Below are 57,337 nucleotides of genomic sequence, written 5' to 3'. Positions count from 1 at the left end.
GAGCGGGTTCGCGTGCGGGCGCAGCCACCCGGCCTCGACCGAATCCGCTCGGGTGCGGCGAGGTCCGGGTTTCGCGGCATCCGGCGGATCGCCGCCGGGGCCCGAATCCGACGACTGATCGGAGCGGTCGTCGTGATGGTCGTGGGACATAGCGGCACGCTACCGCTATCCGCCCGGTCGCACCGCCAGATACAGCGCCAAGACGGCAATCCAGACAGTGATCAGAGCCAGCGTCGAGGGCCGCATGCCGGTGCGGGCTCGTCGCAACTGCCGGGTCATGCCGATCCGGCCCAGGGGCCGCACCCCGAGCCGGGAAGGGTCCGGCGTGGCCGAGACGGCCCAATCGGCGTCTGAAGCCGGGTCGTGATGCTTCGGCGACCCGTTGGTCTCGATCACTCCGTCCTGCCCATGTGTCACGGCGAGACGGTTACCCGCGCCGGGCGGAGGGATAAACGTGGAACGGGCGTCACCCCCGAGGCGGCGTGGCGGTCGACACCGGCGCGCACGGCGACCGCAACCACCGTCCGTGCTGGTGAGCGGGCAGGCCGGCGCACCGAGCGGTTCAGTAGAAGTCGTCCGGCGGGGGCTCGAAATCGGCGTCGGGGATGCCCCAGTGCACCGAATCGTTCGGGGCTGCCGGTTCCGCGGCCTCGAACCTCGAGCGTGTGACCGGGCCGCGAGGCGGTTCCGGGCGCGAGCGGGCACCCGATGCGGCTGCGCGGGAGGAGCCGCGCCGGCCGGCCGGTCGCTCGCCCCGCCTGGGACGTGAGGCCGGCGCCTCCGCCGCCCCGCCCGAGCTACCCGCATCGAATACCGCGACCACTTCGAGGACACCCTCGCCGTACTTCGCGAGTTTGTTCTCACCGATTCCGCTGATGCCGCCGAGTTCGGCGAGGGTCGCGGGGGCACGGCCGGCGATATCACGCAGGGTGGCGTCGTGGAAGACGACGTAGGCGGGAACGCCCTGCTCCTTGGCGACCGAGGCACGCCAGGCACGAAGCTGTTCGAACAGGTCTGCCGCCGCGGGCGCCAGCTCGGCCGCGGCGAGGCGGGACGCCGCCTTCGCCTTGGCCGCGCGCGGTGGCTTCACGCGTTCCGGCTCGCGGCGCATGAGGACCGTGCGGTTCTCGAACAGCACCTCGTCGCTGGCTTCGGTGAGGGTCAGCACGCCGTATTCGCCGTGCACCGCGAGCAGGCCCTGGGCGAGCAGCTGGCGGATCACGCCGCGCCATTCGGTATCGCGCAGATCGGCGCCGACGCCGAACACCTTCAACTCGTTGTGCTTGTGCTGCAACACTTTCGGATTCGACTTCCCGAGCAGGATGTCGACGATATGTCCGGCGCCGAAGCTCTGCCCGCGTTCGCGTTTGAGCCGCAGCACCGCCGAGAGCACCTTCTGCGCGGCGACCGTGCCGTCCCAGGATTCCGGCGGATTCAGGCAGGTGTCGCAGTTACCGCAGGTGTCACCGGATTGGCCGAAGTAGTTGAGCAGCTGGGTGCGGCGGCACTGCACGGTCTCGCACAGCGCGAGCATCGCATCCAGGTGGAGCTGCAACTGGCGCCGGTGTGCCGCGTCGCCTTCGGAGGAGTCGATCATCTTGCGTTGCTGCACAACATCATTGAGTCCGTAGACCATCCAGGCGGTGGACGGCAGGCCGTCGCGGCCGGCGCGACCGGTCTCCTGGTAGTAGCCCTCCACCGACTTGGGCAGATCCAGATGTGCCACGAACCGCACATCGGGTTTGTCGATGCCCATCCCGAAGGCGATGGTCGCGACGACGATCAGTCCGTCTTCGCGCAGGAACCTGGCCTGGTTGGTGGCGCGGGTGCGCGCGTCCAGACCGGCGTGATAGGGCACCGCCTCGATTCCGTTGCGGCACAGGAATTCCGCGGTCCGCTCGACCGAATTGCGAGACAGGCAGTAGACGATGCCCGCCTCCCCCGGATGTTCGGTGCGGATGAAGGACAGCAATTGCTGATCGGCGCGATTCTTCGGTTCGATCCGGTACTGGATATTGGGCCGGTCGAAACCCGCGACGAAATGCTTCGCCCCGGTGAGGTCGAGCCGCTCGGCGATCTCGCGGCGTGTGGCCTCGGTGGCGGTGGCGGTCAAGGCGATCCGCGGCACGTCGGGCCAGCGTTCGTGCAGTACCGACAACGCCAGATAGTCGGGCCGGAAGTCGTGGCCCCACTGTGAGACACAGTGCGCCTCGTCGATGGCGAACACGGATACCTTGCCGCGATCGAGCAATTCCGCGGTCGATTCGAGCTTCAACCGCTCCGGCGCCAGATACAACACATCCAGTTCCCCGGCGACGAACTGCGCCTCGACCGTGCGCCGCTCGTCCGGGTATTGGGTGGAGTTGAGAAATCCGGCCCGCACCCCGAGCGCGGTCAGCGCGTCGACCTGATCCTGCATCAGCGCGATCAGCGGCGAGATGACCACGCCCACCCCCGGCCGCACCAGCGCCGGAATCTGATAGCACAGCGACTTGCCGCCGCCGGTAGGCATCAGAACGAGCGCATCGCCCCCCGAGACGACCTGATCGACGATCTCGCGCTGTAATCCCCGGAAACTGTCGTACCCGAATACACGCTGCAGAATCTGTTGCGCCGCACCGGTTTCCACAGTGCGCGACGAAGCGTCGGCCGTCTCGAGCGTCTCCGGGGAATTCACGCCAGCCATCCTACGGACCCCCACCGACGATCCGAACCCCCAATCCACAGCCGCACCCCGTACACGAGGATCCCGCCGCCCCCGCGGGCAGATGCCCCCACCTCGGTTCCAGCCTGAGGACGCACACCCTGGAACCGAATAGGAGCGCACTCGGAGACCGTGCACCCCCCACGGGTCTCGGCCCGCCTCGATTTTGGAGCGACGGAGCGAGGGAGCGCAGCGACTGAGCGGAGGAGTGAAAAATCGAGGCCCAAGGGGCCGAGACCCCCGCCGCAGCGAAGCGGAGGCCAAAAACACGAGCACAATTACTCCATGGGCACCCCGCCGGTCGGGTTGCGGCTGGCCGAGCTGGTCGCGTCGCTGTCGCTGGCCACGGATCTCGGTCTGGGTCAGCCGGAGGAGCATGTGCTGCGGCAGACGGTGATCGCGACGCGGCTGGCGCGGGCGGCCGGGTTCTCCGGTGCGGAGCAGGCCGCCGCGTTCTATGTGTCGCTGCTCGCCTGGGTGGGGTGCGTCGCGGATTCGCACGAGATGGCGCAGTGGTTCGGCGACGATCGGGTGATTCGGGCGGACAGCTATCGGATCGACAAGGCCGGCCTGCCGATGATGGGGTTTCTGCTCAGCCATATCGGGCCGGGGTTGTCACCGATGCGACGGATGGCGTTGACCGGCCGGTTTCTGACCGGCGGGTTCCGGGATGCGATGCATTCCTTCGTCACCCACTGTCAGACGACGGCCGATATCGCGGAGCGGCTGCGGTTGCAGGACGAGGTGTGTGCCGCGCTGCCGCAGGCGTTCGAGCGATGGGACGGCAAGGGGGTGCCGAACGGGCTCGCGGGTGCGCGCATCGTCCCCGTGATGCGGGTGGTGCAGATCGCCGACGACGCCGAGGTCTTCTGCCGGTTCGGCGGCCCCGCCGCGGCGGTCGGGATGTTGCGTTCGCGCAGCGGTACCGAATTCGATCCGGAGCTGGTGGCGCTGTGCGAGCGACGGCCCGAGATATTCGACGACATCGATGCCGTCGATGCCTGGAGTGCCGTCATCGACGGTTGCGCCGCGCTGGACCGCTGGGTGCCCGACGGTGAGCTGACCGAGGTCCTGGAGATCTTCGCCGACTACGCCGACCTGAAGTCGCCGTGGTTCCTGGGCCACACCCGCGCGACCGCTGCCCTGGCCGGGGCCGCCGCGCTGCGATCCGGGATGTCGAGCGGGGAGGCCGCGGAGGTGACGCGGGCGGCACTGGTGTCGAGACTCGGCGTGACCGGTGTCTCCACCGGCATCTGGAACAAGACCACCGCGCTGTCGGCGGCGGAATTCGAACGGGTCCGGATGGTCCCCTATCTCACCGAGCGCGTGTTGTCGCGGTGTGCGCGGCTGCGCCGGCTCGGCACGGTGGCGGGTATGTGCCATGAGCGGATGGACGGCTCCGGCTATCCGCGCGGAGTGTCGGGTGCGGCGATCCCGCCGTCGGCGCGGTTGATCGCGGCCGCCGAGACCTTCCAGGCCCTGGGCGAGGAACGTCCGTACCGCGCGGCCGTGGCCCTCGATCAGCGGTGCGCGACCCTGAAAGACGAGGTCGCCGCAGGCCGGCTGGACTCCGAAGCCGTCAGCGCGGTGCTGGCGGCCGCCGGGCAACGGACTCCGCGCCGAATTCGCCGGATCGCCGGCCTGACCGCGCGGGAGATCGAGGTATTACAGCTGCTGGTGCGGGGACGGTCGAACAGGGAGATCGCGGCGGAACTGTCCATCACGCCGCGCACGGCGGGCACCCATATCGAGCACATCTACACGAAGATCGGCGTCACCACCCGGGGCGCCGCGGCGATGTTCGCCATGCGGCACGGCCTGGTGGGCGCGGACTGAACGCCGATCGCCGCGCGCCCGCGTGTGCCGCGCACGAGATCGGTTGTTCGCCCGATGCGCGGACGCCCGCGCAGTCGTAGAAAAAGATATGACCACGATCACACCCACCCCCACGGATCGGCCGGTAGCCGACCGATTCCTCGACGCATTGACCGCCCGCGACTTCACCGCACTGTCGCACTGCCTCGCACCGGACGTCCGGATGCGCGGCCTGATCCCGCCGGGTCCTTTCGAGACCGATAACGCCGATGCCGCGGTGGGCCGGTTCCGGCACTGGTTCGCCGGGCCGGACGCGTTCGAGATGCTCGGCTGCGAGGCCGGGCGGGTCGGCGACAAACTGTATCTGCGGTATCGGGTCCGCATGCGACCGATCGACACCGACGCGCCCGCACGAATCGCGGAACAGCACATCTTCGCCGACGCCGGCGACCGCATCGATGCCATCGACCTGCTCTGCTCCGGCTGGAACCCGGAACGACCCTATTCGCGCACGTAGTAGCGCAGCGTGCCGTAGGCCGTCAGCGCGGCGAACACGATGCCGACCGGCACCACGGTCAGCGCCACCACCGCGATGTCGTCGCCGGTGATGCGCGGGAAGACCTTCGACGCGAACAGGTCGCCGAGGGCGCGGTCGATGACCAGCGGCCGCGCGATCATCAGTCCGATCACCGCCAGCACCGACCCGGCCAGCGCGGCGACCACCGCCTCGAGCAGGAACGGCAGCTGGGTGTACCAGCGCGTCGCACCGACCAGCCGCATGATGCCGACCTCCTCACGGCGCGTGAACGCCGCGATCTGCACCATATTCGCGATCAGCAGCAGGGCGGCCAGGGCCTGCAGTACCGCCAGGCCGAAGGCCGCGTTGCGCAGGCCGTCGAACAGGCTCACCAGCCGGTCGACGATGTCCTTGTCGTTGCGCACGAATCCGACGCCGGGTTTGCCCTGGAAGTCCTTGAAGATGCGCGGGTACTGCGAGGCGTCGGTCATCTTGACGCGCAGCGAGGCCGGCAGGGGTGACTCGCTGACGTATTTGGCCAGCTCCGGCTGATCCTTGAAGGTCTTCTCCTTCGCCTCCCGGACCGCCTCCTCGCGATTGAGGAACTGCACCGATTCCACGCCGGGTTCGGACTTCAGCGCCGACATCAGTGCCTTGCACGGGTCCTGCGAACAGTCCGGATCGTTGGCCGAGACGTCCTCGGTCAGGTACAGCCGCACCTCGAGCCGGTCCAGGAAGTACTGCTCGGTCTTGTCGGCCATCCGGACGGCCAGCATGCCGCCGCCGAGCATGGTGAGCGAGACGGCAGTGGTGAGGATCATCGCGATGGTCATGGTGACGTTGCGGCGTAGGCCGTTGAAGACCTCACCGAAGAGGAAGCTCGCGCGCATTACCGGCCCACCCCGTACACGCCGGTGGCCTCGTCGCGGACCAGGCGGCCGCGATCGAGTTCGACCACGCGCCGGCGCATGGCGTCGACGATGTGATTGTCGTGGGTGGCCATCAGCACCGTGGTGCCCGTGCGGTTGATGCGTTCCAGCAACATCATGATGTCCTGACTGGTGTCGGGGTCCAGGTTGCCGGTGGGTTCGTCGGCGAGCAGTACCAGCGGCCGGTTCACGAACGCGCGGGCGATCGCGACCCGCTGCTGTTCACCGCCGGACAGCTCGGTCGGCAGGCGATCCGCCTTACCGGACAAACCCACCAGGTCCAGCGCCTCCGGCACCGCCCGATTGATGAATTTGCGATTCTTGCCGATCACCTCGAGCGCGAACGCCACGTTTTGTTCGACCGTCTTCTGCTGCAACAACCGGAAATCCTGGAAGACGCAGCCGAGGCGCTGGCGCAGCTTGGGCACCCGCCGTCCCGGCAACCGGTCGACCCGGAAATCCGCGACATGCACTTCGCCGGCGGTCGGCTTGACCTCTTTCAGCAACAGTTGCATGAACGTCGATTTACCCGACCCGGACGGTCCGATAATGAAGACGAACTCGCCCTTGTCGACCTCGACCGAAACATTGTCCAGCGCGGGTCTCGTCGAGGTTTTATATGACTTGGTGACGTTCCGCAGGGTGATCACGAGGTGCCAGTGTAGCCAGCGAAGTCATGGCACACCCCGGCCCACTCCGGAGCATGCGACTTGTCACAGAGAGGTCAGCGGGCCGGCGCGGTCGTCAGCGCGGAACCGGAAACGGTATTCGCGATGTTGGGAAAACCGGAATGATCCGGCGTGGCCGGTTTCACGAACAGATACAGCACGAGCGTCGCGACCCAGACACTGACCAGGATCGCGGTCGATTTACGCGGTTTCACTCAAACCCTCCCGACGCAGCGCCGCGGCGACACGCACTCGCAGCTCGCGTCCGACGTCGAATTGTTTACCCGGCAGTGTGCGGGCCACCATCCGAATGTTCATCTGGTCGACGGTGAGATCTTCCAGGCCCATCACCGTAGGTTCGTCCAGAAGTAGCGATTTCAGGCGGCGATCCTGAAATGCTTTGGCGCCCACTTCGTGCAGGATCTCGTTGACCTTGGTGATATCGGCGGTGGCGGGCACCGGCACATCGATCGCCGCGCGAGCCCAATCCTTCGACAGATTGGTCACTTTCACGATCTGCCCGTTGGGCACCGTGATGACCTCCCCATCCGGATTGCGCAATGTGGTGATCCGCAGCGTGACGTCCTCCACGGTACCTTCGGCCGGCTCGGATTGCCCCGTGACCGCGATGCGCACCACATCGCCGAACCCGTACTGCCGCTCGGTGATCAGGAAGAATCCGGCGAGCAGGTCCTGCACGATGCGCTGGGCGCCGAAACCGAGCGCGGCACCCAGCACCGCGGCCGGAGCGACCAGACCGCCGAGCTGAAAGCCCAAGCGCTGCAACACTTCCAGCGACACCAGGAAGTAGACGATGGACAGCACCACCCAGGTGATGACCTGGGCCAGCGCATGGCGATGTTTGGCGGCCTCGGTGCGCACCAGCGAATCGCTGCTCTGGAAACCGGCGTCGATGCGGCGGGTGATGCGGTCACGCACGAAGGTGGCGAAGCGGCTGAACAGCATCGCGCCCACGATCAGCAGCACGATCTCGAGCCCGCTGCCGCGCAGCCACGACGTGAATTCCGCACCGGATCCGGTGGCGAGAGTCGTCATCGGCGCATCCTTTCCGGTATCAACCGTGCACCGACACAAGCCATTCTGCCGCCCGAACACACGCCAGACAGGTTACTACGACCGGCGACCGACCGATATGCCGTGATTGTGCCGTGATAGGCGGGTTTCACGCGACCTGGCGCATCCGCCAGCGGATTCCCTCTTCGATGAAACCGTCGATATCACCGTCGAGAACCGAGGACGGATTGTTCACCTCGAAGTTGGTGCGCAGGTCCTTGACCATCTGGTACGGGTGCAGCACGTACGAGCGCATCTGATTACCCCAGGAGGCGCCCTCGGTGGTCTTGAGCGCATCCATCTCGGCGCGCTCCTCCTGCCGTTTGCGCTCCAGCAGCTTGGCCTGCAGCACGCGCATGGCCGAAATCTTGTTCTGCAGCTGCGACTTCTCGTTCTGGCAGGTCACCACGATGCCGGTCGGGATGTGGGTGATCCGCACCGCCGAGTCGGTGGTGTTGACGCTCTGGCCACCCGGGCCCGAGGAGCGATACACGTCGACGCGGATCTCCGACTCCGGGACCTCGATATGGTCGGTACCCTCGACCACCGGCAGCACCTCGACCTCGGCGAAGGAGGTCTGGCGACGGCCCTGGTTGTCGAAGGGGCTGATCCGCACCAGGCGATGGGTCCCCATCTCCACCGAGAGGGTGCCGTAGGCGTAGGGCACCTTCACCGCGAAGGTGGCGCTCTTGATGCCCGCCTCCTCGGCGTAGGAGGTGTCGTAGATCTCGACCGGATACTTGTGGCGCTCGGCCCAGCGCACATACATGCGCATCAGCATCTGCGCCCAGTCGGCGGCGTCCACACCACCGGCGCCCGAACGGATGTTGACCAGCGCCTCGCGCTTGTCGTACTCGCCCGAGAGCAGCGTGCGCACCTCCATCGCCTCGACGTCGGCGTGCAGCGCGGCCCGTTCGGCGTCGGCATCGGCGAGGGCGGACGTGCGGGCCTCGCCCTCTTCCTCTTCGGCGAGTTCGTAGAGCACCGGCAGATCGTCGAGCCGCTGCCGCAGTTCGGTGACGCGGCGCAGCTCACCCTGGGCGTGCGACAGCTCGCTGGTCACCTGCTGGGCGTGTTCCTGGTTGTTCCACAGCTCCGGGTCGGCGGCCTGATGTTCGAGCTCGTCGATGCGACGGCGCAGCTCGTCGACGTCGAGTACCGACTCGACAGTCTTCAACGTGGTGTCGAGTTCGGCGAGATCAGCGGAAACGTCAGGATGCACGGTTGCCCAATCTACCGCTCGCGCAGGTGGCGGTGAAATGCGGCGAGTCGCCGGCGCCCGTGCGATGCGGCGGGCGGGCGGCTCAGCCCGATACCGCGCGCAATCCACCCGGGCGGCGGCCCAGCAGCGCATCGAGGGCCGCGGCGGTCGCGTCGTCGGCGGGCAGCTGAACCTGGATGTACTGGTCGTCGTCGGCGGACAGGTCCAGCCGTTCGTAGGCCAGCCGCAGCGGACCCGCCTCGGGATGGTCCATCCGGCTGATGCCGCTGGTATCCGGCAGCCCGGCGATGTCGTCGACACGACGGGTGAATTCCGCACCCGCCAGCAGCGTCAGCTCGTCGGCGAGCGCGGCGATGGTCGGATCCGAGCGGAAGGGTCCGGCCTTCAGGTCGGCTACCGCAAGATCGGCACGACGGTCCCACTCCGGGTAGACGATGCGGGCACGCGGATCGGTGAACAGCCAGCGCGGGTAGCCCGCGGGCAGGCCGTGATCGAGCAGGCCGGTGCCGCCGACCAGCGCGCGATAGCCATCGGTGCAGCTCAAAACCTCACCGAGGCGGTTGAAGACGGCCGCGGGCGCCGGCGCGAGACGGTCGAGAATCGCCTGTACCGCGGGCCGGACCAGGCGATTGGGCAGCGCGCCGCCCGTGCAGCTGAATCCGGGATCGGCGGATTTGACCAGCCGATGCAGTTGGACGCGCTCACTCGGGCTCAATCGGAGCGCATCGGCCAATGCGGACAGCACGCTCGCCGACGGATGCCGGTCGCGGCCCTGCTCCAACCGGATCAGATATTCGACGCTGACTCCGGCGAGTGTCGCGAGTTCGGCGCGGCGCAGCCCCGGGGTGCGGCGGCGGGGCCCGGCCGGGAGCCCGACCTCGGCGGGAGTGACCGCCGCACGCCGAGTACGCAGGAAAAGCCCCAGCTCGTTATCGCTCACAGATCGACGCTAACAGCGCGGGGCGCGCCGAGGGTATCCCTCTCACTACCACCCTCGCAGCGGGCTCCCCGGCCTCGCGCCCGGACGGCAGAGTCGACGACAGCGAACGACGCTTTCCGAAGGAGATCCGAAATGTCCAGCAGCACAATGCGGCTCGCAGTTGTCATAGCCAGCGTCCGGGAGGGCCGCTTCGGGCCGGTGGTCGGTGAGTGGTTCGCCGAACAGGCCCGGCGGCACGACGGCTTCGAGGTCGACCTGATCGATCTCGCCGAGGCCGATCTGCCCGTCGCACTCCCCGCGGTTCCCCCACGAATGGAACCGAATCCGCCGCGTCCCGCCGGAATGGTCGATCTGACCCGGCGTCTGGATGCCGCGGATGCGATCGTCATCGTCACTCCCGACATCAACAGCAGTTACCCGGCCTCGATCAAGACGGCGATCGACTGGCACTACACGCAGTGGGACCGCAAGGCGATCGGCTTCGTGGGCTACAGCGGGGCGAGCGGCGGGCTGAACGCCATCGCTCATCTGCGGCAGGTGTTCGCCGAGCTGAACGCGCACACGATCCGCGACTACGTGTCCTTCCCCCGGTACTACCAGCAGTTCGACGCCGAGGGCCGGTGGACCGCACCGGGCGAATCCGAGGCGGCGGCAGCGGGAATGCTCGACCAATTGCATTGGTGGGCGAGCGCTTTGGCCGCGGCGCGGGTCGCGGCGTGAACAACGGCTCGCGATGGCATGGGCCGGTCACAGACGCTCGGCCGGGCCCGCTCAGTGGAACGACCATCCACACGACGGCAGCCCGCAACTAGCCTCGATTCGAATATCTGATTCGTGGTTTCATCCAGCCGAAACAGGAGGGTCGATGGGGACCATCGCCGTAACCGGGAGCGCGTCGGGGATCGGGGCGGCCGTCGCCGCCCACCTGGAGAAGGAAGGGCACCGGGTCATCGGGGTCGATCTGCACGACGCCGAGGTGACCGCCGACCTGGGCACGGCCGAGGGACGCGCGCACGCGGTCGCCGAGGTCACCCGGATCGGTGCGGGCCGGCTGGACGGATTCCTGCCCTTCGCCGGTGTCGCCGCCGCGACCGGGCGGCCCGGTGGGCTCGTGGTGTCGGTGAACTACTTCGGCGCGATCGCGCTGCTGGAGGGGCTGCGGCCGCTGCTGCGCGAATCCGGGAACGCCTCGGTGGTGCTGGTGTCGTCGAATTCCACGACGACACAACCGCTCTGGCCGGTGGAACTGGCCGATGCCTGCCTGGCCGGCGACGAGGAACGCGCCCGCGGCATCGCCGAATCGTTCGGCGACCTGGGCGCGATCCAGGCCTATCCGGCGACCAAAGCGGCCCTGGCCTGGTACGCGCGGACCAAATCGGCGGAGTACATCGCCGACGGCATCCGCCTCAACGCGATCGCGCCCGGCATCATCGACACCCCGATGACCCAGGAGGGCAGCAAGGACGCGCTCACCGGGGAGGGCATGAAGCAGTTCCTCGCCATGACCCCGATCGGGCGGCCCGGTCGCCCGGAGGAGATCGCCGACCTCGCGGCCTTCCTGCTGTCGGACAAGGCCGGTTTCTTCGTGGGCTCGGTGATCTTCTGCGACGGCGGCATCGATGCGGCCTTCCGCGGTAAGGACTGGCCCGCGGTCTGGAATCCGCAGCAGTAGCGCGTGGCCCGGCGAGACCGCGAATGGCTCCGATCGGGTGCGCCCATTACGGTGGCCGTGTGACCGATCATGCCGGCGATCTCGACCTTGCCCTGCTGTTGGCCGATGCGGCCGATGCGATCACCCGTGATCGTTTCGGCGCCCTCGACCTGAAGGTGAACAGCAAACCGGATCTGACCCCGGTCTCGGACGCGGATCTGACGGTGGAGCGGTCGCTGCGCGAAATTCTCATCGAGCGGCGTCCGCACGACGCCGTGCTCGGTGAGGAGTTCGGCGGTGAGGCCGAGTTCATCGGACGGCAGTGGGTGATCGATCCGATCGACGGCACCAAGAACTTCGTGCGCGGAGTTCCGGTGTGGGCCAGTCTGATCGCGCTGTTGCAGGACGGCGTTCCGGTCGTCGGCGTCGTCAGCGCGCCCGCGTTGAGCCGACGCTGGTGGGCCGCAACGGGTTCCGGCGCGTGGACCCGTTTCGAGGAGGGGGAGCCGAAGCCGATCACGGTCTCCGAGGTCGGCGGGCTGAATTCGGCCAGTCTCGCGATCTCCAGCCTGTCCGGCTGGCGAGATCTGGGGCTGCGTGAGCAGTTGATCGACCTGACCGATCAGGTGTGGCGCACCCGCGGCTACGGTGACTTCTTCGGCTACTGCCTGCTCGCCGAGGGCGCGCTCGACATCGCCACCGAACCGGAGGTCTCGCTGTGGGACCTCGCGCCGCTCGACGTGCTCGTGCGCGAGGCCGGCGGCCGCTTCACCGCCCTGGACGGAACCCCCGGACCGCATCACGGCAGCGCGGTCGCCACCAACGGACTGCTGCACGACTCCGTACTCGAGGCGCTGCGCGGGTGACATAAGTCCGTCCCGACGGGTTCGCAGGGCTCTGCTCTGTCCGGTCTTGGCCGCGCAATCTGGGTCCATGCCACCGATGATCGCGATGCGCGGGCTGACCAAGTACTACGGTCACACGCCGGCACTGCTCGACCTGGACCTCGAAGTCCCGCCGGGGGTGATCTTCGGATACCTGGGACCCAACGGGGCCGGTAAGACGACGACCGTCCGGATACTCGTCGGCCTGATGCGGCCGAGCCGCGGTTCGGTGACGGTCGCGGGCGCAGACGTCGGACGTGACCGATCGGCCGCCCAGCGCCATATCGGCTATCTCCCCGGCCAGTTCGTCGCCTATCCGGATCTCACCGCCGAGCGGTATTTGACCTATTTGGCCCGGCTGCGCGGCGACGTCGATCCGGCGGTTCCGCGCGAATTGGCCGAACGCCTGAACCTGGACACATCGGCTCGAATCTCGGCGATGTCGCACGGCAATCGGCAGAAGGTCGGGTTGGTGCAGGCATTCATGGGCGAACCGGACGTACTCGTCCTCGACGAACCGACCCAGGGGCTGGATCCGCTGGTCCAGCGGGAATTCCTGACTCTGTTGCGAGAGGCCCGCGACGCCGGGCGCACCATATTCCTGTCCTCGCACGTGCTGTCGGAGGTGCAGGCGGTCGCCGACACGGTGGCGATTCTGCGGCGGGGCCGGTTGGTCGAAGTCCGGTCGGTCGTGGCACTGGCGGCGCAGTCGCTGCGGCGGCTCGACCTCACCTTCGCCTCCACACCTCCGGAACCGCAACTGCTGGCTGCCGTCGGCGGGGTGCGATCGGTCAGCGGCGCCGGTTCGGTGCTGCACGTCGAGGTGGACGGCTCGACGGCCGAACTCCTGAAGTTCGTCGCACCCTACGGGGTGATCGACGTGATCAGCCACGAACCCGATCTCGAAGAGGTCTTCCTCACCTACTACGGACAGGACAGCTGATGTTCAGCACGGTGTTGGTCAAATGCCTGCGTGACCAACGGCGCGGGTTGATCGGCTGGAGCCTCGGGATCGTCGCGCTGGTACTGCTGGAATCGGCACTGTGGCCGTCGATATCGAATATCCCCGGGCTCCGGCAGATGGTCGACAACTACCCGCCGGCATTGCGGAAGCTGCTCGGGATCGAGGACTTCCTCACCGGCACAGGCTTTCTCAACACCGAGCTCTACAGCATCATGCTGCCCATCCTGTTCCTGGTCTTCTCGGTCTCGCGGGGCGCCCGCGCGATCGCCGGGGAGGAGGAGTCCGGGACCCTCGAGGTGTTGCTGGTGACGCGGGTGACGCCGGTGCGGCTCGTGTCGGAACAAGTCGCGGTGCTGCTCACCGGCCTGGTGGTGCTCGGCACCGTGCTGTTCACCTCCGTTGTCGTGTTCTCGGCGATATTCGGGATGCATATCGGCGTCGGGGCCGCGGCGACGGGATCGATCGCCATGATCGCGCTGGCCGCGCCGTTCGGCGGGCTGGCCTTGGCGGTCGGCGCCGCTTCCGGTCGCCGCCTGGTCGCGGTCGCGGTGGCGAGCGTGGCCGCGGTGGCCGCCTATGTGCTGTACGCGGCGTCGAAGATCGTCGACGCAGTGCGCCCATGGGGCCGGTGGTCGCCGTTCGAACAGGCGCTGTCCGACGGCCCCATGGGCGCGGGCCTGCGGCCGGGCTATCTGTGGCTCGTGGTGGCCGCGGCTGTCTTCGTGGTCGCTTCGCTGCCGATTTTCGATCGTCGCGACATCGCCGGGGTATGAGAATCGATACAGACCGATCGGCACTCGACTGCCTACTTACTCTGGAGTAAGATAGACTTACTCGCAAGTAAGATCCTGGGACCGATCACCCGAAACCCATACCCGAGAAGACTGGTGACTATGAGCACTCGAGACACCGCAACGGAGCGACGTCCGGATTCCGCCGTCGGCCTCAACCCGGTCAAGCGCGACTGGATGGGCGCGGCCATGCGGGTCATGACGACCATTACCGGTTCCGAACTGGCCGAGAAGTACAACCTGCGCAAGCCCATCGAACGGCTGACCTACGAGGGCACCAAGACCGGCTTCCGCACGCTCGGCGCAGCCACCCGCGCATTCGGCAAGGTATCCGGTGGCGGTAAACCGAAGCGCTTGCCCGCCAACGAGTCCCGCAGCAAGGACTACTTCGACCTCACCCCCACCGACGAGCAGCAGATGATCGTCGAGACGGTGCGCGAATTCGCCGCGGAGATCCTGCGCCCGGCGGCCTACGAGGCCGACGGCGCGGCCCAGGCGCCCAAGGATCTGCTCGAGCGCGCCGCCGAACTGGGCATCACGCTGATCAACGTGCCCGAGGAGCTCGAGGGTGCGGCCACCGAGCGCGGCGCCGTCACCAACTCGCTGGTCGCGGAGGCGCTCGCGCACGGAGATATGGGCCTGGCGCTGCCGATTCTGGCCCCGTCGGGTGTGGCCGTCGCGCTGTCGCAGTGGGGTTCGGACGCACAGCAGCAGACCTACCTGGGCGCCTTCACGGGTGAGAACGTGCCGCAGGCCTCGGTCGTGATCAGCGAGCCGCGGGCACTGTTCGACCCGTTCGCGCTGCAGACCAAAGCCACCCGCTCCCCCAGCGGCTACCGGATCAACGGCGTCAAGAGCCTGGTTCCGGCCGCCGCCGACGCCGAGCTGTTCATCGTGGGCGCCGAAATCGACGGCCGCCCCGCACTTTTCATCGTCGAATCGGATACGCCGGGTGTGGTGATCGAGGCCGATCCGAGTATGGGCCTGCGCGCCGCCGGTCTGGGCCGGCTGATCCTGGACAACGTCGCGGTTCCGGCCGAGGCCATCCTGGGTGACGGCGACGCCGCCCAGCGCGCCGAGGAATACGCCGACGCGGTGCGGCTGGCCCGCCTGGGCTGGGCGTCGCTCGCGGTCGGCACCGGCCAGGCCGTGCTGGACTACGTCAAGCCGTACGTGAAGGAGCGCGAGGCGTTCGGCGAGCCGATCGCGCACCGGCAGGCGGTGGCGTTCATGGTCGCAAATATCGCCATCGAACTCGACGGCCTGCGGCTCGTGACTCTGCGGGGTGCGTCACGCGCGGAGCAGGGGCTGTCCTTCTCCCGGGAGGCAGCGCTGGCCCGCAAGTTCGCCACCGACAAGGGCATGCAGATCGGCCTGGACGGCGTGCAGCTGCTCGGCGGGCACGGCTACACCAAGGAACACCCGGTCGAGCGCTGGTACCGCGATCTGCGGGCGATCGGCGTCGCCGAAGGTGTGGTCCTGATCTGATCCGGGTCTCCTCGACCCCCTGAACCGTATTGATGGAGACATTCCGATGATCAATCTCGAACTCCCCAAGAAGCTGCGGGCCAGCGCCAACCAGGCCCACCAGGTCGCCGCCGAGATCTTCCGCCCCATCTCGCGCAAGTACGACCTGGCCGAGCACGAATACCCGGTGGAGCTCGACACCATGGCCGCCATGGTGGAGGGCCTGGCCGACTCCGGCACCCAGGACATCTCCGGCGCCACCGGCGGCCGCAAGGCCAAGTCCGGTGAGGAGGCCGCCGACAGCCACTCCACCGAACTGCTCGGCAACAGCAACGGCGGCAACATGTCGGCTCTGCTGAATGCGCTCGAAACCTGCTGGGGCGACGTCGGTTTGATGCTGTCGATCCCCTACCAGGGACTGGGCAACGCCGCGATCGCCGCGGTCGCCACCGACGAGCAGCTGGAGCGCTTCGGCAAGGTGTGGGCGGCGATGGCCATCACCGAACCGTCCTTCGGTTCGGACTCCGCGGCCGTCTCGACCACCGCGGTGCTCGACGGTGACGAGTGGGTCCTCAACGGCACCAAGATCTTCGTGACCGCCGGCTCGCGCGCCACCCACATCGTGGTGTGGGCCTCGGTGGACAAGTCCAAGGGCCGCGCGGCGATCAAGTCGTTCGTGGTGCCGCGAGATGCCAAGGGCCTCACCGTCGCTCGCCTCGAGCACAAGCTCGGCATCAAGGCCTCCGACACCGCCGAACTGCGCCTCGAGGACTGCCGCATTCCGGCCGACAACATCCTCGGCAGCCCGGAAGTCAACGTGGAGAAGGGTTTTGCCGGGGTCATGCAGACCTTCGACAACACCCGCCCGCTGGTGGCCGCGATGGCCATCGGAGTCGGCCGCGCCGCACTCGAGGAACTGCGCACCATCCTCGAGGAGTCCGGCGTGGAGATCTCCTACGACATCCCCGCCAACAACCAGTCCGCGGCCGCCGCGGAATTCCTTCGCCTGGAATCGGATTGGGAAGCCGCCTACCTGCTCGCCCTGCGCGCGGCGTGGATGGCCGACAACAAGAAGCCCAACTCCCTCGAAGCCTCCATGTCCAAGGCCAAGGCCGGGCGCATGGGCACCGACGTGACACTGAAGGCCGTCGAACTGGCCGGCGCGGTGGGCTACTCCCAGCGCACCCTGCTGGAGAAGTGGAGCCGTGACTCGAAGATTCTGGACATCTTCGAAGGCACCCAGCAGATTCAGCAGCTGATCGTGGCCCGGCGCGTGCTGGAGCTGAGCAGCGCGCAGCTGAAGTAGGTTGCGGGACAACGGAAAACCGGTGCGAGTTCGACTCGCACCGGTTCTTTCGTTCCTGGACACGCTGTTCCGATCAAGATTCCCTCTCAGGCCGCCGCTAGGCCGTCATCGCTCGGACACCAATCTTTCCAGGCCGCATCCACTGCGAGTCGTGCACGTTCGTGGCTGCCATCGAGCAGGTGCGCATAGAACTTCAGCGTGAACCCCGGATCGGCGTGGCCGAGATACTCCGCCAGCTCTTTGATCGAAACTCCGCGCGCTAGGAGCGTTGAGGCGTACAGATGCCGAAGCGCGTGCATGCCATCAGCGCGGTTCTGATACTCCAACCCCGCCTTGGAAATGCTGGGCGCCAAGCTATTTTTGTGAACAGGTCGCCTCCGATGGCACCTCCATTCGGATGCGTGATCATCAGCGGAACGGTCACGGGTTCGCCCTCAGCACTTCCCCACGGCAAGGTCACACATACGGGCGGGTACAGCTCCAGGTACTCGTCGATGTCACCCAGTAATGCCGGAGCCAGCGGCACAAAGCGTGTCTTTCCCCGCTTGGGCAGGGCAAACATAACTTCCCCTTCACGAGCTTCACCTGCCGCTGCACGTGTGCCACACCAGCTTCACGGTCGATATCCCGCTCCGGCGAAAATCCAACGATTTCACCCTGTCGACAGCCCAGCCCGGCACCCAACGGCACCGCGATGTCGTAGCGCTTGCTCATCGCTCCCCGCACCCTCCGGACCCGTTCATGGGGTCACGCGAAGTCCGTGCGCCGGCCGATTCGCAGAAGCCCGAAAGTTGTTGTGCGGCCGAAGAGGGCTACGGCCCCCTTCCCATCGCTTCGGCCACCGGCAACGCCGCCGGTAGTGAGTCGCCAACGACGTCGACTCCGGCCGATCCCCCGGTACTGGTCATACCGGGACACCGGTCACCCGGTGCGGACGACGGTCCTTCCGTCCGCACCGGGTCACCGCCACAACTTCCGTTGGGTCGCTGCCGAATTCGCCTTATATTTATAGATAGAACAGAAGCCGGATAAGCCAGGAAACCGGCCCGGCAAAGGACTGACCGCCGGTAGTGAGCTACCGGCGGTCAGTAACCTGTCATACGCCGTCGTCAGTGGACGCCGAGGTCGATTCCGAACATCAGCTCAATCCACCGCAGTGCGGCAGTAAAGGCGACACTGGTATCGAGTCCGAATGAACCCATCATCCTCATCTCCTTCAAATGGATTCTTTCTGATTCCCGACCCAATCGATGGCTACCACCCCCTGGTAGCAACGAAACACAAAAAGCAAACAAAATCGGCATAATCGCTGGTCAAAAGACCAGTTACCTCGCCAAGATCCCGCCGATGCGGTCTACCGACGTGCGCGTCCTTCGGCCGCGTGGCCCCGGTGGTGGTCGGCCTGCATTGTCTTCCCGCGCCCCTCCAGCCTCGAGGGCGCTACGCGTCACTACGTGATGGGCATTCGCCCACCCTTGACCCCGGAGCCTCTACGCGAGAAGGGCAGGCCCTAACGGGCAGACGGGAGCCAGCCCACCCATGTACGCATACCGACCACCACCAAGGCCAAACAACGTCACTGGCCGGCAGTCTGCTTTCGATGCAGTACAACTCGGGCCAGTTCGGCGGGCGTCGCAGTAGTCGTGTCGACAATCATGTCGTAGGGGAAACCGTGATCGTGCACTGTGGCCAGATGGCCTCGCGCCAACCCGATCGTTTTGCCACGAACCAGTTCCCGCTGCTCGGCGACAGCCAGCGGACAGGTGACACCGACCAGTTGAACATCCAGGCCGGCCAATTCATCCAGCCATATCGGCAGCAGATCCGGGGAAAGCAGCATCTCGTCGATGACCAGATGATCACCACCCCGAGCGAATTCAGCAGCCGCAGCACACCCCGACCGCAGCATGCGGTACCCGACCTGGCCGTAACGGACGACCAGCACCGAATGACCGCCTGCATCCTGGCCAGTCCGGTCGTACCAGAAACCGTCGCGACTAAGCCGGCCGTCGCGCCCACCACCCCAGTTCGGCGGCACCAGACTGAACAGGGTGTCGATCCCCCAGTAGACGAACGGGACGTCACTCTCATCCTGGATGGCCCGCGCCAACGTGGTCTTTCCCGCGCACGACGTGCCGTTGAGGAAAATCACCCGCGAAGGACGCTCAACGCTCCGCATCCACCCACGTTATCCGATCGCTTTCGCGTCAACCCGAGAGCCAGCGACAAATACCACCGCACGCAGTGACCACCACGATCCCACGGTGTCACAAGTCATGCTGCTTCCGCCTTACCGGGGCAGACGAAACCGAGCGTTCGCGATACACCAGCACCCCATTTCAGATGTGGGGAAAACCCGCCGGGGCTGCCTCCGGAGCGGAAGCCAGTGGTTCGATCGTCCGGGCCCGTGCCAGATCCGATCGAGGCGGACATCAGTCGCAAAGGCTGGTGCATCTCGCTACGAGAGCAACTGCCCAACAACTCCAGGCAAACTACAGAGGCCCTGCGCAAGGTGCGAATATGCGATCGGCGAACCGACCTCCCCACCCTCATTGCAGACATCCTCGAAGGGACACAGCAGATTCAGCAGCTGATCGTGGCGCGGCGTGTGCTGGAGCTGAGCAGCGCGCAGCTGAAGTAGGTTGCGGGACAACGGAAAACCGGTGCGGATTCGACTCGCACCGGTTCCCCGATCGGCCCTACACCGGACCGACCGACGGCCGGTTCCGGTTACCGCTTGGAGAAGCGGCCGGTCAGGTAGGTCGTCACGATGACCTGTAGGGCGCTGACGGTTCCCGATCCCGTGCCGTAGGTCCCGTTCGAGGCGCTGGAGGTCACCCCGAGCGAAGGACCGAGGTCGATTCAGGCCGTCGGCTGGGCCGGCCTGCCTTCCACCTCGGCGAGGAAGTCGGTCAGCTCGGCGTGGAACGTGTCCCACTGCTCGGCGAAGCACAGGTGCGAGGCGTCCTCGATGGTCACCATTCGCGAGCCGGGGATGCGGCGGCGCATATCCTCGAGATGCGCCGGGCGGCATTCGTCGTGCCGACCGCCGATCAACAGGGTGGGCACGCCGATTTCGCCCAGCCGCTCGGTGACGTCCCACTCTTTCAACGAGCCGGTCACGGTGAACTCGCTGGGTCCGATCATGGTGTGGTAAACCTCGTAACCCGCTGCCGCGTACGCACGTTCGAGCCCGACCGGCCACGGCCGCAGCCGGCACACATGCTTGCGGTAGAAGCCGAGCGTCGCGGCCTGATACTCCGGGCAGCCGGTGAACCCGCTCGCCTCGTGCCGCCGGATCGTCTCCCGCACCTCGTCCGGCTCCTCCTCGAGCAGTTCCGCGCAGTCCCTCGACCACCGCGGCATACTTGCCGGAGTACCGACCAGCACCAGACTGTCCAGCGCCGGCTGCCGGTCGAGCGTGTACTGCAGGGCCAGCATCCCGCCCCACGAATTGCCGAGCAGATGGACGCGCTCCAAGCCCAGCGCCGCGCGCACGGCCACGAGTTCCGCGACGAACCGGTCCACGGTCCACAGCGAGGTATCGCTCGGCCGATCGGAATTGCCGCAGCCGAGCTGGTCGTAGAAGACGATCCGGCGCTCACCGGCTATCTGGGCCAGCGCCTCCAGATAGTCGTGCGGAAAGCCCGGCCCCCCGTGCAGGCACAGGAGCGGAGTTCCGTTCTCGCCGAGCGACCGATACCAGACGCGCCCGCCGGGAACGTCGATACGACCTTCTTCCGAACGCATATCCACTCCTCTCGAACGGGTAGCGCGAGGACATCCTCGACATAACCACTTCCGGCGAATCCCCGGCTACGGATCCGCCGAGCCGGCGGTGAACGATTCGGCAACAGGCGTGCCCGCTCGCCATGGCCGTACGGCCCAGAATCGAGGCCAAGCTGTTGACCGGAAGTGTGTACCAAGTCACACTTGCGGCTGCTACCGTCCCCAGCACGCGATCGGGTCGTGTGGAGGTGGTTGACGTGGGCGTCGGTATCGGGTCGATTCTGCAGGGGGTGCAGCGCAAGGCGGTCGAGGTGACCGAGGCGGTGCGGGCGCTGAATGTGCTGCGGGAGCGCGGTTTGATCGACCCGCGCAATCTGGGTGAGACGGTGTTGTCGGCGAAGGAGGGGCGCCGGCTCGGGCCGCAGGCGACGATGGTCCGGCATGCCGCGCGGATGTGGCCGCAGCGGCCCGCGCTGGTCGACGAGCACGGGAGTATGACCTTCCGCGAACTCGACGACGATTCCACGCGGCTGGCCCGCGGCCTGCAATCGCTCGGCGTCGAACCCGGAACGGTGATCGGCATTCTCGCGCGCGATCATCGCGGACTGCTGCTGGCGATGGCGGCCGCCGGGAAGGCCGGTGCCCGGCTGGCGCTGATGAACACCGGCTTCGCGAAACCTCAGTTCGCGCAGGTCTGCGAGCGCGAGCACGTGAAGGTGGTGCTGCACGACAGTGAATTCGTCGGCCTGCTCGACGCGCTGCCGCCGGAGCTGCCGCGGGTGATCACCTGGGTCGACGACGGCGCCGAATTGCCCACGGGCGCAATAACGATCGAGGAACTGATCGCGGCCCACCCACCGAACGAGCTGCCGCTGCCGGCCAAACCGGGCGGCTTCGTGATCCTCACCAGCGGCACCACCGGCCTGCCGAAAGGCGCTCCCCGGGAGGCGGTTTCGCCGATCGCCTCGGCTCAGATCACCGATCGGATCCCGTTCCCGGCGCAGGGCACGATGCTCATCGTCTCGCCGATCTTCCACAGCACGGGCCAGGCAACCTGGCTGATCGCCACCGCGCTGGGCGCGACGACGGTGATGATGCGCCGCTTCGACGCCGAGCGGACCCTGGCCCTGATCGCCGAACACGATGTCGATCTGCTGGTCGCGGTGCCGACGATGCTGCATCGGATGGTCGAACTCGATCCGGCCGTGCGCGAGCGGTACGACCTGTCCTCACTGCGGTCCATCGTGCTGGCGGGATCGGCACTGTCCCCGGAGTTGACCGTGCGCGCCACCGAGGCGTTCGGCCCGGTGCTCTACAACCTCTATGGCTCCACCGAATGCGCGGTGGCGACGGTGGCCCAGCCGACCGATCTGGCCCTCGCGCCGGGCACCGCCGGCCGCGCGCCCGTCACCTGCGAGGTGGCGTTGTTCGACGAGAACGGCAAGCGTGTGCACGGCGCGAATGTCAAAGGGCGCATTTTCATTCGATCCGGCGCGCCCTTCGGGGGATATACCGACGGCCGGCACAAGCAGATCATCGACGGCTACATGTCCTCCGGCGACGTCGGCCACTTCGACGAGCACGGGCTGCTGTTCGTCGACGGCCGCGACGACGACATGATCGTCTCCGGCGGCGAGAACGTCTTCCCACAGGAGGTCGAGAACCTGCTGCTGGAGCGGGCGGACATCTTCGACGCCGCGGTGGTCGGCGTGGACGACGTGGAATTCGGCAAACGCCTGCGCGCCTTCGTCGTGCCCGAGCCCGGCGCGACCCTGGATCCGGACGAGATCAAGGCCTACGTCAAAGGCACCCTCGCCCGCTACAAAGTGCCTCGTGACGTGGTGTTCCTCGACGATCTGCCGCGCAACGCCACCGGCAAGCTGCTGCGCCGGGCACTGGTGGAATACCAGATCACATAACCGGTCACCCGACCAGTTGTACGGTACCGTCGGTTACAGAGACGCGAACCACACCCGCGTGCCCCTGCTTGCTAGGGTTGGCAGGCACTGGATCTCGATGTTGCGGTCCCGCCTGCCTGGCGGAATCCGCGGAAGGTTGTACCTATGTCAGCTGTCCTTCCGTCAGCAAGCACTGCCCTCCGAAAGGCCGGAGATCTGGCTCTGGGGGTCAACGTCATGCGCAAACGCGGGCTGTTCAGCCCGCTGCGACCGGACCATGCGGTCAGCTCGGCGCTCAACGTCACCAAATTCGGACCCTTCGCGGGCGTGATCATGCACGCCGCGAAGACCAATCCGAAGTCCGCGGCGCTGCTGGACGAGCGGGGCGAGCTGACCTTCGCCGAGGTCAACGAGCAGTCCAACCAGCTGGCTCGCGGCCTGGCGGCACACGGTCTGCGCGAGGGTGATGTGGTGGCGCTGCTGGCGCGCGACCACCGCGGCATGGTGCTGAGCCTGGCCGCCACCGGCAAGCTCGGTGTGCGGGCGGTGTTGATGAACACCGGCTTCGCCAAACCGCAGTTCGCCGATGTCGCCACGCGCGAGCAGGTCAAACTGGTGCTGCACGACAGCGAGTTCTTCGACCTGATGAGCGCCATTCCCGACGAGATCCCCCGCATCCTGACCTGGGTGGACGAGTCCGACAACGTCGATCCTTCGATCCCGACCGTCGATTCGCTGCGCGAGGGCCAGTCCCCCGATGCGGTGAGCGCGCCGACGAAGCCGGGCGGCATGGTGATTCTGACCTCCGGCACGACCGGCACCCCGAAGGGCGCGCCGCGCGACAAGGTCAGCCCGTTCATCTCCGCACAGTTCCTGGATCGAATTCCGTTGCCCCGCAACGGTTCCATGGTCGTCGCGGCGCCGGTCTTCCACGCCACCGGGCTCTCGCAGTTCACCCTCGGGCTGTCGCTCGGCAACCGGATGATCTTCCAGCAGCGGCGCTTCGACCCCGAGAAGACGCTCGCCAACATCGACAAGTACAAGGCGGAGTCGCTGGTGGTGGTGCCGACCATGCTGCAGCGCATGCTGGACCTGCCGCCCGAGACGCTCGCCAAGTACGACATGTCCTCGCTGCGGATGATTTTCGCCGCGGGCTCGGCGATCCCGCCGGACGTCGTGACGCGCAGCCTGGACTACTTCGGTGACGTCCTCTACAACGTGTACGGCTCCACCGAATGCGCGCTGATCACCGTTGCGAGTCCGGAGGATCTGCGCAAGTCGCCGAGCACCGCGGGACGCCCGCCGCTCGGGATCCGGCTGGCGCTGTTCGACGAGAACCGCAAGCGCATCACCGAACCGAACGTCACCGGCACGATCTTCATCGAGAACGCGCACTCCTTCAAGGCCTACACCGACGGCCGCACCAAGGAGACCATCGACGGCATGATGTCCAGCGGCGACGTCGGGCACTTCGACGAGGACGGGCTGCTGTTCATCGACGGCCGCGACGACGACATGATCGTCTCCGGTGGCGAGAACGTCTTCCCGCAGGAGGTCGAGCATCTCATCGCCGATCGCGCCGACGTGCAGGAGGCGGCGGTCGTCGGTGTCGACGACAAGGAATTCGGAAAGCGCCTGCGCGCCTTCGTCGTGCCGGGTCCCGACTCCAAGCGCGATGCCCAGGAGATCAAGGACTACGTCAAGGCGAACCTCGCGCGTTACAAGGTGCCGCGCGAGGTGATCTTCCTCGACGAGCTGCCTCGCAACGCCACCGGCAAGCTGCTGCGCAAGCCGCTGACCGAAATGGACGTCACCGGCGACTGAGTTCACCGGCACCGATCGGCCCGGGAGTTTCGACTCCCGGGCCGATCGTGTTTCCGCGGAGCTTCCACGCGGGAAGAGTCGGACGTATCTGTGAATTTGCTTCGAAGCGGTCGGCTATCATTCAGCTCGTGTTTCCCCCGTCCGGCCGCGTATCGGCCCGCGCCCAGGTGTCGACGCGTGCGCGTCGGGCCGCGGTAGCGCGGTTGCGGGGCGCGTCGGCCGGATCCGTATCGGGCGCTCTGTCGATCGCCGCGCACGGATGGGCGGCGGGCGGGATGCCGGTGCAGTCCAGCACCCTGATGCTGCTCGTGGCCGCCTCCACCGTGGTCGGCGCGCTCGTCGCAGGGCTGGCGCCACTGCGCACCACCGCCGTCGGACTCGTCGCGGCCCTGTGGGGCGGGCAGCTGATCGGCCATCTGGTGATGTCGGCCGATATGGCGCAGATGCACGATATGCCGCTGTGGACGCCCGCCATGCTGGGCGCTCACCTGGTCGGCGCGGTGTGCGCCGCCGTCGTCATTCTCGGCGCCGAGGCCGCCTACCGGATCGGCACCGCCGTTATGCGGGCGCTGCCCGTCCCAATCAGCCTCCCGGCCGTCGACGAACCGATTCTTCCGCGCAGCGTTCACCGCGACCGGGTGATCCTGCGGATCTTCCCCACCGAGACCTTCCGCACTCGCGGACCCCCGCTCGCTGCGTCCTGCTGATACATCTCATCACCCACATTCGCGAATCCTTCTCGCCGACAGTGCGTTCCGGGTAACCGGCGCAGCATTTCGGGTGCTTCGACCGCGGGATCGGGCGGCGTAACGTTCGCACCGAAACTCTGCGGGCGAATCCGCCCCGCGTCGTCCCGGCGCGAATTCGGCTGTCTCGGAAGCGGGTACCGCCACAGTCCCAGTGCGGCGGAACCCGAGACCACGCCGATGCCGGATACGGTCGCGAGCCACGCGGTTTCGCGCACAGCCATGTGGGTGCCCTCGAACAGGAGCACTACCAGTGAGCATCACCGATATTCCGGCTGTCGGCACCGAGCCGCCGCAGCCGGAGAAGTCGCCGCCCGAGGCGGCGCAGCAGTCACCACCCGGTTCGGCCGATCGGTCGCGACCGTCTCGGTCCGGCACCGCACGGGCGGTGCAGGCGCTGGCCATGCGGCTGCACTTCTATGCCGGCGTCTTCGTCGCGCCGTTCATCCTGATCGCGGCGGTGACCGGGGCGCTGTACGCGGTCGCCCCCAGCCTCGAGTCGATCGTGAATCGCGATCTGCTGCATGTGGATTCGACCGGCCCGGCGCGGCCGCTGTCGGAGCAGATCGCGGCGGGTGTGGCCGCCGAACCGGGACTCGCGCTGGTCGCGGTCGACCCGGCGCAGCACGCGGGCGACACCACCCGCGTGATCTTCACCGATCCGAGCCTCGGTGAATCCGAGCGTCGCGCGGTCTTCGTCGACCCGGCGACCGCGACGTCCGTGGGCGACAGCGTCGTGTACGGCAGTACGGGTGCGCTACCCGTGCGCACCTGGATCGATGTGCTGCATCGCAACCTGCATCTCGGCGATGTGGGCCGGCTCTACAGCGAGATGGCCGCCTCGTGGATGTGGATCATCGCGCTGGCCGGTCTGGTGATGTGGCTGCGCCGCTCCCGTGGCTCGCTGCGGCGGCTGCTGTGGCGGGACCGGTCGAAGGCCGGTCGCCCGCGCAGCGTCGGTGCGCATGCCACGGTCGGCATGTGGATTCTGCTGCCGCTGCTGTTCCTCTCGGCCACCGGCCTGACCTGGTCGTTGCACGCGGGGCAGCACATCACGTCGCTGCGGCAGCAATTGAGCTGGACCACGCCGGTCGTCGACACGGCGCTGCCGGGTGCACCGATGCCGTCGATGCCGGCCGGTGGCGAACACGCCGAACACACCGGCGGACACGGCATGTCGATGCCCGTTCCCGCCGACCGCGCCGCCCAGGCGGACAAGGTCCTCGCGGTCGCCCGCGGACACGGCATCGACGGTCCGGTCGAGATCTCCGTCCCGGCGAAGGACGCCACCGCCTTCACCGTCAAGGAGCGCCGCCTGCCCGGGGTCTACACCCAGGACGCGATCGCCGTGGACGGTAGGACCGGCGATGTCACCGACATCCTGCGCTACGCGGACTGGCCGCTGATGGCCAAACTCGCCAACTGGGGCATCGCGCTGCATATGGGCATGCTGTTCGGCCTCGTCAATCAACTGCTGCTGCTGGCCACGATGATCGCGCTGATCACCGTGATCGGACGCGGCTATCTGATGTGGTGGCGACGACGGCCGACCCGCGCGGACGGCCCGTTCACCTTCGGGCGGGCACCGGCACGCGGAGTGCTGCGGCGGGCGCCGCTGTGGATCAGCGTGCCGCTGATCGCGGTCACCGTGGGGATCGGCTGGTTCGCACCGGTGCTGGGCGTGAGCCTGCTCGCGTTCCTGATCGTCGATGTCGTCCGCGGCCTGATCGCGGGACGACGCCGGGGAGCAGTCGTCTGAGGTCCTGAATCACACCCGGTTACGACACCGGCCGAGGTAATTCGGTTGCGCCGCACCATCATTCCCGCGCACGCGAGCACCACCGCGTCGCCCGTGCGATGGACCGCGCGCTCGGCCGGGTCGTAACAGCCGCCGACAGCGATCGGCCGGCATCACCGATTGCGCTGTAATCCGCAGGACGCACCGCCTGCGGTCGTCCGGGGCTGCATCATGCCCACATTCGGCGCGGTCGGCACACCTACAGCAACTTTCGTTTACCTGATATCGCAAAGGGATTCATCACCATGGGAATCAAGAACCTCGCCGTCACCGCCGCCCTCGTCGCCGCCGCCCTGGGCCTGAGCACGGCCACCGCCGGCGCCGCCCCCACCGACTCCGGCGCGGTGGGCTTCCAGGCCACCACCACGCCGACCGGCACCGTCATCTCCACCGATGCCGGATCGCTGTCGGCCGACGACGGCGTATTCACCGTCGAGGCGGCCGACGGCACGGTCCTGGCCGGAACGCAGCTCTCGTTCCGGGTCGACGATTTCGTCTTCCCGATCGAGGCGCGGATCCACGACCGCACCGCGACCCTCACGCCGAAGTTCGACCTCGCGCACGCGGCCTACCAGCCGGTCGCGATGCCGTTCGAGGACAGCGCGCCGTGGAAGACCCCGTACGACCGGGAGCAGGCCGCGTGGAGCCGGATGACCAGCACCCTCGGCGCCGGCGCTTCGATCGGCACCCTGGTGGGCGGCATCGGTGGCGCCGGAATCGGCTGCGTCCTGGGCGGAATCGCGGGCGCGACCATCGCGGCGGCCACCATCGTCGGCATGTTCGGCCCGTTCGTTCCGGCCGCGGTGGTGGGCTGCCTCGGCGGCATCGTGGCCATCGGCGCGCTCGGCACTCTCGCGGGTCAGCTGCTGGTCACCGCCCCGGTCGCGGTCCTGGCCGCGGCCCAGTACTTCACCACGGTGAACTCCCCGTTCCCCGCGAAGTGAGGTAGCGAGACGACGCGGCACCCGCACCCCGATATCCGGTGATCTGCCGGGTATCGGGGTGCGGGGCCGCCGGCGGAACAGCGAAGGCGCTCAGAGCAATCCGCCGGGATCGGCGCCGGCGCCGCCCTTCCGGGATATCGTGCACACGATCAGCACAGGTTGTCTCCGTTTTCCCTTCGCGAAGGAGTGACCGCGTCATGAACGATTCCTGGTTCCACCGCACCGCACGCGCCGGTGTCGCCGCCGCGGGGGCCACAATCCTCGCGGCCGCCCCGGCTCTCGCCCACGTCACCGTCTCCGGTCCGGACGCGGCGCGCGGCGGTTCGGCGGTGCTGACCTTCCGGGTACCCAACGAATCGGCCACCGGTAGCGCCACCACCCAATTGAGCGTGCAGCTTCCGGCCCTGACCGAAGCCGAAACCGAACCCGTGCCGGGCTGGAAGACCAAGGTCACCCGCGACGACAACCACAGGGTCGTCGCCGTCACCTGGATGGCGGATACCGGCAGCGGCATCGAGGCCGGGCAGTTCGAACAGTTCTCCATACTGGCCGACGGACTACCGGATGCCGACACCGTCACCCTGCCCGCCACCCAGACCTACGCCGACGGCCGGGTCGTGCGATGGGACCAACCCTCCTCCGGGGACAGCGAACCCGAATTCCCCGCTCCGACACTGGCATTGGCGCCGGCACACGCGGGCGGGGCGCACAACCATGGCGACGTCCACGCCGCCGCCGCGGCCGAGGAACACGAAACCGACACCACGGCACGATGGCTGGGCAGTATCGGCATCGTGCTCGGTGCACTGGGTGTCCTCGCGGCGGCCACGATGTTCACGCGAAACCGGTCTCGGCGGTAGCCGACACCGCCGCGGCGCCCGATCGGCCCCGGAAACGCGATCGCCGGAGACCGCCCGTACATTGACCACGAGCGCAATGGCCGATCTCGGGCGAGAGTGGGAGTGAGCGTGCCGGAGCAGACCGTCGGCATCATCGGCGCCGGCATCATCGGACTGGCGATCGGCCGGGAACTCGTCCGCCGCCGGCCCGGCACCCGGGTCGTCGTCGTGGACAAGGAGGACCGGGTCGCGGTCCATCAGACCGGGCACAACTCCGGAGTCGTCCATGCCGGAATCTATTACGAACCGGGCTCGCTGAAGGCCATCCTCTGTGCCCGCGGGCGGCAGCTGCTGCGCGACTACTGCGCCGAGAAGCAACTTCCCTACGACGGGGTCGGCAAACTGGTCGTCGCCGTCACCCCGGACGACGTGGTGCGGATGGACGCGCTGGCCGAACGAGCGGGCAGCAACGCCGTGCCGGGACTGCGGCGCATCGATGCCGGCGAGATCCGGGAGATCGAACCGCATGCGACGGGTCTGGCCGCGCTGCATTCGCCGCACACCGCCATCACCGACTACCCCCGCATCGCCGCCGCCTTCGCCGACGAGATCACCGCCGCCGGCGGAGAGATCCGGTTGTCGTTCCCGGTCACCGCCGTCACGCGCGCCTCGGACGGCATCCGCATCGGCTCGGACGCCGCGGCGATCGTGGTCGATCGGCTCATCGTGTGCGCGGGCCTGCACAGCGACACCGTGGCCGGACTGGCCGGAGACCGGCCGGGGCCCAGAATCGTTCCGTTCCGGGGCGAATACATGCTGGTCCGGCCGGAGAAGAAGGAGCTGGTGCGCGGACTGATCTATCCGGTGCCCGATCCGCGGTATCCCTTTCTCGGCGTGCACTTCACCCGCCGGGTGAACGGCGAGGTCGAGGTGGGGCCGAACGCCGTGCTCGCATTCGCCCGCGAGGGATATCGCCGGTCCGCGGTCTCCGCGCGGGACCTGCGCGACCTCGCGACCTGGCCCGGGACCTGGCGAATGGCGCGCCGGCACTGGCGCACCGGGGTGCGTGAAGTGCACGGCTCACTGTCGGCGCGAGCGTATATGCGCGCGGCGCAACGGTATGTCCCGGATATCGGCGTGCACGATGTGTTCCGGGCCGGTTCGGGTGTGCGGGCACAGGCCGTCGGCGCCGGTGGGGACCTCGTCGACGATTTCCGCATCCACCGCCTCGGCCCGATCACCGCGGTCCGCAACGCGCCCTCCCCCGCGGCCACCTCCAGTATGGCCATCGCCGAGCATGTGGCCGACGTGCTCGAGCGCGAGGGCGAATAGCGTTGGGCCGCTAGGGTTCCGACGGGCCGCCGGGCGGTTCGGTCTCGGACTGCTCCGGTTCGGCTTCGGTGAGCTGACGGACCGGGCGTAGTACCACCCACAGCAGGAACGCCGCCGCCGCGACGAGCATCCCGATCCCGGCCCAGAGGTTGATGTTCCAACCGCCGGTGCGCACCCGATCGGCCGCGGTGTCGTGGACGAGTGCGGTGACGACGAGGATCAGGCCGTAGCACCCGAGCAGGGAGCCGACGATGGTGCGGATATCGAAAAGCATGGCGTCACTTCCTCATCCCACGAAGATGTTCAGCGCGATCACGATGACCAGCGCGATCCCGGCGAGCAGCACCGGTCGCTGATACCACGGCAGCGTCGCGGCATCGGGATCGCTGAGCTGGTCCTTCGGCGTCTCCGAATACACCAGCCCGACCAGTTCGGCGTCGGGTTTGGGCGCGGTCCACATACTCACCGCGATACTGAGCACCATATCGACCACGAAGGCCACGCCGGCGGCGACGAAACTCGAGCCCTGCCCCGACAGATGGAACACCTCGGCCTTGTTCAGGATGAAAACGACCACCGCGCTGAGCGTTCCGAACACCAGACCCACCCAGCCGGCGGTCGGGGTCATCCGCTTCCAGAACATGCCGAGGATGAAGGTCGCGAACAGCGGCGCGTTGAAGAACGAGAACAGCGTCTGCAGATAGTCCATCATGTTCGAGAAGCTGCCCGCGATGAACGCGGTGCCGATCGCGATGGCCGTGGCGCCCACGGTGGCGAGGCGGCCGACGGTGAGGTAGTAACCGTCGGGCTTGTCCTTGATCACGTACTGCTGCCACAGGTCGTAGCTGAAGACGGTGTTGAACGCGGAGATGTTGGCCGCCATCCCGGCCATGAACGCCGCCAGCAGTCCCGCCAGGCCGACGCCCAGAAGTCCGTTCGGCAGGACCTCTTTCATCAGATAGAGCAGCGACTGGTTGTAGGTCGCGTCACCGTGGCCGGTGTTCTTCAACTCGGCGATCTGCGGGATCAGCAGCGCGGCGACCATACCGGGGATGACGACGATGAACGGGATGAACATCTTCGGATAGGCGCCGATGATCGGCGTGCGCCGCGCGGCCGAGATCGAATGTGTCGCCAGCGCGCGCTGCACCTCGACGAAATTCGTTGTCCAGTAACCGAAGGACAGCACGAAGCCGAGTCCGAGCACGATGCCCGTCACCGACAGGAAGTTGTTCGAGAAACCGCTGAGCTCGTGGCCCGGCCAGGAATGCCACTGTTCGGAGCCGTCGGGCCGGGCGGTCACCTGGTCCTTCAAACCGCTCACGCCGCCGATGCGATGCAGGCCGACCAGGGTGAGCGGCAGCAGCGCCGCGACGATGACGAAGAACTGCAGCACCTCGTTGTAGATCGCCGCCGACAGACCGCCGAGGGTGATGTAGGACAACACGATCAGCGCCGCCACGATCACCGACACCCAGAGCGGCCAGCCCAGCAGCACGTTGACGATCGAACCCAGCAGATAGAGGTTCACCCCGGCGATCAGCACCTGGGCGACCGCGAAACTGAGCGCGTTCACCAGATGCGCACCGGTACCGAAGCGGCGCCGCATGAACTCCGGGACGCTGCGCACCTTGGAGCCGTAGTAGAACGGCATCATCACCACGCCGAGAAACAGCATGGCCGGCACCGCGCCGATCCAGAAGTAGTGCATGGTCGGCATGCCGTATTCGGCGCCGTTGGCCGACATGCCCATGATCTCGACCGCACCGAGATTCGCGGAGATGAAGGCCAGACCGGTCACCCACGCCGGCAGCGAACGACCCGACAAGAAGAAATCGATACTCGAGGAGACCCGTGCGCGGGCCATCAGTCCGATTCCGAGTACGAAGACGAAATACACGGCGACCAAGGCGTAATCGACGGGCGCGGCATCGAGCCGGAGCTGATCCGACCCCAGCACCGCCGCCGCTGAATCGAACCGGTGCGGTGGCTGAGCTAGCGGCTGCATACGGATCTCCTGTCGGAAAGACCAGCGGTCGACCGGGTCACGATGTGCCCGGATCGTAGCGCGCCCCAGTGCATCTCCGGGGCCAGTCCGCCGCCCGCGCGGCGCGCATCGGGTCGATCTGCCACTCTTCGAAGGAAGAATTTAGAGAAACATCGCCCTGCAAAATGCAACACTGGTGAGCCCGGGAAGGATCGAACACGATGCGCACAACTCATACTTCGCTCGACCCACTCGGCCGCCGTGATCGCGATCGCGAGGGACCTGCGACGCTGACCATCGAGATCGGCACGGCGACGGGAACGGGCGCTACCGAGGTGGCCGCCTTCGACGCGGCCCTGTGCGAACTCGGTGTGGGAGAGGCGAATCTGATCCGATTATCCTCGGTGATCCCGCCCCGGGCGCAGGTGCGGCGGACGGCGCGGGTGCGCCAGCGGATCGGCTGGGGCGATCGTCTCTACTGCGTCTACGCCCTCGGGCACGCGCGATCGCCCGGCGCCACCGCGGCCGCCGGGATCGGCTGGACCCTGTGTGCGGACGGCTCCGGCGCGGGCCTGTTCGTGGAACACGCCGCCGAAACGACCGGGCAGGTCGAGGATCTCATCAACGCCAGCCTCGCCGATATGACCGCCGCCCGGCCGGCGCGCTTCGGCCCGGTCCACACCGCCACCGTCGCGGCGCGCGCCGACGGGCGCGACACGTGTGCGCTGGTGCTGGCCGCCTACCGGGCCAGCGGCTGGGATCGTCCGTGAGCGGTGCCCTCGGAATCGGGGCGTCGTGGCCGGGCGTCGAGATCACCATCGAGGCGGCGATCGCGGACGCCGAGATCGACCTCTTCCACGACCTCTACGAGCAGGCCTTCGGACCGCTGCGAGCGCGCGCGATCGCTCGGCAAGTGCTGCATCGCAACGAGTTCCGCGCGGAGATGACCGACACCCGGGTCGACAAGATCGTGGCCCGCACACCGGCCGGTGAACCGATCGGACTCACCACCCTGACGCGGCATCTGGACACCGTGCCGTGGATCAGTCCGGAGTATTTTGCGACACGGTTTCCGCAACACGCCGAGCGCGATGCGATTTACTATGCAGGTTTCACCCTTGTTACCCCAACTGCGCGACACGGGGTGGCTTTTCATGCCATGATCAGTACAGTTGTCCAGATCCTGGCGGCAGATGGTGGGGTCGTCGGCTGGGACATCTGCTCGTACAACAATTCTCAATTCTCGTTTGCCGACGCACTGCGCAGTGCGGTCGGTGAACAGGCGAACGTGGAAGTCGCGGTCGAGGATTCACAAACCTACTACGCGGCTCGATTCCTGAACGACGACGCGGACCAGGGGGGCTGATGACATCCGGCACACAGCACCACCACACCACCCGCATCCGGCCGCTGCGCACCTGGCCGCCGGAAAAGCTCTGGCGCACAGCGCTATCGACGGCTGTCGTCTCGATCGTGGCGGTCCTGGCGATCGCCGAATCCCCGGCGTTGTCACTGACGGCGATGCTCGGTGTCGTCGTCGCGACGCTGACCATGATCGGGACGGGAGTGCGCCGGCATCGGCCGCCCGCGCCGGCGGCCTGGTATCTGCTCGCCCTCTCCGGCGTCTTGTTCGCCGCCGGAACACTGCTGCGCGATTTCACCGGCAGCGGCTTCCCGCCGTACGACGATCTGGCGACGCTGGCCGGCTACGGCGGTGTCGGAGTCGCCGCCTTCCTCTGGTTGTGGCCGCGGCGCTCGAGCTGTCAGCGCGATCTGGTACTGGATTCCGGTTTGATCGCGCTCGGCGCGCTGCTCGCCTCGTGGACCTTTCTCATCTCCCCGGTGCTGCACAACACCCGGCAGTGGGACGCCTCGGCGCTGATCATGCCGATCTATCCGGTGATCGACGCCTTACTGCTGACGCTGGTCACCCACTCCGTGGTCACGTCGTCGCGCTCGGAGACCTCGTTGCGGCTGGTGCACGTCGGCCTGCTGGCGATCCTGGTGGCCGACCTCGGCTACAACCTGCAGTCCGCCGGCTCGGTACATCTCGACGCGCGCATGCTGTTGACGCCGCTGCTCGTCGCCTATGCGATGGTCGGGCTGGCGGCGCTGCATCCGACCATGGTCACCCTCGGCGGCGCCCGCCGGGTGCATCCGCACCGGTCCCGGCAGCGCGCCAGCGTGATCGCGGTGACGCTGGTGGTCGCCTCGCTGGTGCCGACCGTCGGCGCGCGGGTCGGCACGGTGGACCGGGTGGTGGTCTCCACACTGCTCGCCACGCTGTTGGTGGGTGTGCTGGTGCGCAGCGAGCGCGCGATCGTGCGCAGCGCGCGCAGCGAACGCCGGGCCCAGTACCAGGCCGACCACGATATGCTCACCGGCCTGCTCAATCGGTCGGCGTTGCTGCGCGCCCCGGCGCGCAATCGCGAACTGTGGGCCGGGCGCCCGATCTGCCTGCTGTTCCTCGATCTGGACGGCTTCAAGACCATCAACGACAGCTACGGCCACGCGGTCGGCGACGAACTCATCGCCAACGCCGCCGCCCGCATCCGCCGCGTCATCCACCGCGACGATGTCGCGGCCCGCTACGGCGGCGACGAATTCGTGGTGCTGGCCGGCGCCAACCGCGCCGAGGCGGCCGTTCTGGCCGAGAAACTGCTGGCCGCCTTCGGCAAACCCTTCGAACTGTCGGTCACCGAGGTGACCATCGGCGCGAGCATCGGCATCGCCTGCAGCGGCCCGCGCAGCACCGATGCCACCATCTACGACCTACTGCGCGAAGCGGATTCGGCCATGTACCACGCCAAGGACTATTCGCTCGGCTGCGCCTTCCACGACGACCTGCGCCATCTCCCCCAGGCCGAAAGCCGGCGGCGAGTGCGCCGGCACGAACCGGCGGTGTGAGCCGGCGTCACACCTCGGGTGCGAGCGCGAAACGTTCGGCGAATTCCGACATCTGATCGTGTTGCTGCGCCGGCTCGGCTCCGGCGAATCCGACGACGAGGCGATGCACACCGGTTTCGGCGAGTTGTCCGGCGCGGTCGACGGAGATATCGGCCGAGCCCCATCGCGTGTACTCGAGAGCCGCGGGGTCGCGGCCCGCCTCGGCAGCGGCCTCGCGTGCCAGCTCGAATTGCCGGTCGCGTTCGGCCTCGGTCAGCATGCCGCCGGCGAAATAGCCGTTGCCGCGCCGCCCGGCACGACGCGCGGCCGCCGCGCTGGAACCTCCGACATGGATGGGAAGTTCGCTCACGCCATGGGGTTTGGGGTAACTGCACACATCGTCGAAGGAGAAGAACTCACCACGGTGACCGACACCCTCCGGACCGCCCGCCCACAGCAGCCGCAGCACGTCGATCGCCTCGTCGGCGCGGCGGCCGCGGGTGCGGTAGTCGACCCCGAGCGCCCGTGCCTCCCCCGGCAGACTGCCGAGGCCGACGGTGAGCAGCCGCATCCGGCCGCGCGACAACACGTCGATCGTCGCCAGCCGCTTGGCCAGCACGACCGGATGGCGGTAGGGCAGCAACAGCACGCCGGTGCCGAGCAGAATCCGCCGGGTGGCGGCCGCGACGAAGCTCAGGCAGTCGAGCGGATCGAAATACGGCAGGGTGGGCGGCAATTCGCCCGCGCCGTAGTCCGCCCCCGGATACAGCGCGATGTGATCCTGGACGTAGAGCCCTTCGAATCCACAGTCCTCGGCATGCCGGGCGAAGGCTACGAGCCGATCGGGATCGGTGCCGTTGAATGCCGTGCTGTAGCTGACCGCGAAACGCATCCGGAAACCTCCGAGTTAGCAGGTGAACGCACACTTCGGCGGCGGTCCGGTGACAGCGTCGATCCGATCCGTCAGATGCCGGCGTGCGGCGCCGAGTCGAGCGATCGCGTCGTCGATCTCGGCCAATTTGCGACGCAGCGACTCGACAGATTCCGGACATTCGTCACCCGACCCGTTGCCTGCGCGCAGACAGGTGACGAACGGCTGCGTGTCGGCCAGATCGAACCCCAGCTCCAGCAGATCGCGGATCTTGCGTACGACGTCCACCTCGTGCTCGTCGTAGACGCGGTAGCCGTTCGCCGACCGCCGGGACCGGACCAGACCCTGCTGCTCGTAGTACCGCAGCATCCGGGCGCTCGTTCCCACCCGCTCGGCCAGTTCTCCGATCAGCATGAATTCCCTCTCGCCACTGCAGCCGTCACGCTAAACGTTGTCATCGGTGTCAACGCAAGGCCGCGGCCGCGTATTCGGAGGGAGCTGTGGTGTGCGGCCCGGTTAGCCGGACAGTTCGTCGAGCAGGCGCCGGGCCTGTTCGAGTTCGGCCTGCAGTTGTTCGACCTTGGCGCGCTGAGAGTCGCGAACGGCGTCCAGCACGGAGTCGACCACCTCGGCGACCTCCGGATGCAGCAGCTTCGCGGCCTGCGCCACCGAGGCACCCGCCACCGCCAGGCCCTTGATGGTGCGCTTCTTACCGTGCACCACGTCCACGGTCCATTCCCCGTCGGCGGTGCCGGACAGGGTGACCGTCACCTCGGGGGCCTTGGATTTGCGGGCGGCCGCGGCCGACTTCTGGGGACGGGCGGCCGGCGTGGCGGCGGGTTTGGCCGAAGGCTTCTGATCCGAAGCAGGTTGCGGCGCAGGCGTTTTCGACGCCGCGGCGGGCACCGCTGCCGGTGTGGGCGGCGCGGATGGCGCGGTCACGGACGACGACATGCTCACTGCGGTGTCCTTCCTCGTTGCCGGCGGCGTAGCGCCGGTGGTCTCGGATGTGGTGGTGCGCTTGTCCTTGCGCGCGGGCTTGGCCAATGTCACCTCGGTCGGCGAGAACGACATGACATCCTTCGATCCGGTCGGCCGGACCTGCAGGAAATCGCCGTCGGCCGGATCACCGAGTGCGATCACCTTGCCCGAACGCCCCTCGGATACTCCCACTGCCGCCGGAGTGAACCACACCATGGGTGGCCGGCCGTCGGCGAGCTCGGCCGCTATCTGTCGAATCTCGGTGTCGGACAACGGTTGCGGTTTGGTTCGTGGGGACGACATGGTGTACTCCGGGCGGGCTCGTAGACATCTGCGTGCCAAGAGCATGCCCCATGGCACCGACAAGTCCACATCGCGCGCGACACCCGGGTTCCGGCAGACATATCGGCAACAGCTCAGCGAATCGGTCGATCCGCGCGCGGCGAACTCGGCCGCATGCACAACGCGGCATCCGAAATCGTCGATGTGGTTCCGTCGGTTCGCCCGCGTACGAGACCGCTGCAATGTTTCGGCGAACCGTGCGGCCGGCCCCTTCGCCCGCGCACCGGCGCAGACGGACGTCCCGGCGCGTGCGGCGACGTTGCCGCAGTGTGCCGAGGCGCCGGTCCGGAGCCGAAATCGGCGCGCGCTCTGGCTCCCGGCGACCACGAACCGGTAGCGTGCGCTGTTCATGAGGAGTTCGGTGGTCGTCGAGGTCTGCCGATGAGTTCGCGATATCTGCCCGGCCTGAGTGACGAGCGCCGCGCGGTGCTCGAATTCTGCGGGGAGTTGACCGAGGAGCAGTGGGCCGCGCCCAGCGCGGCCGCCGGATGGTCGGTGGCCGAGGTCGTCATCCACATGACGACCGGAGTGCGCGCGCTGCTCACCCCCAGTGCCGCCGCCATCGTGGCCACTCGCGATCTGGAGCGCCTCAACGAACAGCTGGTGGACGAAAAGCGTTCGCACACAACGCGTCACGTACTGCCGGAATTCGACACCTGGTCGCGGCGCGGCGTGCGGGCGCTGTCGCTGTTCACCGCGGCGGGGATACGGCGCATACAGCTCCCGATAGGTGAGCTGGGCTGGCACCGGCTGGACCTGATTCCGGCGATGCTGCTCTTCGACTGGCACACGCATCTGCGCCACGACATCGCGGCCGCGCTCGACCTTCCCCCGCCACCCACCGACGCGCTGCGCATGAACGCCATCCTGACCTGGCTCACCGTACTGCTGGAGCGTTCCCATCGCGAGGCGCTGAGCTGGCTCGACGCCCCGGTGGCGCTGACTTTCACCGGGCCCGGCGGCGGCACCTGGCGGATCGAGCCGCGGGGCGGGCGGCTGCGGGTGCGGCCCGGTCAGGCCGCCGGCGCCGCCGCCCATATCGCCGCGCTGGCGCTGGAGTTTCCGCAGTGGGGTACCCGGCGGTTGCCGTGGCGGGCGGGCGCGGTCGCGATCACCGGCGATGCCGAGCTCGGCGCCCGCGTACTCGACTCGATCAATCTGGTCTGAGCGGCCGACGCATGTCCGCGGACCGGACCCGCGTGGGCGTACAGTTGGGCTTCGACAAGATCGGCCCCGGCCCCCGCGGGCCGGCGGGCCGATTCTCGATCGGCAAGAGGGGATTCGAGTGGACAGGCCAGCGTGGGCGCCCGAGGGCGTGGATATGCAGCGGCCCAGCCCGGCCCGGATGTACGACGCGCTGCTGGGCGGTTCCCACAATTTCGAAGTGGACCGGCACGCCGCGGCGGAGGGGCGCAAGCTGGTGCCGGATCTGCCGCGGCTGGCATTGAGCAACCGCGCTTTTCTGCGCCGGGCGGTCCGATTCATGATCGACTCCGGGATCCGGCAGTTCCTCGATGTCGGATCAGGCATTCCCACCGCTGGGAATGTGCACGAGGTCGCGCACGACATCGATCCCTCGATCCGGGTGCTCTACGCCGACATCGACCCCGTCGCGGTCACCCACGCGGCCACCATCCTGGAGGGCAACGATCACGCGGGCGCCATCGAGGCGGATCTGCGCAAGCCGGAGGAACTGCTCGCGCGCGCCCGTGAGACCGGCCTGATCGACTTCGATCGTCCCGTCGGTCTGCTGCTGGTCGCCGTGCTGCATCTGCTGCAGGACGAGGAACGTCCGCGCGAGCAGGTCGCCGCGTTGCGGGCAGCCGTGGCGCCGGGCAGCTATATCGCGATCTCCCATCTGTCCTCGGCACACCGTCCGGAGGCGGCCGCACGGATTCACGAGGAATCGACCAGCGGCATCGGAATCCGTTTCCGCGACCGCGCGGCCATCGTCGACATGTTCACCGGCTGGAAACCGGTCGAGCCGGGCGTCGTCGAATTACCTCTGTGGCGCCCGGAATCCGAGCGTGACCTGCACGAGACGCCGGGACGCTCGCTCGGTTTGGGCGGCGTGGGGCACAAGGTGTGACGGGGTCCACGGGATAGGCAGGGGTTGCAGGGTGGGTTCGCAGGAGTTGGCGGCGCGGTGGGCCGACGCACTCGACGGAGTGGTCGCGCCGACGCTGACGCGAACCGAGATCGAGGCCCTGCTCACCGGCCTGTGCGAGGAACTGCTGGGCACGCTGCGCGGCACCGTCGGCCTCGAGGCGGCCCGGCTGGCCGCCTCGTCGCTGGTCGCCGCGAATTATCGCGACGATGCCGCGGTGAGCCGATCGGTGGCGGTGATCTGCCGCGATATGGTCGCCGAGATCTGCCCGGACCCCGGTGACCCCGATTACGAGACCGCGCGCGACCGCGCCGTCACCGTGGCCGGGGAGTTCGCCGCCGGATTCACCGCGGCCCTGCGCGGTGCCGCTCTGGCCGAACAGGAGACCACGCTGAGCGCCGCACTGGCCGCGGTCCGTGAGGAACAGGCGCGGCGGCAACTGTCGGAGGCCCGGTTCGGCGCCATCTTCGCCGGCGCCTCGGTGGGCATCGGCACCATCGACGCCGAGACCGGCAGGGTCCGCGACGTGAACGCCGCTTTCGCCGAGATGCTCGGTGTGCCGATCGACTTGATCCTCGGCCGGTCGGTGGCGGCGGTGCTGGGCGAGGGCAACGTCGGTGAGGCCTACACCCAGTTCCAGCAGCTGTTGCGCGGCGGTCTGGACCGCTTCCGGATGGAGACGTCGCTCACCCGGCCCGACGGTCACCATTCCGATATCGACCTGTCCATGTCGGTGGTGCGGGACGCGCGCGGCAGGGTGCGATTCCTGATCGGGGTTGCCGTCGACATCACCGAGCGCAAGGCGCTGGCCGACCGGCTCTGGCACGAAGCCCATCACGACGATCTGACCGGGCTCGCCAATCGGCTGCTGTTCTTCGACCGGCTGGCGCAGGCCGAGCCGCCGATCGGACTGTGCTATCTCGACCTGGACGGATTCAAGGAGATCAACGACGATTACGGGCACACCATCGGTGATCGCGTGTTGCGTACGGTCGCCGAGCGACTGGGGGCGGCGGCCGAGCCCGATGGGCTGGCCGCTCGGATCGGGGGCGACGAGTTCATCGTGCTGATCGAGCGGTGCGCGGGCGAGACGCAACTGGTCGACATGTCGTCCCGGCTGCTGGCGGCACTCGGCGAACCGGTGGTGGTGGCCGGTGGGTCGATCACGGTGGGCGCCTCGATCGGCACCGCGCTGGTCACCCGGCAGCCCGAGGCGGTCGACGATCTCATGCATGCCGTCGACACCGCGATGTACCGCAACAAGAGTGCGCGGCAACGGCCCGGCAGCCGGTCACGCCTGCATCAGTGAGCCGGCAGCGGCGAGGGGGCTCGATCCGCGAATTCGTGCCGGTCGCGCTCGTCGCCGTATCGGGCGAGGAAACCGGAGCAGTCGGGACATTCGGCGAGGATGGGATGGCGGCAATCGAGGATGTGGGCGAGGAAGCGATCGGTGGCCTCGAACAGGTCGATGCGGCGGCGCAACTGCGCTCGCTCGGCGGCGATGAGGGCCAGCCGTTCGTCGCGCCCGGAGATGCCGAGTTCCCGGATCCGGCGCAGCGACAACCCGGTGCGCTGCAGGGTGCGAATCAGCCGTGCCCGGTCGAGAGTCTGTTCGTCGTAGGCGCGATGCCCGGAGGGACTGCGGGCCGGATGCAGCAGCCCGACCGATTCCCAGTGGCGCAGCACATGCGCCTCGACTCCGACCGCCACGGCGGCGTCGCCGATCTTCAGTCCCTCGTCCATCGCCGGCCTCACCCCTTTACTTCATGTCGACCTTAAGTTTTATCGTGCCACAACACGTGGCGACGATCCCGTCGTTCGCGGCCCACCCACAGAACGGACGAATGACATGCCGGATCCGGTGAAAACACCGAGTGTGCTCGAATGCTGCACTGCCGCAGTGGGTTCCGTGCGCGGACTGATGCTGCCCCGCCGGCTCGATCGGCGCTTCCTGGCCTCGATCCCCGATGCCGGGCTGCCCGAGCCCCGAGGCGTCGTCTCGGTGCGCGCGCTGCCGCAGGCACCACGGTCGGTGCCGACGGCGGCGGTCGTCGAGGGAACGTTCACGCCGCGCCGTATCGACAACGCGCTGACCGCCTTCGTCGTCGAACATCCGCAGGCCCGGTTCGTGGTCGACCCCGGCGTCTGCCTGGATGCCGAACGTCGCGCGATAGCGCAACTCCCGGCGGTCCTGCGGGTCGCGGTCCGTCCGCCGGCCGCAACCGTGGCGACAGTCGACTCGCTGCGTGAACACGATCCGCGACCGCTGGATTTCGCGCTGCCCACGCACGCGCATTGGGATCATGTCTGCGGCCTGCTGGATCTGCCGGGACTGCCCGTCCACATGCATCGCGTCGAGCAGCGGTGGATCATGACGGGTCCGGTCGCGCCGGTCGGCGGCGTCCGCGATGCGCTGCGGGAGCGGCCCGTGGTCGAATACGACCTCGACGGACCGCCGGTGCTGACGTTCACCGCGAGCCACGATCTGTTCGGCGACGGGACCGTGGTGCTGGTGGATCTGTCCGGGCACACCCCCGGCAGTATCGGCGTGCTCGCCCACACCCGGCGGGGCTGGGTCCTGCTCGCCGGGGATGCCGCCTGGCACCACCTGCAGATCGACAAGATCCGTCAGAAGGCAAGCTACCCGGGCGGTTTCGCCGATGACGATCGCGATCTGACCTTCCGCACACTGCACCGGCTGCATCTGGCGCGCACGACGGTGACGGTGGTGCCGACCCACGACCACGCGGCCGCCCAGCGGTTGCGGGCCGAGGACGAGACCGTGGGCGTGGCGAACGACGGCTGAGGTCGCGGCGGCTCGGCACCTTCGACCGGTCCAGCGAGCCTCGGGTGGCTATGGACCGGCGGGCCACTCGCTCGCGACCATGGCCTCATGACCTCCTCGGCGTATGTTCCCGCTCTGGCCGGCCACGAATTCGCGGTCGGCACCACCTACCTCGACACCGCCTCGTACGGCATTCCACCGGCCCGCGCGTTCACCGCGGTGCGTGAGGTTCTCGACGGGTGGGCGAGCGGGCATCGCGCACCCTCGCGGTACGACGATCGGGTGGATCGGCTGCGCGCGGCCTATGCCCGCATCCTCGACGGCGCGACGGCAGCCGATGTGGCGATCGGCAATTCGGCCGCCGCGCTCATCGGCCCGGCCGCGGCCGCCCTCGCCCCCGGCTCCGAAGTGCTGGTCGCCGCAGGCGATTTCGCCTCCGTACCCAATCCGTTCCGCTACCGCGGCGATCTGCGGGTACGCACGGTGGAACTGGAGCGACTGGCCGAGGAGATTCGACCGGATACCGCGCTGGTGGCCTGCAGTCTCGTCCAGTCCGCCGACGGCCGGACGGTCGATCCGGCGCGATTGCGCGAGGCCACCACGGCGCACGACGCGCTGCTGCTGTTCGACGTCTCGCAGGCGGCGGGCTGGTTGCCGCTGCGATTCGCCGATGCCGACATCTGGGTGTGCGCGAGCTTCAAATGGCTGCTCGGCGCTCGCAGTGTCGGGCTGCTGGCGATCCGGCCGGAGATCGCCGACCGGGTGCGCCCGCATGCGCCGGGCTGGTACGCGGCCGCCGACCGCTGGGCGGAAATGTATGCGCCGCAACGACTTGCCGATACCACGCGGCGCTTCGACGCCACGCCCGATTGGCTGGGTGTGGTAGGCGCGCTGGCCGGAGCGGAACTGCTGGAGGAGTTGACGATTCCGGCGATTCAGGCCCACGATCTGGCGCTGGCCGACCGCTTTCGCGCCGGACTGGACGACCTGGGCTTCACGCCCGTGCCCGGACGAGCGCCGATCGTGTCGATTCCGGGCGCCGCAGCGGCCGCCGACGCCTTGGCCGAGGCCGCGGTGGTGACCACGGGCCGAGCGGGTGCGCTGCGGGTGTCGTTCCACGTCCACAACGATTCCGACGATGTCGACCGTGCCTTGAAAGCCTTGAGCGACAGCCGGAGTCGAACGACGTCGGGTCAGTAGGTGCGGCGCGGACGTCCCGGTGGCTGTCGCGATTCGGCACGCACGCGATCGCGCAGTTCGCCGGGAATGCGGTGGATGATCGCCGAGCGGTCCGCGGCCGCGAGTTTGCGGCGAATGGTCGCCACCTGGGCGTCGACCGTGCGGACCGACGTTCCGCGGCGCACCGCGACCGCACTGTTGGTCCAACCGGCGGCCACCAGAATCGCGATATCGCGTTCGGCGGGTGAGAGTTCCTGCCACCGTGCGTCGTCCGGGCCGGCGTCGGCGTCCTCGACGATCTCCAGCCGCCCGAGGAAATACCGCTGCAACTCGTTGTCCTGCGGCCGCATCCGCCCACCGCGACGCACCGCGGCGGCGTAACGCTCGGCCCCGAGCACCGTGGTCGCGGCCGCGCACGCCGCCGAGGATCCCTCCACCACCAGCGGAACCCGGTCCGAGGCGATCCCCATCGAGCGATGCAGCGCGGCCGTGCCGCCCTGCAGGTAGGCGATCTCCCGCGCGGCCGCCGCGAGCTCGTCCGGGCGCGCGCCGGATTCGATACGCCGCGACAGGATCGCGGCCAGCGCGACGGTACAGAAATGGATGATCCAGCCCGCGGTCCAGGTATCTCCGCGATCGAGATGCGCGGCCACCGCCGCCCGGCCCCGGCGCACGGCGTCCGCGGGGTCGCCGTGGCGGATGGTGGCGACCAGCTCCGCGAACTCGGCCCATGAAACCGCCCACGGCGCATCCGTTTTCGCCGCGTCGTGCAGATGGCGGCGCACCACCCGCCCGGCGACCTCCGGGGTCGCCAGGCTGGCGGCCGCGAGCACGGTGAACAGATCACTGCGCTGGGTGCCGCCGCGATCGCCGACGGCCGCGAACTTCCGGCGGGCGCGCGACAACACCTCGATCGAGCGCAGGTCCAGGCGAATCAGGAACAGTTCCAGTCCCCAGGTGAATTCGACCTGGGCCGGCAGGCCGATGTCGTCGGCGGTGTGCTCCCGCCACTCCCGGCGCAGCACCGGATCGGTGAGACATTCGGCGGCACATTCGCCGAGGAGGCGGGAGGTGTAGTCGAATCGGCCCTGCCACACCGCGATCCAGCCGATCAGGGCCTTGGCGGTGATCCGCAGCGACGACAACGCGGGATCGTCGCCGACCACCGCGAGGGCGCGTTCGGTGAGCCCGGCGACCGCGCGGTTGGTGCCGGTGAGGAACGGCACCCGCAATGCCATGACCACGGTGGCGATCTCGAGTCCGATCACGGCCTCGGCCGGATCGCCGAGGCTGGTCTCCACCGCGAGCAGCACGTCGTTCCATGCCCCGCGGACCCAGTCGATCCACTCCATCTCGTCGGGGCCGTACCACATCGCCTGTCCGGCAACGACTTTGTCACGGAAGTAGCGGCGATGGCGGGCAGGCATGCCGGACGGTGAGGCCGAACCGTCCGGCCGCTCCTGCAGCCGGAGGCGGGCGAACGCCCGCACGCTCTCGGGCAGGAAATAGCGCACCGAGGTGGCCGTCATACGGGTCGACACCAGCGACCGTTCGACCAGTCGCTCCAGCGTGGCGGCGATGACCCGCTCGGGCAACGCCTCGTCGGCGCAGACCTGTGCCACCGCGCTGTACTCGATACCGCCGCTGCGGGTTTCCTCGTCGCCGGGGTCGAATCCGGCCGCGAAGACCGACATCCGGTCCAGCAGCAGGCGTTCGGCGTCGGTGCACAGCCCGTAGGACCAGGCGATCACGTCACCGACGTTGCGATGACGCTCGTCGGCGCCGGCCCGCACACCCGACGACCAGTGCATCCACGCCTCGGAGTCGGTGCCGGTGAGATCGCGCAACACCTCGGCGAGGGGCCGGTAGCGCAGCCGGGCCGCGGCCAGCCGGATGAACAGCGGATTGTTGTCCACCTGCCGGCAGATCCGGGCGGCCAGTTCCAGGGTCGCGGGATCCGCGGCGATGGGCCGCCCGGTCAGTTCGGCACGCCGCCGGAACAGTTCCAGCGCATGACTTTTGGTGAGTGGCGGCACCGGCACCAGCCGCTCGTCGGTCCAGCCGATCGGTTCCCGGCTGGTGGCCACGACGGTGACGTCCGGATTCACGCTCAGTAGCTCGACGATCAGCCGCGCCACCGGATGCAGCACGTGTTCACAGTTGTCCAGGACCAGGATGGTGCGAGCGGCGCCGAGCGCGGCGAAGGCCTCGAGCAGGCAGTCTTCCGCGCTTCGGCCGGTGGTCGCGGTCGGTGCGACGGTGCGCACGATCTCCTCGGCGACCGCCTCGGCGTCGGCGCCGGTCTCCAGCCGCGCCAACCGCACCCACAGCACGTGGTCGCGACCGGGCCGCTGGGATCGGCGCAACGCCTCGGTAGCCAGCGTCGTCTTACCGATCCCACCCGGTCCGAGCAGCGTGATCAGCCGGGGCCCACCGGGTTCGAGCAGTTCGGCGATGCTGCGCAGTTCCGCTGTCCGGCCGACGAATTGGGATATCCACGGTGTGGTCACGACCGGGCCGTCTCGCGCCGGGCCAAAGCCTCGCTGCGCATCCGCTCCCGGGCCTCGGCGGGCAGATGCCGGGCGATCTCCGCGCGCGAGGTGATCTGCAACTTCTGCCGGACCATCGCCACCTGAGCATCGACCGTGCGCACCGAACTGCGACGGCGCACGGCGATGGCACTGTTGGGCCAGCCCGCGGCCGCCAGCACCGCCACCTCACGTTCCGCCCGCGACAGGCTCTCCCAGCGATCCGGCTCCGGCCGCGCCGCCGCCACCGCGCCGACCGGCGGTTGTGCCGTGACGACACACGGCTGCTGGGGCAGCGCCGAGCCCTCGGCGCGGCGCACCTCCAGCCGGCGCAGCTGCAGATGCCGAGCCGCGAGCCGATTGGCCTCGACCGGATCACGCCGGTGCAGTTCGGCGCGCGCGACGAGGCGGACACATTCGGTGAGATACCACCGTGCCGAGGTCCCGGTCAGCCGCACGATCACCAGTGACCGTTCCACCAGCCGGTCCAGTGTCGATTCGATCGACGCCGCGGGCAACGCCTCGTCGGCACAGATCGCCTCGATCGCCTCCCGATCGGCTCCGCCGCCTGCGGAACCACCCGGAAAGACCGACAACCGTTGCAGCAGAATGGATTCGGCCGGGGTGCAACGACTGGTGGACCACGCGATGTTGGCGCCGATATCGCGGTGGCGCGCTTCCACCCCGACCCGGGCACTGTCGGACCACTGCAGGCGACGGTCGTAGGCATCGCCGCTCACCTCGTGCAACACGATGGCGGGCGGATGGTGCCGCAATCTGATCGCGGCCAGCCGCAGGCCGAACGGATTGTGGCTCATATGCGCACAGATCCGCCGGAGAATATCGTCGTCCTCGTCGCCGGCGCCGGCCGTGCGGCCGGTGAGCTCCATGCGAATGCGCAGCAGCCGCAACGCCTGTGCGGGATCCAGCGAGGGCACCGGGACGAGTTGTTCGTCGATCCAGCCGATCGGCTCGCGACTGGTGGCCACGACGGTCAGCGCCGGATCGGCTTCGAGCATGTCGGCGAGCTCGGTCGCGAGGGCGGTGACCAGCCGATCGCAGCTGTCCAGCACCAGTACGTGCGGGGCGCCGTCGGGCCGGGGCGCGAAATCGCGCAGTTCGGCGATCGCGGTCTCGGCGTCCAGTTCCGCCAGCGCCAGCCAGCGCGTGGGCAGATCGACGTCGCGGCGCAACGTCTCGATGGCCAGCCTGGTCTTGCCGATGCCGCCGGGGCCGGTCAGGGTGATCAGCCGTGCGCCACGGGCGATCAGCGCGGTTATCCGCTCTCGCTGCGCGAGCCTGCCCACGAACTCACTGCTGGTGGCGGGCAGTACACCGATGCGCGATCGCTGGAACATAGTAGGAACAAGTTAGCCCACCGTGCCCCCGTCGCGTGTCCGGATTCGATACCGCGATCTGCGACTACCCCGTTCGCGCGACCGGCGCGGCCTGTTGATAGTGCATCTGCACGACCGCGCTGTCGAAGGTCATGATGTCCACCAGCTGCAGTCCCGCCGTATCCAGCGGTTTGGGGAACAGCGGCACCCCACCGCCGAGCAGCAGCGGGTGCACGAACAGCCGGTATTCGTCGACGAGATCGTGTTCGAGAAAGTACGAGGCGGTTTGCGCACCGCCGAAGACCACGACGGGTCCGGTCGAGGCCGCCCGCAGCGCGCTGATCTCGCCGATCGGATCCGCACCGATCACCCGGGTGTTCCAGCCCGGGTCGCGCAGCGTATGGGAGAACACCAGTTTCGGTGTGCGTTTCCAGCAGCGCGCGAATTCGACGTAGAACGGCGAGATAGCCGGATCGGCATCGGCATAGGGCCAGAACGCGGCCATGATCTCGAATGTCTTGCGGCCGTAGACGAACACTTCGGCCGCCCGTAGTTCGTCCAGGAAGGACTCACACAGCTCTTCGTCCACCACCGGCCAGTGAATTTCCTGGTCGGGCCCCTCCGCGTATCCGTCGAGCGACATCTGCATCCACAGTGTCACGCCTGCCATCGCTCACCCATCTGCCGTAACTTGCCGACGTGTGATTGTTCCCCCCGGTGGGGGCGGCGCGCATCGGTAATGTTCGGGCGCACCTACTTAAGTAGGTTGCGCCCGTTACCTATAGGTGCCGGATCAGAGCAGTTCGCCGTCGCGGCACAGGCTCGACGAACGCCAGGTCGGCGCCGGGCCCTCGCCCTGGGAACGCCACTGGGAGATCGGCCCGGCCGCTCGCCAGTACAGACCGCCCGAGGCCGGAACCGCCTCGTACACATCCTCGGTCCCCGCGATCAGCTGATCGCCCACGCAGTAGTCGTTGTAGGACGTGCCCGGCTGGCGTGCGCCGGGACTGAAGCGACCGGCCGGGTTTCCGAGCGCGCCCGGATTGGCCACGGTGTCGGCGCGGCGGGACGGACCGTCCGCATTCCATCGGGCGGCGCCGAAAAGGTCACTGCGGCAACTGAATGCCCAGCCGCCGGCATGCACCTGCGTCCCCGGGGCGAAGGCGGCGCCGGCCCACAGACAGTACGGTCCGGGCGCCTGTGCCGCGGCCGGACCGGCGGACAGGCCCACGACCGCGGCACCCGCGACGGTCGCGGCCAGCAGCAGGGATCGGGTGGTGCGGGCAAAGGTGGCTGCGGTCATCGGTGTGTCTCCGTTCAATCGTGCACTTCCGACGCTGATGGACGGAAGTATCGGCCACACCTTTAATGTACCGTTAGACAACGGCACGTTATATCGCGAAATATCCCCAGGGATGGGAGTGAAGGAATTTCGCGGTGAACGCTCAGGAGTCGGCGAGCGCCTCGTTCAGCGCACTGTCCTGATCGAGATACCGGGCCACGAACCGGCCGATCAGTTCGGCGCCGGCCTGTGCCGGGACGGTCCGGATCGCCTCGGAGCCCGCGGCCAGCCCGGCCACATCGGCCGGCGTGCCCGCCGAATCCTGGAAGCCGGTCCACACCGTGCGCTGGAACAGGTCCGTGAAGCGGCGCGCGATCCGGTCGCAATCGGTCGCCAGCCGCTCGAATTCGGCGATGATCTCCGGCTCCGGCACACCCGCGGCGGCCAGCCGGTCGGCGGCCTGCAGCAGCACCGGATCGGCGGCGCGGTAGGTGCTGGCGTCGACCGGCTCGTAGAGGCCGAGCGCGACGACTCGGGCCAGTCCGTTGGGCACCTCGCGCAACCGCTGCGCCAGGTCGGTCGCGGCGATCGTCACATCGGCCGGCGATTCGGCGCCCGACGACGCGTCGGGCTCCGCGACGCCCAGAATGTCGCCGAGATCGTCACCGCGATCCCAGGCGTTGAGCAGTTCCTTGATGCCGTTGAGTTTGATGCCGCGGTCCAGCAATCGGCTGATGGTCCGCACCCGGTTGAGGTGCGCGGCGCTGTAGAAGCCGGTGCGACCCTTGACCTGCGGCGGCGGCAGCACACCGCGCTCGTGGTACACCCGCAGGCTGCGCACGGTGGTCCCCGCCTCACGCGCGAGCTCGTCGATGGTGTACTCGGTCCGGGTCGTCATACATCAAGGAAACCACACTGAAACATACGTGGATCGAAAGTGTGCGGCGGCATGCCGGTTCCCATCCTTGGCGGTTCGATTGCGATCCGCGGGGGTAGCGGACCTATCCTGCTGTGCATGGACGATATGGCGGACGCGCGCCCCAGCGCCGCCGAGCGAGAGCGCGCACTGCAGGAATTGTCACAGCAACTGGGCGCCGGCAGATTGACCCTGCCCGAATTCGACGAGCGCACCGCGCTGGCCACCCGGGCCGATACCCGCGTCGAGCTGGCGGCGCTGTTCACCGATCTGCCCGCCGTCACCCCCGATCCTCCGGCCGCGCCCGCACCGGCCAATCCGCTGCCCTCCCTGGCCGTCCTGGCCGGTGCCATCACGGTGTTCGCGGGGGCGGCGGCATGGGCGGCCGGAAACTGGTTGTGGCTGTTGCTGATCGCCGCGGCGCCGGTGGCTGTGGTGCTCTGGCGGGTGCGCGGAGTCGCCTGAGCCGGTTCACCACCGGGTGCGCGGACGTACCTGATTGGCCAGATCGACGAGCCGGTAGCGATGCAACCGGCCCGGTGCCGTGCGGGCGAGGGCGCGCAGCGAGGTCTCGAGCCCCAGCTGCAGACCGGATTCGGTGAGCGCGAAGCCCAGCAGGGCCGCCTCGGGCCGGCGCGGCTGCCCGCCCGCACGCACCCATTCCAGCGCCGCGCCCACCACGACGACCTGCAACTGCAGGGCCCGCGGTTCCTCCGGCAGCGCTTCCAGGCGCTGCGCGGCCGCGGCGAGGTCCTCCTCGGTCACCTCTGCCACCGGTCGCGACACCAGCAGCAGTCCGCCGGTCATGTGGGCCAGCGCGTAGTGCCGCGAGGACATCGGCACCCGGTCGAGTACCGCGACGGCGTCGAGCAGTTCGCCGTCCGCGGCCAGTCGCCGCGCCAGTCCGAACGCCGCGCTGACCACCCCATGGTTGGTGCGCCAGACGGCCCGATAGAAGTCGACCGCGGCCCGGTGCCAGCGATCCGGATCGGCCGGCAGGTCGAGATGTTGCAGGACCAGTTCGGCGGTGGCCGCCAGCGCGAGCGCGGGGGCGATCTCCCCGGGCAGCATGGCGTGCACGGTGTCGAACTGCGTGTAGGCGTGCTCGAAGGCGCCGTCGAGCAGATCGGCGATGCCGCGGTACCAGGTCAGCCGCCAGTCGGTGTCGTAGTCGAGCATCAGTTCCCGCAACAGGGCCCGCGCCGGTTCCACTTCGCCCAGATCGAGATGGGCGCGCACCGCGGTGAGAGCGCCCTCGAGTTCGAAGGAACCGGTGTCGGCCAGCACCCCGGAGGCGATTCGATCGCGTATGCGCCGCAACGTATCCAGCGCGTGGCGCGGATCCCCGTGCAACAGCGTGGACATCAGCTCGGCACTGGGATCGGTGCTGTCCATCAGCGGAACCGGCAGGGCGGCCACCACCGCGCGCGCGTCGAGGGTCGGCATCCGGTGACGGCCGTCGACGATACCGTCGGTCTGGCCGATCAGCGTCTCGATGCCGAAATCACCACGCATGGAACCGAATTCGACCGAAGCCTGCGGATGTTCCCGGTCGGTGTCGGTGGCCAGCACCATCCGGAGCACGCCGGTGAGCTGGCAATACATCGAATATGTGGAGGGGAATCGGCGGGCCGGTTCGGGATCGGTGGCCCGGCACAGCAGCCGATACAGCGACGGATAGCGGACCAGCAGCGGATGTGCCTGCGGCTCCGGCATTTCCGGGAGCTGATGGCCGCGCTCGTCGCGCGGCAACTGCATCACCAGTGCCGCCAGGGTGCGGCCCACGGTGTAGATGTCGGAGGCGACGGTGGGCCCGGTCTCGGTGATCTCGGGCGCCTGGAAACCCGGTGTGCCGTAGATACTTCCGAACGACTCCATGGCCGCCACCGCGCCGAGGTCGATGAGTTTGACCTCGTCCTCGCTCACCATGATGTTGTCGGGTTTGAGGTCGTTGTAGGACAACCCGAACGAATGCAGGTAGTCCAGCGCCGGCAGGACCTCCATCACGTACGCGATGGCCTCCGCAACCGGAATACGCTGCGGCGCACGCTGATCGAGCACACGCTTGAGCGATTGCCCGCCGACGTACTCCATCACGATGTAGCCGTCGGCGACATCGCGGCCCGGGCCGCGGTGCTTGACGAAGTTGTAGATCTTCACGATGCCGGGATAGGCGACCTCCGACAGGAACTGCCGCTCCGCGAGCGCGACCACGTGCGCCTCGAAATCCTGCGGATTCTGCAGACCCTTCAGCACCACCCAGCGATCGCTGACATTGCGGTCCACGGCCAGGTAGATCCAGCCCAGACCGCCGTGCGCCAGGCAGCCCTGCACCTCGTACTGTCCGGCGACGACCTCACCCGGTTGCAGAATCGGCCGGAAGTTGAACGGGGAACCGCATTTTCCGCAGTCCCCCGCGACCTGTCCGGGGCCCGCGTCGCCCGCGCGCCCGACCGGGGAGTTGCATTTCCAGCAGAACCGCTTCTCCTCGGGCACTTCCGGGTCGTCCAGCACCGCGGCCCGCGGATCCACCGAGACCACCCGCGGCATCTCCACCAGGCCGGCGCCCAGCCGGCGCGGACTCGGCCGCGAGCGCGCGCTGCGACCGGAGCCGGTGTCGGTGCCGAGCGTGTCGACCTCGACATCCGCGGTCACCGGCCCGGAGAACGGGTCCGACACGAAACTCGTTGCGGCACCGTCTTTCTCGACAGCGATCCCGCCGGCCTGCCGCACGGACGGTTCATCCGGAGAGTCCACCGCGACGCGCAGTCGCTGCGAGAGTTCTGTCCCACCGTTGCGTCGCGTCGCCCACGGATGCGCATCGGGTCCGCGCACCTCACTGCGGCGGATGCGGCGATTCGCCCACGGATGCGGAAGTGGCGTATCGGGTCGCTCCGGCATGAGAAACCTCCCGAGGCCGCTGATGAACCGGGGCCTCATTCTCGTTCCCCGTTCGCGGTCCCGCGCTCGCGAGCTTCCCAAGGCCGGGAACAACTCCGCCCCGGTGGTACCGGGGCGGAGGGAGCGACTACTTCTGGGCGTCGGGCGCTGATCCCGGCTCCCCGGATTCGGCTGCCGACTCGGCCGCCTCGTTCTGCAGCGGACGCTCCGCCAGCACCGGGAACTGACCGGTGTAGCCGAGACGCTCGGTGGCCATGGCCAGGACCTTGCGGCGGGCCAGGAACCAGCCCGCGACCAGCGCGGGCAGCATGACGCACACCATGGCCAGCACGGCGAAGCGCTGCACGTCGTCGTCGCTGGCGGCCATCAGGACCACCACGGCCGCCAGGAACACCAGGGTCGCGATGCTGGTGTACGGAGCGCCGATCAGCCGGAACGACGGCCGCTCGAGCTTGCCGATGCGCGACCAGCGCCACAGCTGCAACTGGCACAGGATGATCGCCGTCCACGCGAAGATCGTGCCCAGCGCAGACATGTTCAGCACGATCTCGAACGCCTTGTCCGGCACCATCGCGTTGAGTCCGACACCGATCAGAGCGATGCAGCCGGTAGCGAGGATGCCGACGTAGGGCACACCGGAACTCGACATGCGCGAGGCCACCTTGGGCGCGCTGCCGTTCATCGCCATCGAGCGCAGGATCCGGCCCGTGGAGTAGAGCCCGGCGTTCAGGCTGGAGAACGCGGCGGTCAGCACGACGAGATTCATGATCGATCCGGCGCCGTTCACCCCGAGTTTGGAGAAGAAGGTGACGAACGGGCTCTCGCCGGCGTGGAAGTCGCTGTAGGGCAACAGCAGTCCGAGCAGGACCAGCGAACCGACGTAGAACAGCGCGATCCGTGCGATCACCGAATTGATCGCGCGCGGCATGATCTTCTCCGGATTCTCGGCCTCACCCGCGGCGGTGCCGATCAGCTCGACTGCCGCATAGGCGAAGACGACACCGGTGGTGACGGTGATCAGCGGCAGGAATCCGGTCGGGAACAGACCGCCGTGCGCGGAGAGCAGGCTCGGGCCGGTGGTCTGGCCGTCCAGTTCGAAGCGGCCGCCGAGGATGACCACACCCACGATCAGGAAGGCGACCAGCGCGACCACCTTGATCAGCGCCGCCCAGAACTCGAGCTCGCCGAACCAGCGCACCGAGATCAGGTTGATGCTCACCACGATCGCCAGTGCGATCAGCGCGATGAGCCACTGCGGAATGCTGCGGGTCCCTCCCCAATAGTGGACATAGGTCGCGATCGCGGTGATGTCTACGATCCCGGTCATACACCAGTGGAAGAAGTACATCCAGCCGACGCCGAAAGCCAGCTTCTCCCCGTAGAACTCGCGAGCGTAGGAGACGAACGATCCCGAGGAGGGGCGATGCAGCACCAGCTCGCCGAGCGCTCGCAGGATGAAGAATACGAAGATTCCACAGACGGCGTAGACGAGGAACAGGCCCGGGCCCGCGTCGTGCAGGCGGCCGGCGGCGCCGAGGAACAGGCCGGTGCCGATGGCACCGCCGATGGCGATCATCTGCAGCTGCCGGGGGCGCAGCGATTTGTGATAGCCCGCATCCTCGGCATGCAGCGCGTCCGCGGGCGCCGTCGCCTCCGAGGGAGGTCGAACAGTTGTCATGGGGGAGGACCTTTCACGTGACGGCGATCATATCTATGGGCAATGTACCGTCATTCAACGGCACGTTCAATACGTGGGATGGGTTGTAACACAACGGAAATGCCATCCGCCGAGGTTGGCGGTAGATCATACCGATAGGTATCGGTACGCTGGATAACGACAACGGCCGAGGAAGGGCGAGGATATGGCCTGGTTCGAACGGGAATTCATCGCCGTCCCGGACGGTCGCAAGGATCAGCTGGTCTACAAGTGGCCCGATCTGAACATCCGGCGCTACAGCCGGACGATCGTCAACGCCGATCAGATCGCACTGTTCGTCAAGTCCGGCCGGGTCGTCGCGACGATGGGGCCGGGGCGCCATCGCGTCGACGCCGACGAGCTGCCGGTGCTGGGCGCGCTGGTCGACACCGTCACCGGCAACAACTTCTACCGCGCGGAGCTGTATTTCGTTTCCACGCGCGAATTCGCGGGCGTCAAATTCGGCGGCCGGCTCGACGACATCGTCGACCCGGCCAGCGAGCAGATCGTGACGCTGCGGGTCTTCGGCGAATTCGCCCTGTCCGTCCGCGATCCCGCGCAACTGATCACCTCCCTCGTCGGCACCACCGATCTCACCGATCCTGCCGGAGTTCAGGCCTGGTGCGCGGATTTGCTGCTCAAGTCGATGAAGATGACCGTGTCGCACGGCATCTCGCAGGGCGACTGGCAGGTGCTCGGCCTCTCGGCGCAACTGCAGTCGATCGAGTCCGCGGTGGTGCGCCAGACCAATCTCACGCTGTACGAGTACGGAATGCGGATCTCGCGCATGGGTAATTTCGACATCACCCTGGCACCCGAGGACGCCGAGCGGCTCAAACGACTCGCCAAGGATGTCACCTATATCCGGCTCGCCGGCGACTTCCAGCGTTACGCCGCCGGGGAAATGGCCCTGGGCGCGGGACAGGGAATGGCGCACGGACACGGCGGCGGTGAAGGTGGATTCCTCGGTGCCGCACTGGGTCTCAACGCCATTGCCGGCATGGGGCAGCAGCCGACGGTGCCGTGGGCCGCGCAGCAATCCCCGCCGCCCCCGCCACCGTTCGGTCAGCCCACGGGCCGACCGGCGCTGCAACCGCCACCCGCTCCGGAGTCGACGACTTCGGGCTCGCTGCCGCCGACAACTCCCGGGGCCGACGCCTCCGCGACGACCGCCTCCCCCGCCGCCGCCTCGAGCGCCGAATCGCCTTCGTCCGCGGCGTCACGGCCCGAGAGTGACGACGCCACCGCCTCGGAGCAGGTGACCTGCGCATCCTGCGATACCGACAATCCTCGCACCGCGCGATTCTGCATGCACTGCGGGACCCGGCTGGCGGCTCCCCCGCGGCACTGCGCCGAATGCGGTGCGGACCTCCCGCCCGCGGCCCGGTTCTGCGGCGCCTGCGGCACCCCCGCCGGTCCGTGAGCCACCGCGGCTGCTCGCTGAGACCGGGGAGCGGCTCGATCCATCGGTCCGACCGCCACACGGCTGACGGCTCGACGATCGCGCATGCGGGCCACCACCATTCGGAGTTCGCCGTCCCATAGTCTCGCGGTTGGGCACGAGCCCCGTTCGCGCTCCGCAGGATTCGCGTACGCCGACGCCGCCCACTCGTGAAGCCGAGTGGGCGGCGTCGGCGGGGTTCCGGAGTGGGTTCGGGTGTGCCGGTCCCAGGCGGCGCACCCGAACCCACCGGCAGGTCAGCTGGGCACCGTCGCCGTCGTTTCGGCGCTGCCGACCATGCTGCGGACCTGGCGTGCGGCTACCGACAGGGTCGCCAGGTCGTGGGCGTCGGAGGTGAAGATCTCCCCGAGTGCCGCGCGAGCACGGCTGAGACGGGAGCGGTTGGTCGATTCCCAGTAGGCGATCTTCTCCTCGGGGGTGTCGACCGGTTCCGTGGTGGTCAGCACGTCGGCGGTGAGCGAGCGCAGCGAATCGTAGAGATCCTCGCGAACGGCCAAGCGCGCCAAGGTCTGCCACCGATCGCCGCGATCCAGTCCGGCCACCGCGGACAGCAGGCGCTGGATGTCGAAGTGGGCGTCCAGCGCGTAGTAGAGCGCGGCCACCTCGTCGGCATCGCGTTCACAGATATCGGCGATGTCGAGCACGTCCAGCAGCGGGAACCGATGGATCAGCAGGAACACCTCCTCTGCCAGTTCCCGCGGCGCGCCGTGACCGATCGGCCCGCCGGAGCGCGACATCAGATCGTCGGCGAGCGCGCCGGGCCGCCAGGCCGGCACCCGGGCCGCCAGCGCCCGCACCCCGTCGCGGTAGCGCGCGATGCCTGCACCGACCGCGATCGGCTGTGGCCGATTGGTCAGCAGCCAGCGCGCCGCCCGGTCCAGGGTGCGTTTGGTCTCCATCTCCAGCTCGTTGCGCGCCGCCGCCGGCATCGGCGTGGTGCGGATGCGCTCCCACAGCGATCGCAGATCGAAGATCTCCACGGCCGCTGTGAAGGCGCGCACCGCATCGTCGGTGGTGGCGCCGGCCTCCTCGGCGAGCCGGAAGGCGTAGGTGATGCCGCCGTAGTCGACCATATCGTTGACCACCATGGTGGCCAGGATCTCCCGGCGCAGCGGATGCCGGCCGATCGCGGCGCCGAAGCGCTCCCGCAGCGGTGTCGGGAAGTACCCCGGCAGCAGCGCTTCGAACGCACTGCTGTCCAGCAGATCACCACCGAGCAGATCCGACTTCAGCGAAAGCTTCACGTGCGCAAGCAGATTAGCGAGCTCGGGTGAGGTCAGCCCGGCACCGGCCGCGGCGCGCCGGTCCAGCTCGGCATCCGAGGGCAGTGCCTCGAGCTGCCGGTCCACACCGCGCCGAGTCTCCAGTTCCGCGATCAACCGCCGGTGCACCCCCACCATGGCGGCCGCATTCGAACGCGACAGACCCATCCGGAAGTTCTGGGAGATGTTGTCGCGCAACACCAGTGCCGAGACCTCGTCGGTCATCTCGGCCAGCAGGGCATTGCGGTCCGAGGCGGCCAGCTCACCGGACGAAATCGCCGCTCCCAGCAGGACTTTGATGTTGACCTCGTGGTCGGAGCAATCCACGCCGGCGGAGTTGTCGAGCGCGTCGGTATTCATCCGGCCACCGAGTTTGCAGAACTCGATCCGGCCGAGTGCGGTGGCGCCCAGATTGCCGCCCTCGCCGATCACCTTGACGCGCAACAGATCCGCGTCGACCCGCACGGCGTCGTTGGATTTGTCACCCACATCGGCGTGCGATTCGGTACTGGCCTTGATGTAGGTGCCGATACCGCCGTTCCACAGCAGATCGACCGGCGCCAGCAGGATCGCCCGGATCATTTCCGGCGGGGACAGCGTGCTCACACCCGGATCCAGATCCAGCGCGGCGCGGATCTGCGGCGTGATCGCGATGGCCTTGGCGGAGCGATCGAAGACGCCGCCGCCCTCGCTGATCAGCGAGGTGTCGTAATCCGCCCACGACGACCGCGCCAACCCGAACAACCGCTTCCGCTCCGCGAACGACACCCCCG

General features: G+C 68.1%; 53 protein-coding genes (1 of these 53 cut by a window edge). 27 read left to right on the top strand and 26 right to left on the bottom strand.

Features of this window, described 5'->3' with window-relative positions:
* From IG65_RS0114780 to recQ, 3 genes are all read right to left on the bottom strand, one after another.
* Window positions 1-150: the 5' portion of a hypothetical protein gene (locus tag IG65_RS0114780; protein WP_030515490.1), read on the bottom strand. Its footprint begins 87 nt before the window's first position; only the first 150 of its 237 coding nucleotides appear in the window; the start codon lies at window positions 148-150; its stop codon lies off the left edge, out of view.
* 15 nt (window positions 151-165) lie between these two features.
* Window positions 166-417 carry a hypothetical protein gene (locus IG65_RS0114775; protein WP_156055620.1) on the bottom strand — a complete coding sequence of 84 codons (252 nt, stop codon included), beginning with the start codon at window positions 415-417 and terminating at the stop codon, window positions 166-168.
* 145 nt (window positions 418-562) lie between these two features.
* On the bottom strand, window positions 563-2,686 hold the full coding sequence (gene recQ / locus IG65_RS0114770; RefSeq protein WP_030515488.1) for a DNA helicase RecQ: 2,124 nt from the start codon (window positions 2,684-2,686) through the stop codon (window positions 563-565).
* 303 nt (window positions 2,687-2,989) lie between these two features.
* Between recQ and IG65_RS0114765 the strand changes: the two genes are divergently transcribed.
* Window positions 2,990-4,540, top strand: coding sequence for an HD domain-containing phosphohydrolase (locus IG65_RS0114765; protein WP_030515487.1), 1,551 nt, complete (start codon window positions 2,990-2,992; stop codon window positions 4,538-4,540).
* Window positions 4,541-4,628: 88 nt separating this feature from the next.
* The gene (locus tag IG65_RS35905; RefSeq protein WP_051756034.1) at window positions 4,629-5,036 is read left to right on the top strand and encodes a nuclear transport factor 2 family protein; all 408 of its coding nucleotides are present in this window, start codon (window positions 4,629-4,631) and stop codon (window positions 5,034-5,036) included.
* On the opposite strand, the gene ftsX is transcribed toward IG65_RS35905, so the two are convergent.
* From ftsX to IG65_RS0114730, 6 genes are all read right to left on the bottom strand, one after another.
* Entirely contained in the window at window positions 5,021-5,926 is a 906-nt protein-coding gene (ftsX, locus tag IG65_RS0114755; protein WP_030515485.1) for a permease-like cell division protein FtsX, read from the bottom strand. The genes IG65_RS35905 and ftsX overlap by 16 nt on opposite strands.
* Window positions 5,926-6,615, bottom strand: a complete 690-nt coding sequence (ftsE, locus tag IG65_RS0114750) for a cell division ATP-binding protein FtsE (RefSeq protein ID WP_030515484.1) — start codon at window positions 6,613-6,615, stop codon at window positions 5,926-5,928. Before ftsE ends, ftsX begins: the two co-directional genes overlap by 1 nt.
* 74 nt (window positions 6,616-6,689) lie before the next feature.
* Window positions 6,690-6,848: a hypothetical protein gene (locus tag IG65_RS37760; protein ID WP_156055619.1), complete on the bottom strand. Its 159-nt coding sequence runs from the start codon at window positions 6,846-6,848 to the stop codon at window positions 6,690-6,692.
* Window positions 6,835-7,689, bottom strand: a complete 855-nt coding sequence (locus tag IG65_RS0114740; protein ID WP_030515483.1) for a mechanosensitive ion channel family protein — start codon at window positions 7,687-7,689, stop codon at window positions 6,835-6,837. The genes IG65_RS37760 and IG65_RS0114740 overlap by 14 nt, the downstream gene beginning before the upstream one ends.
* A gap of 127 nt (window positions 7,690-7,816) precedes the next feature.
* A complete protein-coding gene (gene prfB, locus IG65_RS0114735) occupies window positions 7,817-8,929 on the bottom strand; it encodes a peptide chain release factor 2 (RefSeq protein ID WP_030515482.1) in 1,113 nt (370 codons plus the stop codon).
* A gap of 82 nt (window positions 8,930-9,011) precedes the next feature.
* Window positions 9,012-9,869: a helix-turn-helix domain-containing protein gene (locus tag IG65_RS0114730; protein ID WP_030515481.1), complete on the bottom strand. Its 858-nt coding sequence runs from the start codon at window positions 9,867-9,869 to the stop codon at window positions 9,012-9,014.
* A gap of 132 nt (window positions 9,870-10,001) precedes the next feature.
* Between IG65_RS0114730 and IG65_RS0114725 the strand changes: the two genes are divergently transcribed.
* The 7 genes from IG65_RS0114725 to IG65_RS0114695 all read left to right on the top strand — a co-directional run bounded on the left by IG65_RS0114725 (window position 10,002) and on the right by IG65_RS0114695 (window position 16,932).
* Window positions 10,002-10,589, top strand: a complete 588-nt coding sequence (locus tag IG65_RS0114725; RefSeq protein WP_030515480.1) for an NADPH-dependent FMN reductase — start codon at window positions 10,002-10,004, stop codon at window positions 10,587-10,589.
* A 145-nt stretch (window positions 10,590-10,734) separates the two neighbouring features.
* The gene (locus IG65_RS0114720; protein WP_030515479.1) at window positions 10,735-11,541 is read left to right on the top strand and encodes an SDR family oxidoreductase; all 807 of its coding nucleotides are present in this window, start codon (window positions 10,735-10,737) and stop codon (window positions 11,539-11,541) included.
* A gap of 59 nt (window positions 11,542-11,600) precedes the next feature.
* On the top strand, window positions 11,601-12,386 hold the full coding sequence (gene hisN / locus IG65_RS0114715) for a histidinol-phosphatase (RefSeq protein WP_030515478.1): 786 nt from the start codon (window positions 11,601-11,603) through the stop codon (window positions 12,384-12,386).
* A gap of 67 nt (window positions 12,387-12,453) precedes the next feature.
* A complete protein-coding gene (locus tag IG65_RS0114710) occupies window positions 12,454-13,347 on the top strand; it encodes an ABC transporter ATP-binding protein (protein ID WP_030515477.1) in 894 nt (297 codons plus the stop codon).
* Window positions 13,347-14,141: a hypothetical protein gene (locus tag IG65_RS0114705; RefSeq protein WP_030515476.1), complete on the top strand. Its 795-nt coding sequence runs from the start codon at window positions 13,347-13,349 to the stop codon at window positions 14,139-14,141. The genes IG65_RS0114710 and IG65_RS0114705 overlap by 1 nt, the downstream gene beginning before the upstream one ends.
* Before the next feature lie 120 nt (window positions 14,142-14,261).
* On the top strand, window positions 14,262-15,647 hold the full coding sequence (locus IG65_RS0114700; protein ID WP_036524539.1) for an acyl-CoA dehydrogenase family protein: 1,386 nt from the start codon (window positions 14,262-14,264) through the stop codon (window positions 15,645-15,647).
* Between the two features lie 46 nt (window positions 15,648-15,693).
* On the top strand, window positions 15,694-16,932 hold the full coding sequence (locus tag IG65_RS0114695; RefSeq protein ID WP_030515474.1) for an acyl-CoA dehydrogenase family protein: 1,239 nt from the start codon (window positions 15,694-15,696) through the stop codon (window positions 16,930-16,932).
* An 86-nt stretch (window positions 16,933-17,018) separates the two neighbouring features.
* On the opposite strand, the gene IG65_RS38495 is transcribed toward IG65_RS0114695, so the two are convergent.
* Window positions 17,019-17,285 carry a tyrosine-type recombinase/integrase gene (locus IG65_RS38495; RefSeq protein ID WP_051756028.1) on the bottom strand — a complete coding sequence of 89 codons (267 nt, stop codon included), beginning with the start codon at window positions 17,283-17,285 and terminating at the stop codon, window positions 17,019-17,021.
* 1,223 nt (window positions 17,286-18,508) lie between these two features.
* Window positions 18,509-19,111, bottom strand: a complete 603-nt coding sequence (locus IG65_RS0114680) for a chloramphenicol phosphotransferase CPT family protein (protein WP_030515473.1) — start codon at window positions 19,109-19,111, stop codon at window positions 18,509-18,511.
* Window positions 19,112-19,339: 228 nt separating this feature from the next.
* Here IG65_RS0114680 and IG65_RS0114675 point away from each other — a divergent pair, with 228 nt between their 5' ends.
* On the top strand, window positions 19,340-19,573 hold the full coding sequence (locus IG65_RS0114675; protein ID WP_030515472.1) for a hypothetical protein: 234 nt from the start codon (window positions 19,340-19,342) through the stop codon (window positions 19,571-19,573).
* Window positions 19,574-19,794: 221 nt separating this feature from the next.
* On the opposite strand, the gene IG65_RS0114665 is transcribed toward IG65_RS0114675, so the two are convergent.
* Window positions 19,795-20,682: a proline iminopeptidase-family hydrolase gene (locus IG65_RS0114665; protein WP_036524628.1), complete on the bottom strand. Its 888-nt coding sequence runs from the start codon at window positions 20,680-20,682 to the stop codon at window positions 19,795-19,797.
* 227 nt (window positions 20,683-20,909) lie between these two features.
* Here IG65_RS0114665 and IG65_RS0114660 point away from each other — a divergent pair, with 227 nt between their 5' ends.
* The 7 genes from IG65_RS0114660 (at window position 20,910) to lhgO (ending at window position 30,042) form a co-directional block, all read left to right on the top strand.
* Window positions 20,910-22,580, top strand: coding sequence for an acyl-CoA synthetase (locus IG65_RS0114660; RefSeq protein WP_369801549.1), 1,671 nt, complete (start codon window positions 20,910-20,912; stop codon window positions 22,578-22,580).
* 144 nt (window positions 22,581-22,724) lie between these two features.
* Complete coding sequence (locus IG65_RS0114655) at window positions 22,725-24,383, top strand: acyl-CoA synthetase (RefSeq protein WP_030515469.1); 1,659 nt, start codon at window positions 22,725-22,727, stop codon at window positions 24,381-24,383.
* 128 nt (window positions 24,384-24,511) lie between these two features.
* The gene (locus IG65_RS0114650; RefSeq protein WP_051756024.1) at window positions 24,512-25,090 is read left to right on the top strand and encodes a hypothetical protein; all 579 of its coding nucleotides are present in this window, start codon (window positions 24,512-24,514) and stop codon (window positions 25,088-25,090) included.
* A 292-nt stretch (window positions 25,091-25,382) separates the two neighbouring features.
* Complete coding sequence (locus tag IG65_RS0114645) at window positions 25,383-26,888, top strand: PepSY domain-containing protein (protein WP_081879491.1); 1,506 nt, start codon at window positions 25,383-25,385, stop codon at window positions 26,886-26,888.
* 284 nt (window positions 26,889-27,172) lie between these two features.
* Window positions 27,173-27,871: a hypothetical protein gene (locus IG65_RS0114640; RefSeq protein WP_030515466.1), complete on the top strand. Its 699-nt coding sequence runs from the start codon at window positions 27,173-27,175 to the stop codon at window positions 27,869-27,871.
* Window positions 27,872-28,068: 197 nt separating this feature from the next.
* Window positions 28,069-28,731 (top strand): YcnI family protein, encoded by a 663-nt coding sequence (locus tag IG65_RS0114635; protein ID WP_030515465.1) that lies wholly within the window; start codon window positions 28,069-28,071, stop codon window positions 28,729-28,731.
* 108 nt (window positions 28,732-28,839) lie between these two features.
* Window positions 28,840-30,042: an L-2-hydroxyglutarate oxidase gene (lhgO, locus tag IG65_RS0114630; RefSeq protein WP_030515464.1), complete on the top strand. Its 1,203-nt coding sequence runs from the start codon at window positions 28,840-28,842 to the stop codon at window positions 30,040-30,042.
* 10 nt (window positions 30,043-30,052) lie between these two features.
* Here lhgO and IG65_RS0114625 read toward each other — a convergent pair whose 3' ends face one another.
* On the bottom strand, window positions 30,053-30,316 hold the full coding sequence (locus IG65_RS0114625) for a hypothetical protein (protein WP_036524535.1): 264 nt from the start codon (window positions 30,314-30,316) through the stop codon (window positions 30,053-30,055).
* Between the two features lie 12 nt (window positions 30,317-30,328).
* Window positions 30,329-32,050 carry a sodium:solute symporter family protein gene (locus IG65_RS0114620; RefSeq protein WP_228798864.1) on the bottom strand — a complete coding sequence of 574 codons (1,722 nt, stop codon included), beginning with the start codon at window positions 32,048-32,050 and terminating at the stop codon, window positions 30,329-30,331.
* A gap of 200 nt (window positions 32,051-32,250) precedes the next feature.
* Between IG65_RS0114620 and IG65_RS0114615 the strand changes: the two genes are divergently transcribed.
* Genes IG65_RS0114615 through IG65_RS0114605 form a run of 3 tightly spaced genes read left to right on the top strand, consistent with a single transcriptional unit; the run spans window position 32,251 to window position 34,936 of the window.
* On the top strand, window positions 32,251-32,799 hold the full coding sequence (locus tag IG65_RS0114615; protein ID WP_231509211.1) for a pyruvoyl-dependent arginine decarboxylase: 549 nt from the start codon (window positions 32,251-32,253) through the stop codon (window positions 32,797-32,799).
* Entirely contained in the window at window positions 32,796-33,395 is a 600-nt protein-coding gene (locus IG65_RS0114610) for a hypothetical protein (RefSeq protein ID WP_081879490.1), read from the top strand. The genes IG65_RS0114615 and IG65_RS0114610 overlap by 4 nt, the downstream gene beginning before the upstream one ends.
* Window positions 33,395-34,936, top strand: coding sequence for a GGDEF domain-containing protein (locus IG65_RS0114605; protein ID WP_081879489.1), 1,542 nt, complete (start codon window positions 33,395-33,397; stop codon window positions 34,934-34,936). Before IG65_RS0114610 ends, IG65_RS0114605 begins: the two co-directional genes overlap by 1 nt.
* Window positions 34,937-34,943: 7 nt before the next feature.
* Here the strand turns inward: IG65_RS0114605 and IG65_RS0114600 are convergent, their stop codons facing one another.
* The 3 genes from IG65_RS0114600 to IG65_RS39675 form a co-directional block, all read right to left on the bottom strand.
* Window positions 34,944-35,807, bottom strand: a complete 864-nt coding sequence (locus IG65_RS0114600; protein WP_030515458.1) for a TIGR03619 family F420-dependent LLM class oxidoreductase — start codon at window positions 35,805-35,807, stop codon at window positions 34,944-34,946.
* A 15-nt stretch (window positions 35,808-35,822) separates the two neighbouring features.
* Window positions 35,823-36,200: a MerR family transcriptional regulator gene (locus IG65_RS0114595; RefSeq protein WP_030515457.1), complete on the bottom strand. Its 378-nt coding sequence runs from the start codon at window positions 36,198-36,200 to the stop codon at window positions 35,823-35,825.
* A 102-nt stretch (window positions 36,201-36,302) separates the two neighbouring features.
* Window positions 36,303-37,070 (bottom strand): DUF6319 family protein, encoded by a 768-nt coding sequence (locus tag IG65_RS39675; RefSeq protein ID WP_030515456.1) that lies wholly within the window; start codon window positions 37,068-37,070, stop codon window positions 36,303-36,305.
* Window positions 37,071-37,490: 420 nt separating this feature from the next.
* Here IG65_RS39675 and IG65_RS0114585 point away from each other — a divergent pair, with 420 nt between their 5' ends.
* The 3 genes from IG65_RS0114585 (at window position 37,491) to IG65_RS0114575 (ending at window position 40,525) form a co-directional block, all read left to right on the top strand.
* Window positions 37,491-38,276 carry a maleylpyruvate isomerase N-terminal domain-containing protein gene (locus IG65_RS0114585; RefSeq protein WP_030515455.1) on the top strand — a complete coding sequence of 262 codons (786 nt, stop codon included), beginning with the start codon at window positions 37,491-37,493 and terminating at the stop codon, window positions 38,274-38,276.
* Window positions 38,277-38,394: 118 nt separating this feature from the next.
* Window positions 38,395-39,198 carry an SAM-dependent methyltransferase gene (locus IG65_RS0114580; RefSeq protein WP_030515454.1) on the top strand — a complete coding sequence of 268 codons (804 nt, stop codon included), beginning with the start codon at window positions 38,395-38,397 and terminating at the stop codon, window positions 39,196-39,198.
* 31 nt (window positions 39,199-39,229) lie between these two features.
* Window positions 39,230-40,525 carry a sensor domain-containing diguanylate cyclase gene (locus IG65_RS0114575; RefSeq protein ID WP_030515453.1) on the top strand — a complete coding sequence of 432 codons (1,296 nt, stop codon included), beginning with the start codon at window positions 39,230-39,232 and terminating at the stop codon, window positions 40,523-40,525.
* Here IG65_RS0114575 and IG65_RS35895 read toward each other — a convergent pair.
* Window positions 40,519-40,959 carry a MerR family transcriptional regulator gene (locus tag IG65_RS35895; RefSeq protein ID WP_051756022.1) on the bottom strand — a complete coding sequence of 147 codons (441 nt, stop codon included), beginning with the start codon at window positions 40,957-40,959 and terminating at the stop codon, window positions 40,519-40,521. The two genes, IG65_RS0114575 and IG65_RS35895, sit on opposite strands and share 7 nt — an antisense overlap.
* Window positions 40,960-41,116: 157 nt before the next feature.
* On the opposite strand from IG65_RS35895, the gene IG65_RS0114565 reads away from it, so the two are divergent.
* Both IG65_RS0114565 and IG65_RS0114560 read left to right on the top strand, forming a co-directional pair.
* Window positions 41,117-42,022, top strand: coding sequence for an MBL fold metallo-hydrolase (locus tag IG65_RS0114565; protein WP_231509209.1), 906 nt, complete (start codon window positions 41,117-41,119; stop codon window positions 42,020-42,022).
* 87 nt (window positions 42,023-42,109) lie between these two features.
* A complete protein-coding gene (locus tag IG65_RS0114560) occupies window positions 42,110-43,201 on the top strand; it encodes an aminotransferase class V-fold PLP-dependent enzyme (protein ID WP_036524532.1) in 1,092 nt (363 codons plus the stop codon).
* On the opposite strand, the gene IG65_RS0114555 is transcribed toward IG65_RS0114560, so the two are convergent.
* The 5 genes from IG65_RS0114555 to IG65_RS0114535 form a co-directional block, all read right to left on the bottom strand.
* Complete coding sequence (locus IG65_RS0114555) at window positions 43,195-45,690, bottom strand: AAA family ATPase (RefSeq protein WP_030515449.1); 2,496 nt, start codon at window positions 45,688-45,690, stop codon at window positions 43,195-43,197. The two genes, IG65_RS0114560 and IG65_RS0114555, sit on opposite strands and share 7 nt — an antisense overlap.
* The gene (locus IG65_RS0114550; RefSeq protein WP_030515448.1) at window positions 45,687-47,066 is read right to left on the bottom strand and encodes an AAA family ATPase; all 1,380 of its coding nucleotides are present in this window, start codon (window positions 47,064-47,066) and stop codon (window positions 45,687-45,689) included. The genes IG65_RS0114555 and IG65_RS0114550 overlap by 4 nt, the downstream gene beginning before the upstream one ends.
* Window positions 47,067-47,130: 64 nt before the next feature.
* Complete coding sequence (locus tag IG65_RS0114545; RefSeq protein ID WP_030515447.1) at window positions 47,131-47,715, bottom strand: dihydrofolate reductase family protein; 585 nt, start codon at window positions 47,713-47,715, stop codon at window positions 47,131-47,133.
* Between the two features lie 123 nt (window positions 47,716-47,838).
* Window positions 47,839-48,348 (bottom strand): hypothetical protein, encoded by a 510-nt coding sequence (locus IG65_RS0114540; RefSeq protein WP_030515446.1) that lies wholly within the window; start codon window positions 48,346-48,348, stop codon window positions 47,839-47,841.
* A 142-nt stretch (window positions 48,349-48,490) separates the two neighbouring features.
* Window positions 48,491-49,225, bottom strand: coding sequence for a MerR family transcriptional regulator (locus tag IG65_RS0114535; protein WP_030515445.1), 735 nt, complete (start codon window positions 49,223-49,225; stop codon window positions 48,491-48,493).
* A 117-nt stretch (window positions 49,226-49,342) separates the two neighbouring features.
* Between IG65_RS0114535 and IG65_RS0114530 the strand changes: the two genes are divergently transcribed.
* Entirely contained in the window at window positions 49,343-49,708 is a 366-nt protein-coding gene (locus IG65_RS0114530; RefSeq protein WP_036524529.1) for a DUF1707 domain-containing protein, read from the top strand.
* A 6-nt stretch (window positions 49,709-49,714) separates the two neighbouring features.
* On the opposite strand, the gene IG65_RS0114525 is transcribed toward IG65_RS0114530, so the two are convergent.
* A complete protein-coding gene (locus IG65_RS0114525; RefSeq protein ID WP_030515443.1) occupies window positions 49,715-52,144 on the bottom strand; it encodes a serine/threonine-protein kinase in 2,430 nt (809 codons plus the stop codon).
* Between the two features lie 127 nt (window positions 52,145-52,271).
* Complete coding sequence (locus tag IG65_RS0114520; protein ID WP_051756016.1) at window positions 52,272-53,822, bottom strand: amino acid permease; 1,551 nt, start codon at window positions 53,820-53,822, stop codon at window positions 52,272-52,274.
* 184 nt (window positions 53,823-54,006) lie between these two features.
* Between IG65_RS0114520 and IG65_RS0114515 the strand changes: the two genes are divergently transcribed.
* Window positions 54,007-55,263: an SPFH domain-containing protein gene (locus tag IG65_RS0114515; RefSeq protein ID WP_030515441.1), complete on the top strand. Its 1,257-nt coding sequence runs from the start codon at window positions 54,007-54,009 to the stop codon at window positions 55,261-55,263.
* Between the two features lie 275 nt (window positions 55,264-55,538).
* Here the strand turns inward: IG65_RS0114515 and IG65_RS34735 are convergent.
* Window positions 55,539-57,337: NAD-glutamate dehydrogenase domain-containing protein (locus IG65_RS34735; protein ID WP_036524607.1), on the bottom strand; the 1,799-nt coding region annotated here is incomplete at its 5' end.

It is taken from the genome of Nocardia sp. NRRL WC-3656, assembly GCF_000720265.1.
In the GTDB taxonomy this organism is placed as follows: Bacteria; Actinomycetota; Actinomycetes; order Mycobacteriales; family Mycobacteriaceae; genus Nocardia; species Nocardia nova.
Note: the sequence above shows the minus strand (reverse complement) of the source record. Positions and strands in the feature narration are given on the sequence as shown.

Excerpts from the sequence above, each read along its gene's own strand:
- IG65_RS0114710 (WP_030515477.1), top strand. The coding sequence starts at position 12,454 with ATGCCACCGATGATCGCGATGCGCGGGCTGACCAAGTACTACGGTCAC.
- IG65_RS0114720 (WP_030515479.1), top strand. The coding sequence starts at position 10,735 with ATGGGGACCATCGCCGTAACCGGGAGCGCGTCGGGGATCGGGGCGGCC.
- IG65_RS0114535 (WP_030515445.1), bottom strand. The coding sequence starts at position 49,225 with ATGACGACCCGGACCGAGTACACCATCGACGAGCTCGCGCGTGAGGCG.
- IG65_RS0114545 (WP_030515447.1), bottom strand. The coding sequence starts at position 47,715 with ATGGCAGGCGTGACACTGTGGATGCAGATGTCGCTCGACGGATACGCG.
- IG65_RS39675 (WP_030515456.1), bottom strand. The coding sequence starts at position 37,070 with ATGTCGTCCCCACGAACCAAACCGCAACCGTTGTCCGACACCGAGATT.
- recQ (WP_030515488.1), bottom strand. The coding sequence starts at position 2,686 with ATGGCTGGCGTGAATTCCCCGGAGACGCTCGAGACGGCCGACGCTTCG.
- IG65_RS0114665 (WP_036524628.1), bottom strand. The coding sequence starts at position 20,682 with ATGCGTTCGGAAGAAGGTCGTATCGACGTTCCCGGCGGGCGCGTCTGG.
- IG65_RS0114655 (WP_030515469.1), top strand. The coding sequence starts at position 22,725 with ATGTCAGCTGTCCTTCCGTCAGCAAGCACTGCCCTCCGAAAGGCCGGA.
- IG65_RS0114705 (WP_030515476.1), top strand. The coding sequence starts at position 13,347 with ATGTTCAGCACGGTGTTGGTCAAATGCCTGCGTGACCAACGGCGCGGG.
- IG65_RS0114615 (WP_231509211.1), top strand. The coding sequence starts at position 32,251 with ATGCGCACAACTCATACTTCGCTCGACCCACTCGGCCGCCGTGATCGC.
- IG65_RS0114725 (WP_030515480.1), top strand. The coding sequence starts at position 10,002 with ATGTCCAGCAGCACAATGCGGCTCGCAGTTGTCATAGCCAGCGTCCGG.
- IG65_RS0114550 (WP_030515448.1), bottom strand. The coding sequence starts at position 47,066 with ATGTTCCAGCGATCGCGCATCGGTGTACTGCCCGCCACCAGCAGTGAG.
- IG65_RS0114540 (WP_030515446.1), bottom strand. The coding sequence starts at position 48,348 with ATGACCGCAGCCACCTTTGCCCGCACCACCCGATCCCTGCTGCTGGCC.
- IG65_RS0114525 (WP_030515443.1), bottom strand. The coding sequence starts at position 52,144 with ATGCCGGAGCGACCCGATACGCCACTTCCGCATCCGTGGGCGAATCGC.
- IG65_RS0114585 (WP_030515455.1), top strand. The coding sequence starts at position 37,491 with ATGAGTTCGCGATATCTGCCCGGCCTGAGTGACGAGCGCCGCGCGGTG.
- IG65_RS0114695 (WP_030515474.1), top strand. The coding sequence starts at position 15,694 with ATGATCAATCTCGAACTCCCCAAGAAGCTGCGGGCCAGCGCCAACCAG.
- IG65_RS0114530 (WP_036524529.1), top strand. The coding sequence starts at position 49,343 with ATGGACGATATGGCGGACGCGCGCCCCAGCGCCGCCGAGCGAGAGCGC.
- IG65_RS0114635 (WP_030515465.1), top strand. The coding sequence starts at position 28,069 with ATGAACGATTCCTGGTTCCACCGCACCGCACGCGCCGGTGTCGCCGCC.
- IG65_RS0114740 (WP_030515483.1), bottom strand. The coding sequence starts at position 7,689 with ATGACGACTCTCGCCACCGGATCCGGTGCGGAATTCACGTCGTGGCTG.
- IG65_RS0114640 (WP_030515466.1), top strand. The coding sequence starts at position 27,173 with ATGGGAATCAAGAACCTCGCCGTCACCGCCGCCCTCGTCGCCGCCGCC.
- IG65_RS0114700 (WP_036524539.1), top strand. The coding sequence starts at position 14,262 with ATGAGCACTCGAGACACCGCAACGGAGCGACGTCCGGATTCCGCCGTC.
- IG65_RS0114620 (WP_228798864.1), bottom strand. The coding sequence starts at position 32,050 with ATGCAGCCGCTAGCTCAGCCACCGCACCGGTTCGATTCAGCGGCGGCG.
- ftsX (WP_030515485.1), bottom strand. The coding sequence starts at position 5,926 with ATGCGCGCGAGCTTCCTCTTCGGTGAGGTCTTCAACGGCCTACGCCGC.
- IG65_RS0114680 (WP_030515473.1), bottom strand. The coding sequence starts at position 19,111 with ATGCGGAGCGTTGAGCGTCCTTCGCGGGTGATTTTCCTCAACGGCACG.
- IG65_RS0114560 (WP_036524532.1), top strand. The coding sequence starts at position 42,110 with ATGACCTCCTCGGCGTATGTTCCCGCTCTGGCCGGCCACGAATTCGCG.
- IG65_RS0114515 (WP_030515441.1), top strand. The coding sequence starts at position 54,007 with ATGGCCTGGTTCGAACGGGAATTCATCGCCGTCCCGGACGGTCGCAAG.
- IG65_RS35905 (WP_051756034.1), top strand. The coding sequence starts at position 4,629 with ATGACCACGATCACACCCACCCCCACGGATCGGCCGGTAGCCGACCGA.
- IG65_RS0114520 (WP_051756016.1), bottom strand. The coding sequence starts at position 53,822 with ATGACAACTGTTCGACCTCCCTCGGAGGCGACGGCGCCCGCGGACGCG.
- IG65_RS35895 (WP_051756022.1), bottom strand. The coding sequence starts at position 40,959 with ATGGACGAGGGACTGAAGATCGGCGACGCCGCCGTGGCGGTCGGAGTC.
- IG65_RS0114595 (WP_030515457.1), bottom strand. The coding sequence starts at position 36,200 with ATGCTGATCGGAGAACTGGCCGAGCGGGTGGGAACGAGCGCCCGGATG.
- IG65_RS0114625 (WP_036524535.1), bottom strand. The coding sequence starts at position 30,316 with ATGCTTTTCGATATCCGCACCATCGTCGGCTCCCTGCTCGGGTGCTAC.
- IG65_RS0114765 (WP_030515487.1), top strand. The coding sequence starts at position 2,990 with ATGGGCACCCCGCCGGTCGGGTTGCGGCTGGCCGAGCTGGTCGCGTCG.
- IG65_RS0114600 (WP_030515458.1), bottom strand. The coding sequence starts at position 35,807 with ATGCGTTTCGCGGTCAGCTACAGCACGGCATTCAACGGCACCGATCCC.
- IG65_RS0114605 (WP_081879489.1), top strand. The coding sequence starts at position 33,395 with ATGACATCCGGCACACAGCACCACCACACCACCCGCATCCGGCCGCTG.